At 61.1% G+C, this 57671-nt stretch carries 53 protein-coding genes (1 of these 53 running past the window's edge); 27 read left to right on the forward strand and 26 right to left on the reverse strand.

The genetic code is table 11. The features are described 5' to 3' along the window. The 8 genes from QKE52_RS10305 to QKE52_RS10340 all read right to left on the reverse strand — a co-directional run. The coding region (locus QKE52_RS10305) for an APC family permease (protein ID WP_347948739.1) at nucleotides 1-990 on the reverse strand (990 nt) is incomplete at its 3' end. 239 nt (nucleotides 991-1229) lie between these two features. Further along, nucleotides 1230-2717, reverse strand: coding sequence for an NAD-dependent succinate-semialdehyde dehydrogenase (locus tag QKE52_RS10310; protein ID WP_046648743.1), 1488 nt, complete (start codon nucleotides 2715-2717; stop codon nucleotides 1230-1232). A 9-nt stretch (nucleotides 2718-2726) separates the two neighbouring features. After that, nucleotides 2727-3512 (reverse strand): aldolase/citrate lyase family protein, encoded by a 786-nt coding sequence (locus QKE52_RS10315; RefSeq protein WP_158396825.1) that lies wholly within the window; start codon nucleotides 3510-3512, stop codon nucleotides 2727-2729. Further along, on the reverse strand, nucleotides 3497-4282 hold the full coding sequence (gene hpaH, locus QKE52_RS10320; RefSeq protein WP_293774704.1) for a 2-oxo-hept-4-ene-1,7-dioate hydratase: 786 nt from the start codon (nucleotides 4280-4282) through the stop codon (nucleotides 3497-3499). Before hpaH ends, QKE52_RS10315 begins: the two co-directional genes overlap by 16 nt. 156 nt (nucleotides 4283-4438) lie before the next feature. Beyond that, nucleotides 4439-5515: a 3,4-dihydroxyphenylacetate 2,3-dioxygenase gene (gene hpaD / locus QKE52_RS10325; protein WP_102234302.1), complete on the reverse strand. Its 1077-nt coding sequence runs from the start codon at nucleotides 5513-5515 to the stop codon at nucleotides 4439-4441. A gap of 53 nt (nucleotides 5516-5568) precedes the next feature. Then, nucleotides 5569-7086, reverse strand: coding sequence for a 5-carboxymethyl-2-hydroxymuconate semialdehyde dehydrogenase (gene hpaE, locus QKE52_RS10330; protein WP_347948740.1), 1518 nt, complete (start codon nucleotides 7084-7086; stop codon nucleotides 5569-5571). Nucleotides 7087-7102: 16 nt separating this feature from the next. Next, nucleotides 7103-7765 (reverse strand): GntR family transcriptional regulator, encoded by a 663-nt coding sequence (locus QKE52_RS10335; RefSeq protein ID WP_046648738.1) that lies wholly within the window; start codon nucleotides 7763-7765, stop codon nucleotides 7103-7105. Further along, nucleotides 7762-9237 carry a fumarylacetoacetate hydrolase family protein gene (locus tag QKE52_RS10340; RefSeq protein WP_046648737.1) on the reverse strand — a complete coding sequence of 492 codons (1476 nt, stop codon included), beginning with the start codon at nucleotides 9235-9237 and terminating at the stop codon, nucleotides 7762-7764. Before QKE52_RS10340 ends, QKE52_RS10335 begins: the two co-directional genes overlap by 4 nt. 122 nt (nucleotides 9238-9359) lie before the next feature. Between QKE52_RS10340 and QKE52_RS10345 the strand changes: the two genes are divergently transcribed. After that, nucleotides 9360-10724 (forward strand): MFS transporter, encoded by a 1365-nt coding sequence (locus QKE52_RS10345; RefSeq protein ID WP_070700982.1) that lies wholly within the window; start codon nucleotides 9360-9362, stop codon nucleotides 10722-10724. Nucleotides 10725-10929: 205 nt separating this feature from the next. Next, the gene (locus QKE52_RS10350) at nucleotides 10930-12780 is read left to right on the forward strand and encodes an FAD-binding monooxygenase (protein ID WP_347948741.1); all 1851 of its coding nucleotides are present in this window, start codon (nucleotides 10930-10932) and stop codon (nucleotides 12778-12780) included. A 169-nt stretch (nucleotides 12781-12949) separates the two neighbouring features. Here the strand turns inward: QKE52_RS10350 and QKE52_RS10355 are convergent, their stop codons facing one another. The 3 genes from QKE52_RS10355 to QKE52_RS10365 are packed head-to-tail and all read right to left on the reverse strand — an operon-like array spanning nucleotide 12950 to nucleotide 15579. Beyond that, the gene (locus QKE52_RS10355) at nucleotides 12950-13738 is read right to left on the reverse strand and encodes an ABC transporter ATP-binding protein (RefSeq protein ID WP_347948742.1); all 789 of its coding nucleotides are present in this window, start codon (nucleotides 13736-13738) and stop codon (nucleotides 12950-12952) included. Nucleotides 13739-13741: 3 nt separating this feature from the next. Continuing rightward, nucleotides 13742-14599: an ABC transporter permease gene (locus QKE52_RS10360; RefSeq protein WP_046648734.1), complete on the reverse strand. Its 858-nt coding sequence runs from the start codon at nucleotides 14597-14599 to the stop codon at nucleotides 13742-13744. Then, nucleotides 14596-15579: an ABC transporter substrate-binding protein gene (locus QKE52_RS10365; protein WP_347948743.1), complete on the reverse strand. Its 984-nt coding sequence runs from the start codon at nucleotides 15577-15579 to the stop codon at nucleotides 14596-14598. Before QKE52_RS10365 ends, QKE52_RS10360 begins: the two co-directional genes overlap by 4 nt. A 431-nt stretch (nucleotides 15580-16010) precedes the next feature. Here QKE52_RS10365 and QKE52_RS10370 point away from each other — a divergent pair, with 431 nt between their 5' ends. From QKE52_RS10370 to trpA, 6 genes are read left to right on the forward strand one after another with little or no spacing between them, the layout of a single operon-like run. Beyond that, complete coding sequence (locus QKE52_RS10370) at nucleotides 16011-17510, forward strand: anthranilate synthase component 1 (RefSeq protein WP_046648732.1); 1500 nt, start codon at nucleotides 16011-16013, stop codon at nucleotides 17508-17510. Continuing rightward, nucleotides 17507-18151, forward strand: a complete 645-nt coding sequence (locus QKE52_RS10375; RefSeq protein ID WP_046648731.1) for an anthranilate synthase component II — start codon at nucleotides 17507-17509, stop codon at nucleotides 18149-18151. The genes QKE52_RS10370 and QKE52_RS10375 overlap by 4 nt, the downstream gene beginning before the upstream one ends. Continuing rightward, complete coding sequence (gene trpD, locus QKE52_RS10380; protein WP_046648730.1) at nucleotides 18151-19188, forward strand: anthranilate phosphoribosyltransferase; 1038 nt, start codon at nucleotides 18151-18153, stop codon at nucleotides 19186-19188. The genes QKE52_RS10375 and trpD overlap by 1 nt, the downstream gene beginning before the upstream one ends. Continuing rightward, nucleotides 19166-20548, forward strand: a complete 1383-nt coding sequence (gene trpCF, locus QKE52_RS10385) for a bifunctional indole-3-glycerol-phosphate synthase TrpC/phosphoribosylanthranilate isomerase TrpF (protein ID WP_347948745.1) — start codon at nucleotides 19166-19168, stop codon at nucleotides 20546-20548. Before trpD ends, trpCF begins: the two co-directional genes overlap by 23 nt. Before the next feature lie 45 nt (nucleotides 20549-20593). Further along, nucleotides 20594-21808, forward strand: coding sequence for a tryptophan synthase subunit beta (gene trpB, locus QKE52_RS10390; RefSeq protein ID WP_293774672.1), 1215 nt, complete (start codon nucleotides 20594-20596; stop codon nucleotides 21806-21808). Then, nucleotides 21808-22629 (forward strand): tryptophan synthase subunit alpha, encoded by an 822-nt coding sequence (gene trpA / locus QKE52_RS10395; RefSeq protein ID WP_347948746.1) that lies wholly within the window; start codon nucleotides 21808-21810, stop codon nucleotides 22627-22629. The genes trpB and trpA overlap by 1 nt, the downstream gene beginning before the upstream one ends. Nucleotides 22630-22742: 113 nt before the next feature. On the opposite strand, the gene QKE52_RS10400 is transcribed toward trpA, so the two are convergent. Beyond that, entirely contained in the window at nucleotides 22743-23948 is a 1206-nt protein-coding gene (locus tag QKE52_RS10400; protein WP_347948747.1) for an HNH endonuclease, read from the reverse strand. Between the two features lie 360 nt (nucleotides 23949-24308). Then, the gene (locus tag QKE52_RS10405) at nucleotides 24309-25544 is read right to left on the reverse strand and encodes a dicarboxylate/amino acid:cation symporter (protein WP_070701409.1); all 1236 of its coding nucleotides are present in this window, start codon (nucleotides 25542-25544) and stop codon (nucleotides 24309-24311) included. 156 nt (nucleotides 25545-25700) lie between these two features. Here QKE52_RS10405 and QKE52_RS10410 point away from each other — a divergent pair, with 156 nt between their 5' ends. From QKE52_RS10410 to QKE52_RS10430, 5 genes are all read left to right on the forward strand, one after another. Beyond that, nucleotides 25701-26165, forward strand: a complete 465-nt coding sequence (locus QKE52_RS10410) for an SdpI family protein (protein WP_049155670.1) — start codon at nucleotides 25701-25703, stop codon at nucleotides 26163-26165. A gap of 229 nt (nucleotides 26166-26394) precedes the next feature. Then, entirely contained in the window at nucleotides 26395-26625 is a 231-nt protein-coding gene (locus tag QKE52_RS10415) for a hypothetical protein (RefSeq protein WP_141758258.1), read from the forward strand. Between the two features lie 51 nt (nucleotides 26626-26676). Further along, nucleotides 26677-27048, forward strand: a complete 372-nt coding sequence (locus tag QKE52_RS10420) for a Rieske 2Fe-2S domain-containing protein (RefSeq protein ID WP_347948748.1) — start codon at nucleotides 26677-26679, stop codon at nucleotides 27046-27048. 75 nt (nucleotides 27049-27123) lie between these two features. Further along, a complete protein-coding gene (locus tag QKE52_RS10425; protein ID WP_347948749.1) occupies nucleotides 27124-28083 on the forward strand; it encodes a bile acid:sodium symporter family protein in 960 nt (319 codons plus the stop codon). A 6-nt stretch (nucleotides 28084-28089) separates the two neighbouring features. Continuing rightward, nucleotides 28090-28398 (forward strand): hypothetical protein, encoded by a 309-nt coding sequence (locus QKE52_RS10430; protein WP_049155610.1) that lies wholly within the window; start codon nucleotides 28090-28092, stop codon nucleotides 28396-28398. Nucleotides 28399-28408: 10 nt separating this feature from the next. On the opposite strand, the gene QKE52_RS10435 is transcribed toward QKE52_RS10430, so the two are convergent. The 4 genes from QKE52_RS10435 to QKE52_RS10450 all read right to left on the reverse strand — a co-directional run bounded on the left by QKE52_RS10435 (nucleotide 28409) and on the right by QKE52_RS10450 (nucleotide 31513). Beyond that, a complete protein-coding gene (locus QKE52_RS10435) occupies nucleotides 28409-28741 on the reverse strand; it encodes an AzlD domain-containing protein (protein ID WP_070517644.1) in 333 nt (110 codons plus the stop codon). Then, nucleotides 28726-29406: an AzlC family ABC transporter permease gene (locus QKE52_RS10440; RefSeq protein WP_246822364.1), complete on the reverse strand. Its 681-nt coding sequence runs from the start codon at nucleotides 29404-29406 to the stop codon at nucleotides 28726-28728. Before QKE52_RS10440 ends, QKE52_RS10435 begins: the two co-directional genes overlap by 16 nt. 71 nt (nucleotides 29407-29477) lie before the next feature. Then, entirely contained in the window at nucleotides 29478-30077 is a 600-nt protein-coding gene (locus tag QKE52_RS10445; RefSeq protein WP_070512915.1) for a YqgE/AlgH family protein, read from the reverse strand. Nucleotides 30078-30079: 2 nt separating this feature from the next. Further along, entirely contained in the window at nucleotides 30080-31513 is a 1434-nt protein-coding gene (locus QKE52_RS10450; RefSeq protein ID WP_347948750.1) for a CCA tRNA nucleotidyltransferase, read from the reverse strand. A gap of 28 nt (nucleotides 31514-31541) precedes the next feature. On the opposite strand from QKE52_RS10450, the gene QKE52_RS10455 reads away from it, so the two are divergent. The 9 genes from QKE52_RS10455 (at nucleotide 31542) to QKE52_RS10495 (ending at nucleotide 44190) form a co-directional block, all read left to right on the forward strand. Then, entirely contained in the window at nucleotides 31542-32144 is a 603-nt protein-coding gene (locus tag QKE52_RS10455; RefSeq protein ID WP_070681703.1) for an NUDIX hydrolase, read from the forward strand. After that, nucleotides 32141-34282, forward strand: coding sequence for a hypothetical protein (locus QKE52_RS10460; RefSeq protein WP_347948751.1), 2142 nt, complete (start codon nucleotides 32141-32143; stop codon nucleotides 34280-34282). Before QKE52_RS10455 ends, QKE52_RS10460 begins: the two co-directional genes overlap by 4 nt. A 9-nt stretch (nucleotides 34283-34291) precedes the next feature. Further along, nucleotides 34292-37534 (forward strand): murein biosynthesis integral membrane protein MurJ, encoded by a 3243-nt coding sequence (murJ, locus tag QKE52_RS10465; protein ID WP_347948753.1) that lies wholly within the window; start codon nucleotides 34292-34294, stop codon nucleotides 37532-37534. Between the two features lie 210 nt (nucleotides 37535-37744). After that, on the forward strand, nucleotides 37745-38278 hold the full coding sequence (locus QKE52_RS10470) for a YceI family protein (RefSeq protein WP_070512907.1): 534 nt from the start codon (nucleotides 37745-37747) through the stop codon (nucleotides 38276-38278). A 158-nt stretch (nucleotides 38279-38436) separates the two neighbouring features. Then, complete coding sequence (pepN, locus tag QKE52_RS10475) at nucleotides 38437-40947, forward strand: aminopeptidase N (RefSeq protein WP_347948754.1); 2511 nt, start codon at nucleotides 38437-38439, stop codon at nucleotides 40945-40947. Between the two features lie 138 nt (nucleotides 40948-41085). Beyond that, nucleotides 41086-41628 (forward strand): sigma-70 family RNA polymerase sigma factor, encoded by a 543-nt coding sequence (locus QKE52_RS10480; RefSeq protein WP_049155637.1) that lies wholly within the window; start codon nucleotides 41086-41088, stop codon nucleotides 41626-41628. 54 nt (nucleotides 41629-41682) lie between these two features. After that, nucleotides 41683-42609, forward strand: a complete 927-nt coding sequence (trxB, locus tag QKE52_RS10485; RefSeq protein WP_049155640.1) for a thioredoxin-disulfide reductase — start codon at nucleotides 41683-41685, stop codon at nucleotides 42607-42609. Nucleotides 42610-42616: 7 nt separating this feature from the next. Next, nucleotides 42617-42940 (forward strand): thioredoxin, encoded by a 324-nt coding sequence (gene trxA / locus QKE52_RS10490; protein WP_070754286.1) that lies wholly within the window; start codon nucleotides 42617-42619, stop codon nucleotides 42938-42940. Between the two features lie 65 nt (nucleotides 42941-43005). Beyond that, a complete protein-coding gene (locus QKE52_RS10495) occupies nucleotides 43006-44190 on the forward strand; it encodes an N-acetylmuramoyl-L-alanine amidase (protein ID WP_347948755.1) in 1185 nt (394 codons plus the stop codon). A 158-nt stretch (nucleotides 44191-44348) separates the two neighbouring features. Here the strand turns inward: QKE52_RS10495 and QKE52_RS10500 are convergent, their stop codons facing one another. Genes QKE52_RS10500 through rpmH form a run of 8 tightly spaced genes read right to left on the reverse strand, consistent with a single transcriptional unit; the run spans nucleotide 44349 to nucleotide 49285 of the window. Next, nucleotides 44349-44924, reverse strand: a complete 576-nt coding sequence (locus QKE52_RS10500) for a hypothetical protein (protein ID WP_046648707.1) — start codon at nucleotides 44922-44924, stop codon at nucleotides 44349-44351. 6 nt (nucleotides 44925-44930) lie between these two features. Continuing rightward, a complete protein-coding gene (locus QKE52_RS10505; RefSeq protein ID WP_046648706.1) occupies nucleotides 44931-45986 on the reverse strand; it encodes a ParB/RepB/Spo0J family partition protein in 1056 nt (351 codons plus the stop codon). 6 nt (nucleotides 45987-45992) lie between these two features. Then, nucleotides 45993-46841, reverse strand: a complete 849-nt coding sequence (locus QKE52_RS10510; protein WP_046648705.1) for a ParA family protein — start codon at nucleotides 46839-46841, stop codon at nucleotides 45993-45995. Nucleotides 46842-46851: 10 nt separating this feature from the next. Next, nucleotides 46852-47481: a 16S rRNA (guanine(527)-N(7))-methyltransferase RsmG gene (gene rsmG, locus QKE52_RS10515; RefSeq protein ID WP_046648704.1), complete on the reverse strand. Its 630-nt coding sequence runs from the start codon at nucleotides 47479-47481 to the stop codon at nucleotides 46852-46854. A 23-nt stretch (nucleotides 47482-47504) separates the two neighbouring features. Further along, the gene (gene yidC, locus QKE52_RS10520; RefSeq protein ID WP_049155646.1) at nucleotides 47505-48494 is read right to left on the reverse strand and encodes a membrane protein insertase YidC; all 990 of its coding nucleotides are present in this window, start codon (nucleotides 48492-48494) and stop codon (nucleotides 47505-47507) included. 9 nt (nucleotides 48495-48503) lie between these two features. Next, nucleotides 48504-48782, reverse strand: a complete 279-nt coding sequence (yidD, locus tag QKE52_RS10525) for a membrane protein insertion efficiency factor YidD (RefSeq protein ID WP_175975006.1) — start codon at nucleotides 48780-48782, stop codon at nucleotides 48504-48506. Further along, nucleotides 48770-49138, reverse strand: coding sequence for a ribonuclease P protein component (gene rnpA, locus QKE52_RS10530; protein WP_046648702.1), 369 nt, complete (start codon nucleotides 49136-49138; stop codon nucleotides 48770-48772). The genes yidD and rnpA overlap by 13 nt, the downstream gene beginning before the upstream one ends. Nucleotides 49139-49141: 3 nt before the next feature. Next, nucleotides 49142-49285, reverse strand: coding sequence for a 50S ribosomal protein L34 (gene rpmH / locus QKE52_RS10535; RefSeq protein WP_003847033.1), 144 nt, complete (start codon nucleotides 49283-49285; stop codon nucleotides 49142-49144). 796 nt (nucleotides 49286-50081) lie between these two features. On the opposite strand from rpmH, the gene dnaA reads away from it, so the two are divergent. The 5 genes from dnaA (at nucleotide 50082) to gyrB (ending at nucleotide 57382) form a co-directional block, all read left to right on the forward strand. Beyond that, entirely contained in the window at nucleotides 50082-51731 is a 1650-nt protein-coding gene (gene dnaA / locus QKE52_RS10540; protein ID WP_046648701.1) for a chromosomal replication initiator protein DnaA, read from the forward strand. Nucleotides 51732-52303: 572 nt separating this feature from the next. Then, nucleotides 52304-53485, forward strand: coding sequence for a DNA polymerase III subunit beta (dnaN, locus tag QKE52_RS10545; protein WP_046648700.1), 1182 nt, complete (start codon nucleotides 52304-52306; stop codon nucleotides 53483-53485). Between the two features lie 5 nt (nucleotides 53486-53490). Beyond that, nucleotides 53491-54669: a DNA replication/repair protein RecF gene (gene recF, locus QKE52_RS10550; RefSeq protein WP_347948757.1), complete on the forward strand. Its 1179-nt coding sequence runs from the start codon at nucleotides 53491-53493 to the stop codon at nucleotides 54667-54669. Next, nucleotides 54662-55204, forward strand: a complete 543-nt coding sequence (locus QKE52_RS10555) for a DciA family protein (RefSeq protein ID WP_071409608.1) — start codon at nucleotides 54662-54664, stop codon at nucleotides 55202-55204. The genes recF and QKE52_RS10555 overlap by 8 nt, the downstream gene beginning before the upstream one ends. A gap of 129 nt (nucleotides 55205-55333) precedes the next feature. Continuing rightward, the gene (gyrB, locus tag QKE52_RS10560; RefSeq protein ID WP_070517653.1) at nucleotides 55334-57382 is read left to right on the forward strand and encodes a DNA topoisomerase (ATP-hydrolyzing) subunit B; all 2049 of its coding nucleotides are present in this window, start codon (nucleotides 55334-55336) and stop codon (nucleotides 57380-57382) included. Between the two features lie 117 nt (nucleotides 57383-57499). On the opposite strand, the gene QKE52_RS10565 is transcribed toward gyrB, so the two are convergent. Continuing rightward, nucleotides 57500-57671: the final stretch of a hypothetical protein gene (locus QKE52_RS10565; RefSeq protein WP_070517654.1), read on the reverse strand. 275 nt of this gene lie beyond the right edge of the window; the window shows 172 of its 447 coding nt (coding positions 276-447); its start codon lies off the right edge, out of view — the gene reads right to left on this strand; it ends in the stop codon at nucleotides 57500-57502.

Here is a 57671-nt window from a genome sequence, read left to right on the forward strand (position 1 = left end):
TCGCGCTGCGGCGTTATGGAACGCCACGAGAGCAGCAATAAGCGAGGTTACAAACAAGCAGTTCGCTATGTTGGAAGCAAACACTGAATAGTCGCCCAACCACACGAAGACTAGGTCGGGACCAAGCTCAGTTGCCTTGTCGATGACGACGGACGGCCCCACTCCCTGAGCAAATGCCCATGCCGAAAAGGCGTAGAAAAGGGCAATAGTTCCAACAGCGATATACGTGGCCTTTGGAACCGTCCGCTCCGGATTTCGCGCTTCTTCCGAGTAGATCGCACCAGACTCGAAGCCCATGAAGGCCGCGATTCCGAAAGCAAGAAGCACGCCAATGCCGTTAGTGAAGAACTGGCCTGGACGCATCGTCTCCGCGGTGATTCCCTCGGGAGCAACGCCTAGCGACAACATAGAAACACCGGCAACGACGAGAAATTCAAGCGCTACCAAAACTCCCAAGACCTTGGCCGAGAAGTCGACGTTGCTGACTCCCATGACTGCTACCAAAAGCCAGCCAACCAAAGCTGCCATCCACCACGAAATGCTCGTGCCGAACCAACCATTGATCAGATTGGCGAGGGAGAAACCGAAGATTCCGTACAGACCAACTTGCATCATGTTGTAGGAAACCAAGGCCAGAATTGCAGCTGCGATTCCTTGACGGTTGCCCAACCCCTCTGACACATAGGCGTAGAAGGCTCCTGAGTTCTGAATCTTCGAACTCATAATTCCGTACCCGACTGCAAAGAACACGAGGATGATCCCAAGTGCTAAGTAGCTCCAAGGGACCCCCAACAATCCAGATACCGCAAAGTTGGTCGGTACTCCTCCCGCGAGCACAGTAAGGGGGGCGGAAGCCGCAATAATCATAAAGACTAGCGACGTTGTCCCTAGGCGCCCGGCGCCCAGGCCGCCCTCTTGGTCGTTGGGAGCCCGGTGCCCGGGCTGTACGTTTCGAGCGGGTAGCACTGGTGACTGCGTCGATGTGTCCACGCCAACTCCTCCTTACTAACTATGTCGGCCCGAAATGCCTTGGAGCGAGCCCAACGCATCTCGGTGTGTAGTTAGTAATTGTGTCCCGTCGCACAGAGTTATTGTTGTTTGTGCGTGATCACGATTTGTCTATGAGTGCTGTCACACCACACCAGCGCGAATACTATGCGCAAAAGACAATGCTGGCACCTCCCACAAAGGAGATGCCAGCATCATTATCAGCGGATTTAATGCACTATTTATGCATTCGCGTACGGGTCACGCATAGCGATGTACTGCAGCGAGGTGTACTCGTCCAGGCCCTCAGCGCCGCCCTCGCGGCCCATGCCGGACTGCTTCACGCCACCGAATGGGGCAGCGGCGTTGGAGATGACGCCGGCGTTGAAGCCCATGAGGCCGAACTCGAGGCCGTCACCGATGCGCCACATGCGGTCCGAATCCTCGGTGAACACGTAGGAGGCCAATCCGTACTCGGTGTCGTTAGCAATCTCAATTGCTTCCTTCTCATCAGAGAAGGTCAGGATCGGAGCAATCGGGCCGAAGATCTCCTCCTGTGCCACGCGGGCATCACGAGGAACGTTCGTCAGGACGGTCGGGGCGTAGAAGTAACCCTTGCCCTCACCCGGCTTGCCACCGACGAGGGCCTTGGCGCCCTTGGCCACGGCATCGTCGACAAGCGCGGTGATGTTATCCAGCGCCTTCTGCTCCACGAGCGGACCACAGGTAACGCCCTCGTCGAGGCCGTTGCCCACCTTGAGCTCACCGATGCGCTTGGCGAACTTCTCCGCGAACTCATCAGCGATGGACTCGTGAACGATGAAGCGGTTGGCGGCGGTGCAGGCCTCACCGATGTTGCGCATCTTGGCGCCCATTGCGCCCTCGACGGCCTGGTCAATGTCGGCGTCCTCAAAGACGATGAACGGAGCGTTGCCGCCCAGCTCCATCGAGGTGCGCAGGACGTTGTCCGCAGCTGCCTTGAGCAGAGTCTTGCCCACCGGGGTGGAGCCGGTGAAGGAAACCTTGCGCAGACGAGAATCCGCCATGATCGGCTCGGAGATAGCAGACGCAGACTTACCGGAGACCACGTTGACCACGCCAGCCGGAACGCCAGCATCAATCATGGTCTGTGCGAAGTACTGGGTGGTCAGCGGCGTCAGCTTGGCCGGCTTCACCACCATGGTGCAACCAGCGGCGATGGCCGGTGCAATCTTACGGGTAGCCATGGCCAGCGGGAAGTTCCACGGAGTGATAAGCAAGCACGGGCCCACCGGCTTACGACGGGTCACCATGCGCAGGGTGCCCTCCGGCGCCGGCAGGGTACGGCCGTAGTCACGAACGGCCTCCTCGCTGAACCAACGCAGGTACTCAGCGCCGTAAGTAACCTCACCGTAGGACTCTGCCAGCGGCTTGCCCATCTCCAGGGTCATCAGCGCGGCGAACTCGTCCTTGCGCTCCTGCACCAGGTCAAAAGCACGGCGTAGCAGGTTAGAACGCTCGCGGGTGGACGTGCGTGCCCACTCGTCCTGCACGGCGCAGGCGGCGTCCAAAGCCTTCTTCGCATCCTCAGAAGTAGCGGAAGCAAGGGTGGCGATGACGTCACCGGTCGCCGGGTTTTCCACATCGAAAGTGGAGCCATCGGAGGCGTCTACCCACTCACCGTTAATCAGCAAGCCAGTCGGAACCTTGGCCAGCAGCTCGTCAATATTGACCTTGTTGTTTTCACTCATGGTTCTTTTTTACCCTCCCAAATGGAATTTGTCTGCCAGTTGGCGTGCCGCACCCGAAAGAAGTTGAACATCCGCCCCAACCAGGGCAAATGATGCACCGGAAGCTATGTATTTCTGGGCCTGTTCAAGGTTGAAAGCGTTGACGCCTACCTTCTTTCCGGAAGCGCGCACGGCTTCAAATGTGTGATTAACCGCCTCGATCACATCCGGATGGGTCTGCTGGCCCAACAGCCCCATGGAGGCCGCCAGGTCCGAGGGACCGACGAAGATATTGTCCACCCCGTCAAGAGCCACGATTTCTTCCACGTTCTCTACCGCGGTCGCAGACTCAATCTGCACCGTGAGGCTCACCGTATCTGAGGCATTGGCGAGGTAGTTCTCCACGCCGTTCCAGCGTGAGGAGCGGGCCAGCGCCGAGCCCACGCCGCGCACGCCGCGGGGAGGGTAGTGCATGGCTGCTACGGCCGCCTCGGCTTCCTCGGCGGTATCAATCATGGGCACCATCAAGTTTTGTACACCCAGGTCAAGGTACTGTTTGATGAGTGCCGTGTTGTTTACTGGCACGCGGACCACGCGCGTCAAGCCGTAGGCGTCGGTAGCCCGCAGCAGAGAGAGGATGGTTTCGAGGCCATAGGGCGAGTGTTCGCCGTCGATCAGCGTCCAGCTAAAGCCAGCCGAGGCGATGATCTCCGCTGCAGCCTCCGAGCCGGAACAGATCCAGGCGCCAACGAGCGGCTGCTCGGCCTTTTCTAGGACGTCCGCAAAGGTGGGCGGCAGCTTTACTGAAATCGGCATGTGATGGACCCCAACTTTCCATAGTCTGCATGGACGGTATCGCCCGGTTCAACCCACATGGGCTTGGTGAAGGAACCGGCCAGGATGATGTCGCCGGCGGCAAGGCTATCGCCGTGCGCGTGAAGCTTGTTGGCAAGCCAGGCCACGCCCATTGCCGGGTGGTTCAGCACGGCCGCCGCCACACCCGTATCTTCGATGGACTCGTTGCGGTAGAGCAATGCAGACACCCAGCGCAGGTCGACGTCCGCGGGATCCACCGGGTTGCCGCCGTAGATCATGGCGCCGAGGGCTGCGTTATCCGAAATGGTGTCGACAATGGTGCGTCCCTCCATCTCGATGCGGGAGGAGAGGACCTCCAGAGCAGGGACAACATACTCAGTAGCGCGCAGCACGTCGAAGATGCTGCAATTCGGTCCCTTGAGCTCCTCCTTGAGCACGAAGGCCAGCTCAACCTCGATGCGGACGTTGGAGAACTGCGCGTGCTCGATAGTGGAGCCGTTCTCATAAACCTGGTCTTCAAAGATTGCGCCGTAGTCCGGCTCGGTGATTCCCGTGGCCTCCTGCATAACCTTGGAGGTCAGGCCAATCTTACGACCGACGAGACGGCGCCCGTCTTCGATGCCGCGGCGCACCCACTCGCGCTGCACCGCGTAGGAGTCCTCAATGCTCATCTCCGGGAAACGGGCGGTCAGCAGCGGGACCATCGACCGGTCCTTTTCGGCTTGCGCCAATTCATCTGCGATAGCGATGTGCTGTTTCTCATCCAGCATGTATTTCGCTCCTTACTGTGTTATTGAACGTGACTGTGGTGTTGTAATGGTTGTTAAACGTTGCGGTTTCACGTGAAACGACAACGCGGCCCCGCGTTATGTGCGCATTATCGACGCCGCGGGACCACGTTAATCAACCTGAGTGCTTAGGCCGTTTTAGAGCTGGTTACCCAGCTTGTACTCGCCCTGCTTCCACTCCGGCATCTCCTCCGAGTCTTCCTTACGGGTGTAGGAGAAGCCGTCCGCACCAATGGTGGCCTCGAGCTCGGACTCATCCTCGCGAGCGACCAGCGGCACCGGGTTGCCATCCAGGTCGAGGACGGTGGAGCCATCGCGGTACCAGGACGGAACAACCGGGGTTCCCCACCAGTCACGGCGCTGGTTATCGTGGACATCCCAGGTCACGACCGGGTTATCCGGGTCGCCGGTGTAGTAGTCCTGGGTGTAGATCTCTACGCGGTGGCCATCCGGGTCACGCAGGTACAGGTAGTAGGCGTTGGAGACGCCGTGGCGGCCCGGGCCGCGCTCAATGCGGTCGGATTCGCGGAGCGCACCCAGCTTGTCACAAATCGCGATGATGTTGTGCTTCTCATGGGTAGCAAAGGCGATGTGGTGCATACGCGGGCCATCGCCACCGGTCATGGCGGTGTCGTGCACCGTCGGCTTACGACGCATCCATGCAGCGTAAACGGTTCCTTCCTCATCGCGAATGTCCTCGGTGGTGCGGAATCCGAGCTCCTCCATGTACTTCACGGCAGCAGGAACGTCCGGGGTGATCTGGTTGAAGTGATCGAGGCGAACGAGCGCACCAGGGATGTGGGCGTCGTATGCCCAGGCCAGACGCTCACGGTGCTCAACCTCGTAAAAGAACTCGTACGGGAATCCCAACGGATCCTGTACACGCACGGAGTCACCGATGCCCTTGACGAAGCCATCCTTGTTACGGCGAACCTCGCAACCACGCGCCTTGTAGAACTCCTCGGCGAGGTCCAGATCCTCCGGCGAACGAACGCGGAAGGAGAATGCAGCGACGGCAGCGACGGGGCCCTGACGCAGCACGAGGTTGTGGTGGATGAACTCCTCGTAGGTGCGCAGGTAGATTTCGTTCTCGTTTTCCTCGGTCACGACGAGACCGAGGGTGTCAACATAGAACTTACGGGATGCAGCGAGATCGGTAACGATGATCTCCATGTAGGCGCAACGCAGAATGTCGGGGGCCTGAATGTCAGCCATGATGGCTCCTTAGTGTGAATTAGTAATGGGGGAGTGGAGAGGGCATGCAGACGTTACTGGTCCTGCTTGCCAAAGACCGGGTTGTGCACCTTGTCCAGGTTGATGTGGACGGCCTGCTGGTCGGTGTAGAAGTCGATCGAGCGGTAGCCGCCCTCGTGGCCCAGGCCGGAAGCCTTAACGCCGCCGAAGGGGGTGCGCAGGTCGCGGACGTTATTGGAGTTGAGCCACACCATGCCGGCCTCAACGTTCTGGGCAAAGTTGTGGGCACGTTTCAGATCCGAGGTCCACACATAGGCGGCAAGACCATACTTCGTGTTGTTCGCCAGCTCGAGTGCCTCTTCGTCGGTATCGAACGGGGTGATAGCAACAACGGGACCGAAGATCTCTTCCTGGAAGATTCGTGCGTCCGGCTTGACGTCAACGAAGACGGTCGGCTGGACAAAGTTGCCTTCCTCGAAGCCTTCCGGGCGCTCGCCGCCGGCGGCCAGGGTGGCCTCCTGCTTGCCAATCTCGATGTAGGAGGTGACCTTCTCGTAGTGCTCCGGGTGGACCAGGGCGCCGACCTCGGTGGTCGGATCGGAGGGCAGACCCACCTTCACGCGCTTAGCCTGGGCGGCGTAGCGCTCCACGAACTCATCGTAGATATCGCGCTGAACCAGGATGCGGGAGCCAGCGGTGCAACGCTCACCGTTGAGGGAGAAGACACCGAAGATACAGGCGTCGATAGCGGTCTCCAGGTCGGCATCGCTGAAGACGATGGCCGGGGACTTGCCACCCAGCTCCATCGACAGGCCCTTGAGGTGCGGGGCTGCGTTGCCGAAAATGATCTGGCCGGTGCGAGATTCACCGGTGAAGGAGATCAGCGGGACGTCCGGGTGCTTAACCAGCGGGTCGCCGGCGTAGCCTTCCTCGCCGAAGCCGTTGACCAGGTTGAAGACGCCCTTCGGCAGGCCAGCCTCCTCGAAGATGCCCGCCCACAGCTGTGCGGACAGCGGAGTGAACTCAGCAGGCTTGAGGACGACGGAGTTACCGGTGGCGATGGCCGGGGCCAGCTTCCAGGACTCCAGCATGAACGGGGTGTTCCACGGGGTAATCAGGCCCGCCACGCCAATCGGCTTACGGTTGACGTAGTTGATCTGGCGGCCCGGTACCTTGTAGGCGTCGTCAGCCTGGGCGACAATCAGGTCAGCGAAGAAGCGGAAATTCTCCGCAGCGCGCTTGGCCTGACCGTTGGCCTGGGTGATCGGCAAGCCGGAGTCGAAGGATTCCCAAGCAGCGAGCTTGTCCGCGCGGCTTTCGACGATATCCGCAATCTTGTTGAGCACACGGGCGCGCTCACGCGGCAGGGCCTTGGACCACGGGCCGTTCTCGAAGGCCTCCTTAGCGGCAGCAACAGCCTTGTCAATGTCTTCCGGCTTGCCAGAAGCGGCCTTGATGTAGGCCTTATTGGTTACCGGGTCGAGGACCTCGAATTCATCTCCGTCAATCGAAGGGACAAACTCACCGTTGATGTAGTGAAGAATTTTCTCTGGAAGGTCGGTGGGCTTAGCAGCATCGTTGTTGATAGCCATGAGTACTGTGAACTCCTTAATCGTTTTTCTTGCGATAGGTGTTGAGGGTGGCCAGTCGGTGTTGCCTGGCCACTTTTTCTATGTAGGCGGGTTCCGCGCCAGCCTCGATGAGGCTGACCAATTGCTCGTGCTCGCGCGTTGACTCTTGGGCTCTCTCCGGCACGTAGCGGAAGGTCGAGACGCGGTGGTATTCCAATTGCTTCCATTGGTCCACCACCAAGTCCTTCAACCTCTCGTTCGGGCACTTGGAGAAGAGAACGCTATGAAATTCTTTGTTGAGCTGGGTAAATTCTTCTGGATCGTGGTGGATATCGAGCTCCCGCATGCGCTGGTTGATCTCCCGCGCCCGGGCAATATCCTCCGCGTTGAGATACGGGGCGGATTGGGCCGTGGCATTGGCTTCCACGGTGGCCACGATGTCCATGGATTCGTAGTAGGCCTCGCGATTGTAGGTGGTCACGCTGGCACCGACGTTGCGTTCGTAGGTGACCATCCCTTCCGCTTCGAGTTGCCGAATAGCCTCACGGACGGGAACTACGCTGATCCCCAGTTCATCCGCGATTGTTGCCAACACGAGGCGATACCCGGGCTCATAGTCGCGAGTCCGAATCCTTTCACTTATCCAGTTATAGGCTTGTTGGGATTTACTTTCCCCGGCTGGTGCTGCGGTTTGCGTCATTGACCACCTGCCTTTCCATCACGGAAAGCGATGTAGGCTTCCTTGTTCGCTCCGGTCGGCGGGAAGAGCCCATCCAAGCTGGCGCCTTCCTCCACCTGGGAAGCGACCCATTCGTCCTCGTGCTCCTTGGCGAGGGCACCTTCGGCGACTTCGGCTGCGATATCGCGGGGGATGACCACGACGCCGTCATCATCACCAACGATGATGTCACCTGGGAGGACGGTGGCGTTTCCGCAGGAAACAGCGATATCGCTATCCCACGGGACATGCTTACGGCCGAGAACGCACGGGTGTGCGCCCTGCGTGAAGACGGGCAGACCAATCTCCTTAACGGCCTCGTAGTCACGCACGCCGCCGTCGGTCACGACGCCTGCGGCACCGCGGACCTTCGCGCGGAGCGCCAGGATGTCGCCGAGCGTTCCGGAGCCGGATTCCTGGCGGGCCTCAATAACGATGACCTCGCCTTCCTTGACGGTGTCGAAGACCTTCTTCTGCTCGTTGAGACCACCGCCATGAGACTTAAACAGATCCTCACGGCCAGCCACGAAGCGCAGCGTGCGGGCAACACCCACCATCTTGGTTCCCTTGGCCTGCGGGTAGACGCCTTCGATCACGGATTGGTTGATTCCGCGCTGTCGCAGCTGGGCGGACAGGCCGGCGGTCGGTGCCTTCTCCAACGCTGCCTTGAGCTCTGGGTCGAGCCCGCCCTCATCCTTGGGGGGAAGGCCGGCGGATTCGCGGTCACCGTAGGCGTCCTCGCGCTGCTTATCGTCCACGTAGGGCAGGTTGCCCAGCTGTGGATCGAAGGAAGCGGGGACTTCCTTCACGGTGGTCTTCAACCTGCCGGAGCTCACGCCACCCGGCACGTCAACCTCGACCTCAACGACATCCCCCGGCTCGATAACGGAGGAACCCGCCGGGGTGCCGGTGAGGATGATGTCACCGGTCTCCAGCGTCATGTGCTGGGACAGGTCGGCCACAAACTGGGCGAGCGGGAAGATGAGATCCTCATCAGAAGAGGTTCCCTCCTGAACAACCTCGCCATTGACCCAGGTGCGCAGGCGCAGACCCTTCGGGTCGATCCCTTGGGCGTCGATAAGCTCAGGCCCAATGGGGGTGTACCCGTCACGGGACTTGGAGCGGGTGTTGGAGCCCTTGTCCTGCACCTTGTAGTCATACAGGCCAATGTCGTTCGAAGCCGTCACGTAGGCGACGTGCTTCCACGCATCCTCAAGCGATACGTTGCGGGCCGGGGTTCCGATGATGAGCGCGATTTCTCCCTCGAAAGCCAGCAGCTCCGTTCCCTCGGGGCGTTCAACAACCCCGCCCGATTCAGCCAGCGTGCTGGTCGCCTTGAGGAAGTAGCTCGGGGTCTTGGGCCAGCGACCGCGCTGAGCTGCGCGGGACTCGAAAGCCACATGGACAGCGATCATTTTGCCCGGTTTAACCGGCAAGAACTCAGGTACAGCCATGAAGAATCCTTAATTGTGAACAAATCCTTGCCCAGATCGTATATTATCCCTACCACCACCGCAAGTGGTTCAACTCACACGCATTTCCATATATGGCACACCGCATGCCGAAAGGAACCAGAATGTCGCACACATCTGTCACGCCGGCAATTTCGACGGCCGAACGCCGCCGCGTCGTCGCCGCGACTACCATCGGTACCGCCATCGAGTGGTACGACTACTTCCTCTATGCCGCAGTGGCCGGACTCGTGTTCAACCAGCTCATGTTCGGCCCGCTCGAGGGTGGCCTAGCCACCATCATTTCCTTCCTGACCGTGGGATTGTCCTTCCTGTTCCGCCCGGTCGGCGCGTTCTTAGCAGGGCACTTTGCTGACCGGCTTGGCCGCCGCGTGGTTCTCATGGTCACGCTCATCGCCATGGGAGGTGCGACCACCCTCATCGGCCTTCTGCCCACCTACGAGACCGCTGGAATCTGGGCGCCGATCCTCCTCATCACCTTGCGCATCATCCAGGGCATCTCCGCAGGTGGCGAGTGGGGATCCGCCGTGCTCATGGCTGTGGAACACGCGCCGAATGACAAGCGCGGCCTCTACGGCGCAGGCCCCCAGATCGGCGTTCCTGCCGGTCTGCTGCTTTCTTCCGGCGTGCTCTCCATCATGAACACCATCGCGCCTGGCGACGCCTTCATGAGCTGGGGCTGGCGCGTACCTTTCCTGCTCTCCTTCGTTCTCATCCTGGTGGGCTACCTCATCCGCATGGGCGTCGACGAGTCCCCAGTCTTCGAAGAGATTGCAGAGCGCGAGGAGGAAGAGGCCACCAACCCCATTGGCAAGCTCTTCAAGAATTTCACCCCGCTGGTCCTGGTCGCGGCCCTCGTTTTTGCAGGTAACGGCACCGTCGGCTACATGACTACGGGTGGCTACATTCAGCGCTACGCCACGGATCCCGACGGCCTCGTTGCCCTCGACCGCGGTGACGTCCTCAATGCGGTGACCGTCTCTGCAGTCACGTGGGCATTGATGACTTTGTTCGCGGGATACATCTCCGACTATATCGGCCGCCGAAACACCTACCTCATCGGATTCATCCTGCAGGGAATCGGCGCTGCCGCCCTTTTCCCGCTGGTCAACACCGGTAGCCTGGGGCTTCTCTACGGCGCACTCATTTTCCTGACCGTCGGCCTGGGCCTGACCTATGGGGCACAGTCCGCGATGTACGCCGAGCTCTTCCCAGCCTCCATTCGCGCTACCGGCGTGTCCATCACTTATGCGCTTGGCTCGGTGTTGGGCGGCGCCTTCGCCCCCATGATCGCCGCGTCGCTCGTGGAGGCTACCGGCACCACCTTCGCGGTGTCGGGCTACCTCGTCTCCGCCTCGATTGTCGGCTTCATCTGCGCTTTCATCCTGCGCGAGCGCAAGGGAATCGCACTCGGCGCAGAGCACGAGTCCGAGCAATCTCAGGGACACTTCATCTTCAGCCCGCGCTAGGCGACGTCCTGTGCGCAGATCATTGTGCAGAAGACGCGCATCATATATGATTCTAAAAATAAGACCCAGCTCACATACTCCAGACGCCTTGAACTGAGTCACCATCTCCACGAGCAAAGCTCACAGAGCGATGGGGGAGTAGCTACCACCCCCATCACTCGCTTTTGTTCTCGACCACGACAACCCGCTGACTAAGGAGTCCACAGTGCAGTTCCACCACAACGGCTACGTTTCGGAAGATCCCCGCGTGCACGAGCCCGCCGGGTATGGCATCGATCGCGCCTCTGAGCTTCCCGATGAAATGGACGTCCTCATTGTCGGCTCCGGTCCGGCCGGCATGATCGCGGCCGCGCAGCTAGCAATGTTCCCCGACGTCAACACGCGCATCATTGAACGCCGTCCTCACCGCCTCGAGTTGGGCCAGGCCGACGGCATCCAGTCCCGCTCCGTAGAAACCTTCCAGGCCTTCGGCTTTGCCAAGGAAATCACGGAAGAGGCCTATGAAATCACCGAGATGTCCTTCTGGAACCCCGATCCGCAGGACCGCTCCAAGATTGTTCGCGGTGCACGCCCGATTGACGACGAACACGGAATCTCCGAGTTCCCCCACCTCATTGTGAACCAGGCTCGCGTGTTGGACTACTTCGCCCGCTACGCACGCCGAGCACCCGGCCGAATCACCCCGGATTACGGCTGGAACTTCGTCTCCCTTGAGGTGGGGGAGGGCGAATACCCCGTGACGGTGCACCTCGAGGATGTCGATGGCAACCCGCGCGACGTGCGCGCTAAGTACGTCGTGGGCTGCGATGGCGCAAAGTCCCGTGTCCGTAAGTCCATTGGCTGCTCGCTCAAGGGTGACCAGGCCAATCACGCATGGGGCGTCATGGACGTTGTCGTCGATACCGACTTCCCGGACTGGCGCACCAAGTGTGCCATTCACTCCCAGGCCGGCTCAATCCTGCACATCCCGCGTGAGGGCGGCTACCTCTGCCGCATCTACGTCGACCTTGGCGTCGTGCCCGAGGATGACAACCACAAGGTTCGCTCCACCCCGATTGAGAAGATCATCGAGAAGGCAAACGAGATCTACTCGCCCTACTTCATCGACGTCAAGATGGTCGCTTGGCACTCCGTGTACGAGGTGGGGCACCGCCTCGTCGATGCCTTCGACAACAACGATGAGGACCCGCGCGTCTTCCTCACCGGCGACGCCTGCCACACCCACTCCGCCAAGGCCGGCCAGGGCATGAACGTCTCCATGCAGGATGGCTTCAATATCGGGTGGAAGCTCGGCCACGTCCTCGATGGCCGCGCGCCGAAGGAACTCCTGGCCACCTACCACGGCGAGCGCCAGCCAGCCGCGCAGAACCTCATCAACTTCGACCGCGAATGGTCGACCCTCATGGCCACCCCAACCGAGGAGCTGGATGATCCCGAGGCAGTCGAGAAGTACTACGTCTCCGCAGAGGAGTTCGCCGCCGGCATGATGACGCAGTACGAAGAGAACCTCATCGTCGGCAACACCGAGCACCAGAAGTTGGCCGTCGGCTTCCCGGTAGGCAAGCGTTTCAAGTCCTACGAGGTTCTGCGCCGCTGTGACGCGTACCCCCAGCACCTGGGCCACCAGCACACCGCTGACGGCCGCTACCGCATCTACGCCTTCGCTGATGCCCCCAAGGCCGGCGAGACCTCAAAGCTCAGCGAGTGGGCTGACAAGGTGGGCCCCATCCTGGCCAAGTTCACGCCCGAGGGTGCCGATGAGAACACCTATTTCGACGTGAAGGCTATTTACCAGCAGACGAACCATCACGAGTACGAGATCCTGGACGCTCCGCTCCTGTTCCGCCCCCGCAACGGCAAGTTCAATATCCCGAACTGGGAGAATGTTTTCAATGCTCTGCCGGGAGACAAGGACATCTTCCACACCCGCGGCATTTCTCGCGACGGTGCCGTCGTCATCGTTCGCCCGGACCAGTACGTGGGAGCGGTCCTTCCGCTCGATGACCCAGCTGCCATCGAGGACTACTTCTCTTCCGCGCTCATCAAGCTCACGTAGTTCGTTTCAAGCTCAAGGAGCTTGAAACTGAAAGGGGCCCAGCACAACGCTGGGCCCTCTTTTAATGCCGCCGCTAAGCCCCCACAGAAAGAAAGAAACCTAGCAAAAGAAACCTAGATGCTGCCGAACACAGCACCTAGGTTTCACGTGAAACAACCTCGCAGGAATGCTACTGCAGCAGCGTCCTATCGGAGGTCGCTCCCTTAATCTTTGCGAACTCCGCCATGAGATCCTCTACCGTGAGCTTCGCCTTCTGCTCGGCGTCAGCGGAATAGATGATCTCTCCCTCATGCATCATGATGAGGCGGTTTCCCACTTGCAGCGCTTGCGCCATATTGTGCGTCACCATCAGAGTCGTGAGCTGACCTTGCTCCACAATGCGCTTCGTCAATGTCGTTACCAGCTCGGCGCGCTGCGGGTCGAGGGCCGCCGTGTGCTCATCCAGAAGCATCACCTTCGGGTTAGTAAAGCCGGCCATGAGCAACGACAGCGCCTGGCGCTGACCGCCGGAGAGCAGCCCTACCTTGGTCCCCAGACGCTTCTCTAGGCCGAGCTCGAGGGATTCCAACTGTTCCACGAAGATGGCCCGGCGCGCGGAGTTGAGACCCAAACCGAGGCCACGCTTCTTGCCGCGCAGGTACGCCAAGGAGAGATTCTCCTCAATCGTGAGGTTTGGTGCCGTACCCGCCATGGGGTCCTGAAAGACGCGCCCGACCTTCCTTGCACGCTTGTGCTCCGGCTGGCTCGTCACGTCCTGGCCGTCGATCGAGATCCTTCCCGAATCCGGGATGAGTCGGCCCGCGACGGAGTTCAGCAGTGTCGACTTTCCCGCACCGTTAGAGCCGATGACAGTGACAAAATCGCCGGAGGCAAGTTCCAGGGAGACGTCGCGAAGCGCACGGCGTTCGTTGACCGTACCCGGGAAGAAGGTCTTCGAAATCTTATCTACTTTGAGCATGATCTAGGCCTTCCTCTTCCCGCGCACCTTCGTCATACGCGGCACCAGCAGAGCGACAATAACCAGAAGCGCCGTGATGAGCTTCATGTCATTCGGGTTGAGGCCTACCTGAAGCGCAGCGAAGATGATGAGACGGTAGATCACGGAGCCCAACGCCACCGCAACCACGGCCATCCACAAGCGCGACTGGGGGAGTACCGCCTGTCCCAGGATGACGGATGCCAGACCAACCAGGATGAGTCCGATACCCATCGAAATGTCGGCGAAGCCCTGGTACTGCGCGATGAGCGCACCGCACAGGCCCACCAGGCCATTGGACAGGGCCAGGGTCAGGATCTTGGTGAAATCGGTGGACACGCCAAAGGAGGTGATCATCTGCTGATTGTCACCTGTTGCGCGCAGAGAAAGTCCCAGGTCCGTGGACAGGAACCACACGATCAGCAGGCAGAGCAGCACCGCACCCAGGGCGAGCAAGCCCACCCCGGCCCACGACCCCATTACTGCATCCAGCGGGGTAAACACCGAATCTTGGGAGAGCAACGGAACGTTGGCGCTGCCCATGATGCGCAGGTTGATGGACCACAGACCAATCATCGTGAGGATACCCGCAAGCAAACCGTCGATGCGGCCTTTCGTGTGCAGAAGTCCCGTGATGCAGCCGGCGATAAAGCCGGTGACAAAGCCTGCGGCCGATGCCAGAAAGGGATTAACCCCATTCGTAATGAGCACGCCGGCCGTCGCAGCCCCGGTGGTAAAGGAGCCATCGACGGTCAGGTCCGGGAAGTCAAGGACGCGGAATGTCAGGTAGACGCCCACGGCCATGACCGCATAGATGAGCCCTAGCTCGAGTGCACCAATCACAGCTTCTCAGCCTTCTCCATGATCTCCTTCGGTACCTCAACGCCCTGTGCCTTCACGGCATCCTCGTTAATGACGTAGGTGTACTCAGAGGCGGTTTCTACCGGGGTCTCGGCCGGGTCTGCGCCGTCCTGGAGGATGCGCAGCGCCATCTCACCGGTCTGGCGGCCCAGCTCCTTGTAGTCGATACCGATGGTGGCGGCAGCACCACCTTCAACGGCACCCGAGTCCGCTGCGATGACCGGGATGGTCTTGTCATTCGCTACCTTGATGAGCGAAGAAATGCCGGAAACAACCATGTTGTCGGTCGGCACGTAGATGGCATCGACATCGCCCAGCGCCTCCACGGCCTGCGGGATCTCCGTCACGGAGGTCACCGTCTGCGACTTCACCTCAATGCCCTTCGGCTTAGCGGCCTCTGCCAACTGTTCCACCTGCACCTTGGAGTTGACCTCGGCGGAGGAGTAGACCACGCCGACGGTCTTGGCGTCTGGGACCAGCTGGGTAATCAGCTCAACCTGCTCCTCGATGGGCGCGGCGTCAGAGGTACCAGTGACATTCTTGCCCGGCTTATCCAGGGACTCCACCAGCTCCGCCTCCACGGGGTCCGTCACCGCGGTGAACAGAAGCGGCTTGTCCTTGATGGACTTGCTCATGGCCTGGCCGGCCGGGGTGGCGATTGCCAGGTAGAGGTCGTGATTAGCATTTGCCATCTGCTGGGAGATGGACACCGCGGTGCCCTGCTCGCCATTGGCATTCTGGATGTCCCAATCCACGTCCACGCCCGCCTCCTCGAAGGCTTCCTGGAAACCTTCCGCGGCGGCGTCGAGCGAGGGGTGCTGAACCAGCTGGTTGATACCGATGGAATAGGAGTCCCCACCACCGGAATCACCGCCGGCGCTGTCCGAGGATGAGGAGCACCCCACGAGGGCGGCGGCGCTCAGAGCGAGAGCGGAGAGAGCAGCAGCAGTTTTAGAGAACATAACGGTCCTTTTCTACTCTAGAGTGACTGTTGTGACCGTTATTTAAGCCTCTTTCCATGCGTTTAAGCAGCAGTTTTGTGAATATTTTTCCCGCACGGGGGTACTCTTAGCCCTCCAAAAGCTATACTTTGACAGTTTTAGAGTTCTATATCACATGCTTAAGCTGCATGTTTCCTACATCACCCACCTCGCTGTGGCCCTGCAGCACATAGACCCCACGGGGGTACCCGCCGGCATTTATCTGTACGGCAGAAGGTATCGGTGTTAGAGTCAGTGATGTGAAGAACATTTCGAACCTTTGGTGGTGGCGCGCGTAACCCGCGGGCCTCGTTGTTCTCCCATATTTAAGGCCCGCAGCTGCGGGCTTTTCGGCGTTTTGCTCTCTTTAAAAGCTCGCGGCAGCACACAACATCGTTAAAGAAAGACACCGTATGCCGTTTACAGCCAAACGCGAGGTCGGGTACACACCCGATGCCAGTGCGCTCTTTTATGCCCTCGCCACGCCGCAAGATTCCCTGCTCTTAGAATCCGCGGACATTGAATCCAAGAAGAACCTCACGTGCATTGCGATCACCAAGGCAGCGCTCAAAGTCGTCTGCCACGGCCAAGAGGTCACCGCTACCGCATTAACATCCGCTGGCCAGCTGCTCCTCGACGAGCTTCGCCAGGACTTCCGCTCCAGGATCAGCCAGGACAGCGAGGAGAGCACCACCTTTAGCTTCGAGCTTTCCACCGAACACGATGAGCGCGCCCGGCTCCGCGCTACCTCCACCGCGGATATCCTGCGCACCTTACAATTCAGCACACTGTATTCCAGCGAATCACTACCCTTCATCGGTGGCGGTTTCGCCTTCGACTACGTCGAGACCTTCGAGAAGCTACCCCCGGTTCCCGACGGACTCAACGGATACCCCGATTATGAGTTTCTCGTCGCCGAGCACGTTCTCACCGTGGACCACCTGACGGAGACCGCAAAGATAGAGGGGTGGGGCGTCGACAAGCAGGCACTTGAGGAGGAGCTCGACCGCGCCGCCCGCACCGATCCCATCACGCCCCAGCCCCCACAGCCACTACCTCACATATCCGCGCGCGCCTCCATCGACGACGCTGCTTTCCGGCGTCACGTGGAGCGCCTGCAAGGCAACGTCCACGCCGGCGATATTTATCAGGTGGTCCCTTCCCGTGCGTTTAGTCTCGACTGCCCCGATGCCTTCGCTGCCTACCGCACACTGCGTGAGACCAACCCCTCGCCGTACATGTTTTACCTGCGCGGCGCCGAGCACGAGCTGTTCGGGGCCTCTCCGGAATCCAACCTGAAGTACACGGCCACCGACCGGCAGGTGCAGCTCTATCCCGTGGCCGGCACCCGCCCGCGCGGTGCGACCCACGAGCTGGACATCCGAAACGAACTGGAGATGCGCACGGATTCCAAAGAGGTCTCCGAGCACATCATGCTCGTGGACCTGGCGCGCAATGACCTCGCCCGCGTCGCCGTCCCCGGCACCCGACAGGTCGCTGATCTGCTCCAGGTGGACCGCTATTCCCGCGTGATGCACCTGGTCTCCCGCGTCGTCGCCACGCTGCACGAGGATTTCGACGCCCTCGACGCCTACCGCGCCTGCATGAACATGGGAACGCTCACCGGCGCACCGAAGCTGCGCGCCATGGAGCTCATCCGCGAGACCGAAGGTACTCGCCGCGGCTCCTTCGGCGGCGCTATCGGATACCTGCGCGGCGATGGATCCATGGACAACTGCATCGTCATCCGCTCCGCCTACGTCAAGGATGGCACGGCCGTCGTCCAGGCGGGCGCCGGTGTCGTTCGTGATTCCATCCCCCAATCCGAAGCCGATGAAACGGTCCACAAGGCCTACGCGGTGCTCAGCGCTATCGCCCAGGCACACAACGCATCCCTGGAGGTCATCCGATGAACCCGCACGTTGTCCTCATTGATAACCACGATTCCTTCGTCTACAACCTCGTCGACGCCCTCGCCGGCTATAACACCACCGTTTTCCGTAATACCGTGCCGGTGGAGGAAATCCTCGCCGCCAAGCCCGATATCATCATTCTCTCGCCCGGCCCCGGTCATCCCCGCGACGCCGGATCGATGATGCAGCTTATCGACGCCTCCCTCGGCCGCATCCCCATCCTCGGTATCTGCCTGGGCTTCCAGGCGCTGCTCGATCACTTCGGCGGCACCGTCGAGCCCTGCGGCCCAGTCCACGGTTCCTCCGTACCCATGACGCTGACCGACGCTGGCGCAAAACACCCCCTCTTCCAAGGGCTCACTACTGATTCCGAGCCAGATAATCCGAACTACGTGGGCCGCCTCGTCCCCGTTGCGCGCTATCACTCCTTGGGCTGCGCGAGCATTCCCACCCAGATGCGCAGCCTCGCGGAGACGGAAACCGACATCGGCCCTGTCACGATGGCGGCAGAAACCCTCGACGGCATGGCCCTCGGCCTGCAGTTCCACCCGGAGTCGGTATTAACTCCGACCGGTCCCATCATGATCGAACGCTGCATTGAACAACTTTCTTCTCTACCCACCATGGAAGGAGCCAAGTAATGACCAATAACCACGCCCTCAAGACACTGCAGGAATTCCTCGACATCTCCGAACCGACCCTCGAGCAGGCCATCGAGGTCTTCACCCCGCTGACGGTGGGGGAGTATGACGACATCCATATCGCCGCCCTCCTTACTCACATCCGCACGCGCGGCGAGACCTTCGCCGATGTGGCCGGCGCCGCCCGCGCCTTCCTCAACGCCGGCCGCCCCTTCCCGGTTACCGGCAAGGGCCTCATGGATACCGCGGGAACCGGTGGCGATGGCGCCAACACCATCAACGTCACCACCGGCGCATCCCTCGTCGCCTCCGCCGGCGGGGTCAAGATGGTCAAGCACGGCAACCGCTCCGTATCCTCCAAGTCGGGCTCCGCGGACGTCCTTGAGGCCCTCGGCATTCCGCTTGATCTCGATCCAGACCGCGCGGTCCGCCAACTCGAGGCCTCGAATTTCACCTTCCTCTTCGCTCCCGCGTATAACCCGGCGGTTGCCCACGTGCAACCGGTGCGCAAGGGCCTTGGCGTCTCCACACTCTTCAACACCATGGGCCCACTGCTCAGCCCAGGCCACCCGGAGTTCCAGATCATGGGCATCGCCAACCCCGAACAGGGTCAGCTCATTGCTGAGGTGTTCAAGGATCTTGGCCGCACACGCGCGCTCGTCGTCCACGGCGCCGGCACCGATGAGATCGCTGTCCACGGCACCACCCAGGTCTGGGAGCTTCGCGACGGCACCATAACCCACTACGAACTCACCCCTGAGGACCTCGGCATTTCCCGCCACGAGCTAGCTGACCTCGCCGGCGGCAACGGCAAGGAAAACGCCGAAGCTCTGCGCGCCGTCTTCGCCGGCACCGGAAAGCCAGCCCACCACGATGCGATCGCCGCGACCGCCGGCGCGATGTTCTACCTCAATGGCACGACCGACTCCATCCACGAGGGCGTCGCGCATGCCGACCAGCTCATCAAGGATGGCACCGTAGCCGCATGGCTGAAGAAGCACGAGGAGGCGAACTATGGCTCTGCCGACCGTGCTTGAGGGGATCGTCGCCAAGCGCCGCACGCATCTGCCCGCAATCCGTGAGCGCCTGGCGTACGTTGATTTAGCTTCCCTCCCGCGCTCGGAGCGCTCCTTCTACGATGCGCTCCGCGGCACCAACCGCTTCATCATGGAGTGTAAGTCTGCCTCTCCGTCGCTGGGGCTGATTCGTGAGCACTACGAGCCCGGGGCCATCGCACGGGTGTACTCGCGCTACGCTTCGGCCATTTCGGTGCTGTGCGAACCGGATCGTTTTGGTGGCGACTACGACCACCTTCAGACCGTGGCTCTATCCACGCACCTGCCAGTGCTGTGCAAGGACTTCATCGTTGACCCCATTCAGGTCTACGCCGCTCGCTATTTTGGCGCCGACGCCATTCTGCTCATGATGTCGATCGTCGATGACGACACCTACGCGGAACTCAAGCAGCTGGCGGATTCCCTTGGGCTCGATGTCCTCACCGAGGCCATCACCGAGGAGGAGGTCGCCCGCGCCACTGCCTTTGGCATCGACGTGATCGGAATTAACAACCGCAACCTCCACGACCTCAGCATCGATCTCACTCGCTCCGAGCGCCTTTCGCACCACGTTCCCTCTGGCAAGGTCATCGTCTCCGAGTCGGGCATCCGCGACAACCAGACCGTTCGACGTCTGGGCTCTCATGCCAATGCCTTCCTCGTTGGCTCCCAGCTCACCGGCACGCCCGATATCGACCGGGCCGCCCGTGAGCTAGTCTATGGCCAGAACAAGGTCTGCGGCCTCACGACGTGGTCAGCGGCCCAGGCCGCCCGTGCCGCCGGTGCCGTCTACGGAGGATTCATCTTCGAGGAGGCCTCCCCGCGCAATGTTTCACGTGAAACCGCGCTCGACATCATCGCCCACGAACCCGACCTCAACTACGTCGCGGTCTCTCGCCGCACCACTAGTTGGGAGGAACTGGCCCTCGACGGTATTTCCGCCCTGCAAATCCACGCGCCATACCAGGGGAGCACCAAGGCTGAGCTCGAACTCATTGAGTCAGTGCGCGCCGTGGCGGGGGAGCGACAGGTCTGGCGCGCCATCGACATGACGGCGCCCCATGGCCCCGCCCTTGCCTCCGCGCTTGCCGACGCCGCCGACAAACTCATCCTCGACTCCGGCGCCGGCGGCACCGGCACATCCTTCGATTGGACTACGGTTCCGGACGGCGTAAAAAAGAAGGCACTACTCGCTGGCGGCCTCAGTCCCGACAACCTACCGGATGCTCTCCGCGTCGGTACCGTTGGCCTCGACATCAATTCAGGCGTAGAGGTTAACGGTAGGAAGGACACGGCGCTCATCGCCAAGGCCTTCGACACGATTCGTCACTTTACGTATTAACCCCCACCCCAAGCTTTGCTCCAAGCCCTAGCTTAAAGGAACACTATGACCAACCAACAGGACACCAGGGAGACCCTCCTACCCGCTTATTTCGGGGAGTTTGGCGGACAATTCGTTCCCGAATCCCTCATTCCGGCACTCGACCAATTAGAGAAGGCCTTCGTCGATGCCCAGAACGATCCCACCTTCCGCGAAGAACTGGCCGGCTACCTTCGCGACTACCTCGGCCGTCCAACCCCCTTGACCGAAGCAACAAAGCTCGGCGGCAAGGCACGAATCTTCCTCAAGAGGGAAGACCTCGTCCACGGCGGTGCCCACAAGACCAACCAGGTGATCGGCCAGGCGCTCCTGGCCAAGCGGATGGGGAAGACCCGCATCATCGCCGAGACCGGCGCCGGACAGCATGGCACGGCGACCGCCCTCGCCTGCGCTTTGCTTGATCTCGACTGCGTGATTTACATGGGCGCTAAGGACGTCGAGAGGCAGCAGCCCAACGTCTACCGCATGGAGCTGATGGGCGCGAAGGTGGTTCCCGTGGATTCTGGTTCCGGCACGCTCAAGGACGCCGTCAACGAAGCGCTCCGTGATTGGACCGCCACATTCCACGAATCCCACTACCTCCTCGGCACCGCGGCCGGACCCCACCCCTTCCCAACGATCGTCCGCGAATTCCACAAGGTGATCTCCGAAGAGGCGAAGGCCCAGATGCTCGAGCGGACCGGCGGCTTGCCGGATCTCGTCGTCGCGTGCGTCGGCGGCGGCTCCAACGCTATTGGCATGTTTGCTGATTTCATCGACGAGGAGTCTGTCGAACTCGTCGGTGCGGAGCCCGGGGGAGAGGGACTCGATTCCGGACACCACGGCGCGACCATCAACAACGGCACCATCGGCATCCTCCACGGCGCCCGCTCCTATCTCATGCGCAATGCCGACGGCCAGGTTGAGGAATCCTATTCCATCTCCGCTGGCCTCGACTACCCGGGCGTCGGTCCACAACACGCGCACCTCGCTCAGACGGGGCGCGCAACCTACGTCGGCATCACCGACGCCGAAGCTCTCGAAGCCTTCCAGCTCCTCAGCCGCTGCGAGGGCATCATCCCCGCCCTCGAGTCCTCACACGCATTGGCCTATGCCCTCAAGCGCAAGGATGAAGACATCACCATTCTCGTTTCCCTGTCTGGGCGTGGCGACAAGGACATCGACCACGTCCGCCGAACCCTTCACGAGCACCCCGAACTTAAGATCACGGAGGACAAGTAATGAGCCGTTACGAGAAACTCTTCTCCACCCTCGCCGCACGCGGTGAAGGCGCGTTCGTTCCTTTCATCATGCTCAGCGATCCCGATCCCGAGACCGCCCTCACCATCGTCCGCGCGGCTGTCGCCGGTGGCGCCGACGCCCTCGAGCTAGGTGTCCCGTTCTCGGATCCTGTCGCCGACGGTCCCACGATCCAGGCCTCCCACATTCGCGCTCTCGCCGGCGGTGCGACGGTAGATTCCGCTATCGACCAGATCCGTCAGATCCGCAGTGAATTCCCGGACCTGCCCATCGGCATGCTCATCTACGGCAACGTTCCCTTCACCCGCGGGCTCGAGACCTTCTATTCCGAATTTCACGAGGCCGGCGCCGATAGCATCCTGCTTCCCGACGTCCCTGTTCGCGAAGGCGCCCCCTTCGTCGCCGCAGCCGACAAAGCAGGAATCGATCCCATCTTCATCGCACCAGCACAAGCCTCCGAGAAAACCCTCGAGGGCGTCGCGAAGTATTCCAAGGGCTATATCTATGCGATCTCCCGCGACGGCGTTACCGGCACCGAGAAGGAGTCAGAGACACGCGGGCTCGCTGACGTAGTGGACAACGTGAAACGTTTCGGAGGTGCACCGATTCTCCTTGGCTTTGGAATCTCCACCCCGCAACACGTTGCCGACGCCATTGCTGCTGGCGCTGCGGGAACAATCACCGGTTCCGCTCTGGCCAAGGTCGTTGATGCCCACCTCGACGATGACAACCGCCCCAACGACACTCTCGCCGCTGCGGTCACCGACTTCGTATCCACCATGAAGGCAGCCACCAAACAGTAGCCACGAAACAGTAGCCGGCTTCGACAGGCACGCCTCGCAACGGTCTCTTTCCGTCAGAATCCGCGCCTACGCGCGGCAGAGCGGAAGGGGGCCGTTTCACGTGAAACACTTCCCTAGAAGGGAATCTCCTCTCCGCCATTCGTGTAGCGATCTGCCGGATCAGTCATGTCGAATACTTCGACCATGGTTCCGTTATCCATTTCCACCTTCAGAGCCTGCGCGGCTTCGTGCATCTTGCGACGGTGAGCAACGACGTCTTCCGCAATGGTCCGGGCCCACACCTTCGAGGCTGGTGCCAAAGGGCCGGTCGCTTCCGTGACCGCCCAGGTTCCGTCCTCGTACAGCCACACGACATCGCCGGTTGCGGGATCCAGGATGTAAAAGGCCCGCCCATCTGTCTTCATATTGTGATGGTGCTGGCAAAGGGCCACCATGTTATCCGGATGCGTCGGGCCGCCATCCGCGTAGTTAATCCGGTGATCCAACTGGCAGGCCCATGCAGGACGATTACAACCAGGCGCCCGGCATGTGCCGTCGCGGCCTTCGACATACTTTCTCAAGAATTCCGACGGCTGGTAGCCCTGACAAGCTTCCGGGGCAGTGGTGAAATCGCGCCTCACGGTCTTCGAAGCCGGAACGCCCTCGCCGTTCCACCCATGTCCTTGGACATAGACCGGCGCACCCTCGACGTCTTTTGCCTTGTATTCGTGGACGACGACCTTACCCGCCTCTGGCTCGATCTTGCCGGTAATGAGCAGTACCAGCGCATCGGCCATGGAGACGCCATGTTCCTTTGCTGCCAACTTGATGGTTTCGTGGATGACGACACCCACGTTGCTATCCACTTCTAGCTCGATTAACCCACGTTCCCCGCGGGTGAGAAGAGAGTAGCGATTCTTCTTGCGCTTGTCACGGAAGGATACGGAGTCATCGAGCACCTTGCAGATGTCTCGAACCTTGCGCCGTATCTTCTCTACTGAGGGAAAGACTTGATTCGGCTTGGTCGGCGTTAACCAGACGGATAGCTTCTCATCCACTTCCGCTATAACAGCCGCCGTCGGATTGCCAAGCTTTGCCATCACCTGATCGATAGCAACTAGCATCTGCATGTCCAGTAAACAGTCCGCCTTCTGCAGGGCACGCAGCTTCGGCATTTCATCAAGACGGATCAGCGCCATGACATTGCGCGCAACGTGAGCCGGAGATTTTCCGGTCTTTTGCCCGATGCGCATAAAGGCGGTATCGGAGTCCTCATCGAGTGGTGGTCGGACGCCTGACCAGAATTCGTACTCGATTCTGCGCATGAGCTGACCAGCCATGCATTCAGGATCACGCGGATTTGAGTGGGAAAAGTATGCAGTGGGAAGTGACGTAGATGATTGTGCTGTGGTTGCCATGGGTAGCTGCACCCCTAAATTTGCGGAACAATTCGTTCCCCCACACCCAGCTATAGAATACCTGTTCTAACAATAAAGCGCAAGCCCTCTCCCAAGAAAATGGGGCTTAGGCCCGAACCGCCACGGCCAGAACCGCAGTCTACGCATCGGGCCACTAGCCCCCTACACGGCTGCGCACACTCTCCGAAATTAGGGCAAGAAAAATCCCCCTTCGCCCAACTATCCATCGCGGGTATCATGTCGGAAAAGGGGGAGTAGAAGCTTCAGGGTTTCACGTGAAACTTAGGCCTTGCTGAGCTCTTCGTCAGCAGCCTCGGCATCTGCCTCGGCCTCTAGGCCCTCAATCTTATCGCGCGCGAAGCGGTCGACGATCATGGCGATGGCGCCGTCGCCAGTAACGTTTGCGGCGGTACCCACGGAGTCAATAGCGATGTAGGCGGCAATCATCAATGCGACCATCGAGTCATCAAAGTCCATATTCGCTTGCAGAAGTCCGACCGCGACCATCACTGCGCCACCCGGGACGCCAGGAGCAGCAACCATCATGATGCCCAACAGCAAGATGAAGCCAAGGGCCTTCCCAAGGTCAGCCTCCATGCCATCAGCCATGTACACGATCGCGAAAGCGTACAGGGTGAGCTTGATCATCGAACCAGAAAGGTGAATCGTAGCGCAAAGCGGAATCACAAAACCTGCCACCGGCTTAGAGATTCCATTCTTCAGTGCGGCGTCGAGAGTGACCGGAATAGTAGCCGCAGAGGAAGAAGTACCCAACGCAGTAAAGTACGCCGGGGCCATGTTCTTCAGTGCGGAGAATGGATTCTTGGCCGCAATCGCGCCAGCGATAATGTACTGCAGGACCAGGTAGACCAAGGTCATCACAACCGCGAGCAAAAGCACCTTAGTGAAGGCGATCAGCACGGTACCGATATTTCCATTCATACCCAAGGAGAGGAACATACCGAAGATGTAGATCGGCAGAAGGGGGATCACGAAACCCCAAATGACCTTGATGACGACGTTCTCAAATTCCTTCGTAATTGCGTAAAGATTGTCCGACTTCACAGTCGTCATGGCTACGCCGATACAGAAGGACAGCAGCAGCGCCGTCATCACTTCGAAAGGCGCTGGCATCTCAACCGTAAAGTACGGCTCGAGAGCTCCCGCATCGATGTCAGAAACCTCGGTATTGAGCGTTTGTCCGGCCAGCAAAGTGGGGTAGAGGACCTGGGTCAAGCCGTATGCGATAAGCCCTGCCACGATAGTCGAGCCGTAGGCAATTCCCGCAGTAATGCCCAACCACTTACCGGCACCACGCCCAAGGCCTGCGATTGCCGGGGCCACGAGAGCAAGGATAAGGACTGGAATGAAGAAGCCGAGGAAGTTTGAAAACAGGCCGTTATAGGTTGCGAAAGCCCTGCCAAACCATTCCGGGGCAAACTGGCTAACGATGATGCCCAAGACTATCGCGACGATAATCTTGAACAACAGAGAGTTGAGAACACTCTTAAATGTCATGATTGAATCTTTTCTATGGTTGCTACCACGCTGATCAGTTCGCTCGATAATAAAGTCTTTAATATCTACCAAGCGACACGAAATGTATATTACAGCAGCGTGCGAATAAATTGAACTGACTTTCTCCCTAACTATGGGGCGGGATAGACTATGGGCATGCTCGTAGTCGGAATCATCTTCCTCATCGTGGCCGCCATCTTTGTCGTCGTCGGCGGCCTAGCCTCGCTCCGGAAGCTCCCGGGTAATAGCGTCGTCGGTTTGCGCCTCGCGGAGATCCGCAAGACTAAGGAAGCTTGGGATAATGCCCACGCCGTTGCAGGACCGTTCTGGTTCCTCGCCGGCGTCGCTTTAGTGTTTGGCGGAATCATCGCGCTGAGGGCCGAGGGTTGGATGTGGTTGATCCCAGCACTCACGTTCGTTGTAGCTATTCTCGCACTCTCGGTCGGTTCCAATATGGGCGCCCGCGCGGCGTATCTCTGGGACCAAGCCCACAAAGAGGATGAGGGTTGCGGTGAATCCTGCAACTGTGGCGACGGTGGGTGCGGGGGAGAGGCACCGACTGTCGACGTCTCCGCGGCCCGTGCTGCCGCAAAGCGTGCCGATAACAGCAATCCTCGCTAGCAATCAATAACGTACAGTGACGTTATTATAGTGACATCTTGATTGCTCGCGTTTCGTCACTAACATTATTATTCCAAAGGCCATTCCAATGGTGGGCGATACTCACCATTGGAATGGCCCTTTGTATACCGAACCCAGTCTGAAAGATGACTGGGAACTCAACGCCAACTTAGTGGGAAGCCGGCATCGTCTCGTGACAACCTTTAACCTACGGCGCACTATGGATGGCATGAAGAAAAGCGTTAACACCCGAGCAATCCGAATCATCGCCGCAGCCGCACTCAGCATTAGTGTTCTGAGCGCTGGGGCAACCTATGCCTTCACGAATGATTTACGGAGCGGACGCCACGTGGCTTCGCCAGGGATCATCTATAGCGATGTCGGTACATCGTACGGATCCTACGATTTCGGCGGCAGTAGGGAAGAGGAGTTACCTGTGTGGGATGGCAAACTCAGTTAAGAACGCTATACCTCACACTATGGAACACGCCGATCAGATAGAGTAAGCACCATGACTACGTGTTCCCGCCGCCTCTTCCTCCTCGGTACTGCCACCACCTTCGCTGGTGCCTATCTCGCCGCCTGCGGCAAAGAACCTACCGCCGAAATAGCCGCGACGGATATTCCCGTTGGATCAGCCATCATCGTGGACAAGGTGATCTTTGCTCAACCCACGGAAGGGGAGTTCAAAGCTTACTCCCAAACCTGCCCGCACCAGGGATCCCTCATTACAAAAATCGAGGGCATGACCGCCACCTGCACCAGCCACTATTCCAGCTTTGACCTCAGCAGCGGCGAAGTGACCGGAGGTCCCAGCGCCAAACCGCTCACGGAGTACGGCGTCGAAAATGATGGGGGAACAATCAAGAACGTGTCAGCCTAAAGAGCATCCCCAGGAGCTCTGGGGGCTGAAAAGATGTTTCACGTGAAACCTTGAGGGGCGTCTACACTCTGTTATATGCTTGAGCGCCTCAAAAGACTCGATCCCCTCATTGTCCTCATCCTCTGCGCCGTTGCGGTCGCCATCGTTCTTCCCGCGCGAGGCAGCTTTGCAGATACCTTCGACGTCCTCACGAACATCGCGATTGCCCTCCTCTTCTTTCTCTACGGAGCTCGACTGTCAACGCGCGAGGCAATCAACGGCATCAAGCATTGGAAGCTCCATCTGACCATTTTGGTCTTTACCTTCGTGGTGTATCCGATCATCGGTCTCGCACTCCGTCCACTCACGGCTTTCATCCCAACCGATCTATACCTGGGCATTCTTTACCTCACCTTAGTTCCATCAACGGTTCAATCATCGGTAGCCTTTACCTCCATCGCCCGCGGAAACGTTCCCGGCGCAATTGTCTCCGCGTCCGCATCGAATCTGGCCGGCGTCTTTCTCACGCCCCTACTTGTCATGACCCTCATGGGGGCCGGCGACGGCATCCACATCGATAGCTCCGTCTTCCTCGAGATTTCCGTGCTTCTGCTTCTGCCTTTCGTGCTCGGGCAATTAACAAGAAAGTGGGTAGGAAAAGTCGCAGCCAGCAAAGCCACCAAAGTGGTGGACCGCGGCTCCATCGCGATGGTTGTTTACGCCGTCTTTTCGAAGGGAATGATGGACGGGATATGGGCGTCGATTAGCGTCTGGCAGATTCTGTTCCAGATTGTGTTCTCAACTGCATTCGTCTTCTTCATGCTCTGGCTGACCAAAGTGGTGAGCAGAAAACTGGGCTTCGACCGAGAAGACACCATCGCCATCCAGTTCTGCGGTTCGAAAAAGTCCTTGGCCACGGGCCTGCCCATGGCCTCGGTGATCTTCGCCTCGGGTGGCACGTCTTTGGGGCTTCTCATCCTCCCGCTCATGATCTACCACCAGGTGCAATTGATGATTTGCGCGTCTATGGCGGCTCGCTATTCGCGGGTAGAGTGAGACCACATGAAAAAGCTTTACGTTCGCACCACCATGACTGTCCCAGAGGTCGGCACCGCCATCCACATCGCGGAACTCGAGGAAATCAGCAACGAGGCGTGCTCCATGTTGCGCATGATTGCCCTCGCGCCGAATGACGCCATCGTCGGCGCCGCAACGCCGACCGCCTCGGTGGGTGACGCCAACATCCCACAGCAAGTGGTGCCGCACCCTGACACCTACGACACGTTCCCCGACATCGACGCCGAGCTTATCGACGCCTTCCAGTTCCACTCCCTGTGGACCGAGGCCATCGCGCTATTCGGCGACTTTTAGAGCACCCGCGCTACAGTACGAGATTCACCAGCACCATGTAGAAGGCCGTCCCGCCGAAGATGGAAAGACCGGAATTGCGGCGCCACAGGTGCAACGCGGCGGTCACAGCGGCGGCTACGAAGGGAGCAACAATGCTTCCCGTATCGCGGGCTTGACCGAATAAGGTATAGACCACCAGAACTGTCATCACGCCGACCGGCATGGTGAACCCGAGCATGCTGATGAACTGGCTACCCTTCAGGGCCTTCACGAAGGCGAAGGGAAGCCAACGCAGCACGACGGTCACAATCCCGACGGGGATCAGCACGGCGAATATGCTGGCTAGGGTTACTCCGGCTGGCATGACGCCTCCCTCCGCAGAATCAGTGCGTTATCGATACGCGGAGAGAGGTAGCGCACCACCAAGAGCAAGAAATAAGCACTCAGCGCCACCATGAGCAGCTGTCCGGGAAATACAAAGCCCGCGAGGATTCCCAGGGCCGCTGCGGACAGGGGAAGCGAGTAGTCCTTGTTGTTCTGGAAAGAATCGATAGCAAGGACGATGAACAGCGCGACGAGGGCAAACTCCAGTCCCTTCACAGAGGGCGGGATTGCCTGACCGGCCACCGCGCCGACGATGCCGGAACCGACCCACAGCACTTGGCAGTACAGCTGCACCGTGAAGACGAAGGCGCCACTTGGGCGAGAGTCTCGGGGAAAGGCGGAGAGGACGGCATAGGATTCGTCGGTAAGCGCGTACGTGGAATAGGCGCGACCGAGGCGCACCGAAATCTGATCGCGTGGGAAGGTCAATCCATAAAAGATGTGCCGGAAGTTGACCATGAAACCCGTGAGCGCGGCGACGGCGGGCGTCACGCCGCCGGTCACCATGGAAATAGCAAGAAACTCCATCGAGCCAGCGTAAATAACGATGGAAAAGATAGGGGTCCACCACCAGTCGAAGCCGGTCTGGACCATGAGCACGCCGAAGGCGAGACCCAGCGGCACCACCCCCACGGCGATGGGCATGCAAGTCCGTATAGCCTTGATGATCTCCGCGCGCATGGCAGAGATGTTAGCGCAGGGAGAAGCGAAGAGCTCTAATTATCTTCATCGATGTAGCGCGGGAAGGTCGCAAACAGCGGCAGGGGCATGGCTTGGCGGCGCATGACGTCCGACCACGTATCGGTCGAGCCAGAGGAGACCACGTCCTGGGGCAGGGCGGGGGCCACGTACCACTCGCCGCGGTCAATTTCCTCATCCAGCTCGCCCGGGCCCCACTCAAAGAAACCGGCGAAGAAACGCATGCCCTCCACCAGATCGGTGACGTCCTCCGGGCTCACGCGCAGATCGACGAGCGCCACGCGCGGGGCGAGGCGATTCAGCGAAGGCTCTTTCTCAATGTCCACACCCTGGCGGGTCAGCGCCACACCAATGGCCGCCTGCTGGTTGTGCGGGCCGCCGATATAGAGGGCCTGCGGCTTGGCCGCTACGGGTACCCATTCCGGCATGACGTTGAAGAGGGCGACCTCGGAGCGGTTGGTTAGATCCACGCCATACGTGCGCCCGGCGTGCTGCTCCGTGATCAGAATGACGGAACGGTTGTAGTGGGGCGTGAGAGTGTCGGGCGCCGCCACAAGGAGCTGGCCAGGGGCGGGATCATTGCGCTCGAGGGCGTTGAAAAGTCTGTCTGCGTACATCCCTATCTAGAATTCCACCACTCGCGCAGCTTCGCAATAGCCACCTCGCGCTCGAGGGGCCCCTCTTCGAGGCGGAGCTCCTTGAGGTAAGACCAGGCCTGGCCCACTTCGGGGCCGGGTTCAAGGCCGAGGATCTCCATGATCTCGTTGCCATCGAGATCCGGGCGCACGCGTGCAAGATCCTCCTTGGCGGCGATATCCGCGATGCGCTCCTCCAACTGATCGTAGGTGCGCTGCAGGCGGCGGGCCTTGCGTTCGTTGCGGGTGGTGCAGTCAGCGCGAACGAGCTTGTGCAGGCGCGGAAGGAGATCGCCGGCATCGGTGACGTAGCGGCGCACGGCGGAATCGGTCCACTGGCCATCTCCGAAACCGTGGAAGCGCATGTGCAGGTAGACCAGCTGGCCGATGTCCTCGGTCGTGGCCTTGGGGAACTTCAACTTGCGCAGGCGCTTACGGGTGAGCTTGGCGCCCACCACCTCGTGGTGGTGGAAGCTCACCTTGCCGTCGGTGGTGTCGCGGGTATCCGGCTTGCCAATGTCATGGAGCAGGGCGGCCCACCGAAGAATGAGATCGGGACCGTCTTCCTCCTGCTCCATGGCCTGGCGCAGTACGGTCAGCGAGTGCGCGTACACGTCCTTGTGCTGCGCGTGCTCGTCGGGAGCCATGCGCAACGCCGGGATCTCCGGAAAAACATAATCAGCAATCCCGGAGTCAACGAGCAGGTCAATGCCCTTCCACGGCGCGACACCGCAGATGAGCTTGTTGAGCTCCACCTGCACGCGCTCCACGGTGATGCGCTGGATTTCGCCCGCCATGTCGGTCATGGCATCGCGCACGCGCTGGGCGACGTCAAACTCCAACTGCGCTGCAAACCGCGCTGCACGGAGCATGCGGAGAGGATCATCGTGGAAGGAAATCTCCGGCGCATCCGGGGTATCGAGGATGCGGCTCGCTAGGTCTTCGAGGCCGCCCATCGGATCGTGGAATTCGCGGGTACCGTCGGGCCGCAGCTCGATGGCCATGGCATTGACCTTGAAATCGCGGCGCACGAGATCGCCCTCGAGGGTATCGCCGTACATGACCTCGGGGTTGCGGGACTGCCCGTCATAGCTATCTGAGCGGAACGTAGTGATCTCGATCTGCTGGCCCTTATAGGCCGCCGAGACCGTGCCGAAGTCAATGCCGGTATCCCATACGGTCTCCGCCCACTCTTCGAGAATGGAATAGACCACGTCGGGCCGGGCCGGGGTGGTGAAGTCGAGATCGTTGCCCAGACGGCCAAGTAAGGCATCGCGGACGGAGCCGCCGACGAGGTAGAGGGGGGCGTCGTGAAGCGCAAAACGTTCCACCAGGCCGCTTAAGAGGCCACTGAGCCGGGCGACGGTGGCGTCCGCGCGGGCGAGAACGCCGATTAGCTGAGTGTCCTGAAAATTCACGGATCGAAGTCTACTACGATTAGCAGGGATGACTAAGAACACGCCAGGGTCCAAGCGCCGCCGCCGGCGGGGCGCGGGCCACCGGAACCACCGCACGGGACGCCCCCAGCGCACGTCCACCAACCGCATGACCACGCGGGACGAGACGTCCGCGGGCGGACTCGTCGTGTCCGGATTGGCAGAGGCCGTCGACGACAACGGGAATGTAGATCTGTCCCAGATCTACGTGGCGCTCATCGGCAGGCTGGACCGCCGCGGGCGCCTGCTGTGGTCCATGCCGAAGGGGCACGTGGAAAACGGCGAGGCTAAGGAGCTCACCGCCGAGCGCGAGGTGTGGGAGGAAACCGGCATTCACGGCGAGGTCTTCGCGGACCTGGGCATGATTGATTATTGGTTCGTCTCCGACGGCGTGCGCATTCACAAGACCGTGCACCACCATTTGCTGCGTTTTGTCGATGGCATCATGAATGACGAAGACCCAGAGGTCACGGAGGTGTCCTGGATCCCGGTCTCCGAGCTCATCGAGCACTTAGCCTATGCCGACGAGCGCAAGCTGGCGCGCATCGCCCACGACCTTCTTCCGGATCTCGCGCGAAAGGAAGCTGCCGAAGGAAAGGCGACCCCGCGGTGAGCTGGCGCGCAGCGGCGGCCATCGCGGCCTTGGCGGTGAGCTGCACCGTCCCCATGGCCCAGGCACAAACCCCCGACACTGGGATCACCGAATCCCACTATTGGCTCGGCTCCCGTGGCCCTGATGAGCTGGAGCTAAGCCTGCTCAGCGCGAGCGAGGCGCGGGTAGGGGAGAGGCTCGAAGTCCAATTGCGCATCCACAACCCGACAGACGGCGCCGTTGATGATCTTCAGATCACCTCCCGCCGCAGCGATGCCGTGACCTCCACTACACAGGCCCGCCAGGAGCTGGCTGCGGGATCTTTTCCTTATTACGGGGCCTCGCTCGGCGCAGGGGCACTCCAACCGGGGGAGAGCCGCGACGTCACCGTGACGGTGCCGACCGCCCTGGGTGAGGACTCGACCCTGGCCATCACGGAACCTGGCGCCTACCCGCTCCTGTTCACGCTCACCGGCACCCGCGATGGCCAAGCCGCGAGCTTCGCGGAAGAGCGGACGATTCTGGACTTCTCAGGAGACCAGGAAGCTCCCGAAGAGGAGGGTGAGCATTCCTTTTCCCTGGTCTATCCCATCACCACCGAGGTAGACGTGGTGCCGGGGGATACCGGTGGCGAGGAGCTCATCTTAGAAAGCGAGCAGCTGGCCGAGCAGCTCTCGCCGGGCGGGCGCCTCGATCAGCTGCTCGATGCCTACCTGGAGCATGATCTCCACGGCTCCGGTTGCGTGGCGCTAGACCCTGCGCTTATCGACGCCGCCGACCGCATGTCCGCCGGCTACACCGTCAACGAGACCCGCCCCTCTACCGCCAAACGCCCCACCCGCCTGCGCAATTCCTGGTTCACCCAGTCCGATTCCGATCGCGGTGAACCGGGCACGGGTTCCCGGGATGCCGCCGCGTGGCTGGAAAAACTGAAAAAGGTGGACTGCCGCATGCTCATGCCGTGGGCTAACGCGGACACCGACGCCGTGGCCAAAGTGGGCAATGAGTGGCTCACCCACGAGGCCGTCGAGCAGGGCGCAGCCACCATCGAGCGCGTTCTCGGTGCACCGCTCAGCACCAAGCTGACCGCGCCGGCCTCTGGAACGAGCGAACATGCAGTGCCCGTCCCGTTGTTGGTGGCGGATAATTCCGAGTGGGCGGGCGAGGCCGCCACCTTTGATGCCTCCCTCGGCGCGCTGTTGGCCCAGACCGGTTCGAAGCCGCAGACCACCGGGTACTCCAACCCGGAGCTGCGCTATGACTTTTCCATGGATTCCGAGCAGGCGCGGGCGCTGACGGCGGGAGCGTCGATAAGCGTGGCGTCTGCGCAAGAGGAGACCGTGGCCAAGCTGCCGAATTACCAAGACCCTGCCGCCGCGCGCGCGGTGATGGAGACCGCGCAGAGGCTCCTCGATTCTGGGCGCCTGCAGCCGCGCCCCGTCACCGCGCTAGACGTGGGGGAGGGCAGCGGTACTCCCGGCAGCCCCTACCCGGATCCCGCGGCCTTTCACGACGCCGAGATCACGCAGGTGACACAGCAGGCGCGCTATACCGACGAGCTGATGTCCATTATGGTTAATGATCCGGGCATCGCCATGACGCGCTATAGCTTCACGGCGCCCCTGCGCCACGATCTGCTCACGGCGCTGAGCGCTACCGACCGCTCCAGCCTGCACGGTTTCACGCCCTCGGTGAAGCAGAGCCGCACGCGACTGGAGAAGAACGCGAATATGCTGCGCGAGCTCCGCGCCTCCGTCTCCCTCATCCCGCCGGGCAACGTCTACACTCGCGTTTCGGAGTCATCGCCGCTGCTCATCGTGGCGGAGAACGGCCTGCCGCTGCCTGTCGACGCCCACTTGGCCTACGACGCCCCCGACGGCGCCACCTTGAACACGCAGGACTTGATTCACATACCGGCCAAGGGATCCATTACCGTGTCCATGACCGCTGACCTGCCGAGCGACGTTGACCAGATGTCGCTGCGCCTGTGGCTAGCAACACCATCTGAGCACCTCATTTCGGATCCAATCGACATTACGGTGCAGACGCGTGCCGGTATCGTTAGCGTCTATGGAGTCGGCGCAATCGCCGCGCTCGCCCTCGTCCTTGCCGCACTGTTCCGGCTGGGTAAGCGGAAGAAAAAGAAGTCTCACGGATAGTTTTTCTCTATGACACATGAACCTATGTCTGGTGCCCGTCGACGCATTGTCACGCCCTCGCCGCCGGCACCGGTCCCGGAAAAGCGCGCGCCGAGTGGCGTCGTTGCTGTCGACGACGAACTCGAGGACCGTTCGGGACTGAAGGGCAAGTCTGCCTCGGCCCCGAGTGAGTCCCCCGGCGAAGAGAACTCCGACCGCGCCGTTGTGCGCGCCACCGGTTCGATGGCCATCGCGACGATGATCTCCCGCATCACGGGATTCATCCGCAACGTTCTCATCGGCTCGTCGCTCGGCCCCGCCATTTCTTCCGCTTTCACCACGGCGAACCAGCTGCCCAACCTCATCACGGAGATCGTGCTGGGCGCGGTGCTCACCTCGCTCGTCGTGCCCGTGCTCGTGCGCGCGGAGAAGGAAGACTCCGACCGCGGCGAGGCCTTCGTCCGCCGCCTCTTCACGCTGGCCTTCTCCCTGCTGGCGACGATCACGGTGCTCTCCTGCATCTTTGCCCCGCAGCTCACGCGCATGATGTTGCCGGAGGACGGCAAGGTCAACGCCGTGCAGGCCACCTCCTTTGCCTATTTGCTGCTGCCGCAGATCTTCTTCTACGGACTCTTCGCGCTCTTCCAAGCGGTGCTCAACACCAAGAACATCTTCGGGCCGGGTGCGTGGGCGCCGGTGGTCAATAACATCATCTCGATCTCGGTGCTCGTGGCCTATCAGCTGGTGCCGGGCAGCCTACATCCCAATGCGCCCTCGCCGATCACGGACGGGCACGTGCTGCTCTTGGCGCTTGGTACCACGGCGGGCGTCGTGGTGCAGTGCCTCATTCTCTTCCCCTACCTCAAGAAGGCGGGCATTAACCTCAAGCCGCTCTGGGGCTTGGATGACCGGCTCAAACAGTTCGGTGGGATGGCGTTGGCCATCGTGGCCTATGTGGCGATTTCCCAGCTGGGTTACGTCATCACCTCCCGCGTGGCGGCGCATGCCGATAAAGGCGCGCCCTTTACCTACCAACAGGCCTGGCTGCTTCTGCAGGTGCCCTACGGCGTCATTGGTGTCACCCTGCTGACCGCGATTATGCCGCGCCTGTCCCGCAACGCCGCGGACGGTGACGTCAAGGCCGTGGTTCGGGATCTCACGCTGGGCACGAAGCTGACGTTTATCGCCCTGATTCCGATCGTCATCTTCATGACGGGCTTCGGCATCCCGATTGCCCGCGGCCTTTTCCAGTACGGCGCCTTCGACGCGGATGCGGCCGAGTTGCTCGGCCTCACGCTGAGCTTCTCCGCTTTTACGCTGATTCCTTATGCCCTCGTGCTGCTACACCTGCGCGTGTTCTACGCGCGTGAGGAAGCGTGGACCCCCACCTTCATCATCGCCGGCATCACGCTGACCAAGGTGGTGCTTTCCTTGCTGGCCCCGCACGTGGCGGACTCCCCGGAGCGCGTGGTCATCCTGCTGGGTACGGCCAACGGCTTCGGCTTCGTGGCTGGCGCAGTCATCGGCGGCTTCCTGCTCAAGCGCAAGCTGGGCAGCCTGGGCGGCCGCGCGGTCATCGCCACCACCGTGTGGTCGGTGCTGGCCTCCATCGTGGGCCTGGTCGTTGCTTACGCCTTCAACTACGGCATCAACTTCGTGCTCCCGGCCGAGGTTCCGCCGTTTGTGTACCTACTCAAGCTGGCCGTCGTGGGCCTGGTCTTCGTGATCGTGACCGGCATCGTGCTCTCGCGTTCGGGCCTACCGGAAGTCATCAACCTTGGCCGCCAGCTGCAGCGCATCCCCGGCATGTCCCGCATCATCAAGATCGAGCATGCCGAGGCCATCGAGGTCGAGGAACCGGAGCAGCTGGAGTTCCAGCCCATCTTCAGCGTGGATGCCTTCAACTCCTCGCCGGTACCACCGCCGATGTCCGCCGGTATCGTCCGCGGTCCACGCCTGGTGCCGGGCGCCCCGGTCTCCGATGGCCGCTTCCGTCTCCTCAAGGACTACGGCTCTGCCGCGGGTACCCGCTTCTGGAAGGCCCGCGAGCAGGCCACCGGACGCCTGGTATCGCTGACCTTCGTGGATACCACGGGCGAGGCACCGATGGCACCAGCCACCCCGGCCGTGGCCGCCCGCCGCTCCGCCGAGGTCTCCCGCGCCACGCGCCGCCTGGCGGAAATGGAGCTGGATGCCGTGGCGGAGAACATCGATATCCTGTCCTACCGCCAGGGCTGCCTCGTCGTGGCGGACTGGGTCGAGGGCACCTCGTTGAAGACGGTGTCGGAAGACAAGGACCTCGATCCGCGCGCCGTGGCCCACGCCTTGGTACCGCTGGTGCGCACCACGGCCGCCGCCCACGCGGCGGACCTCGTGCTGGGTATTGAGAACCGCAACCGCATCCGCATTTCCACCGAGGGCGTTGCCACGCTGGCCTTCCCCGCGGTACTGCACAGCAACGATGAGGAGACGGACCGCTCGGCGCTGGCCTCCGCCATCTCGCTCCTCGTGGAGTCCACCAAGCCCACCCCGGAGGTGCTGCAGGAGATTGCTGCCGATGCCGAAAAGGGCGAGGACTCCGATCTCGAGGACATCGCTCACCGCCTGGCGGCCTTCGCCGGCGATGGCGAAGAGGGCGAGGAAACCCTCCAGGTTCCAGTGGAGGAAACCCCGCGCAAGGAGGACCCGAGCCCCGCACCGGGCTTCGGCGGCCGCGGCTACTCAGGCTCCGGCACCATCGTGCTGGGCGTTCTTGCCACCCTCTTCGTCGTGGCGATGGCCGCGCTGAGCGTGTGGATCCTCTCCCAGGTAGGTAACGAAAAGACCTCCCCGGTGGTGACCAAGAGCGAAGCCTCAACAGAGGCCACGTTCCCCAACGTCCCGCCGGTGCTGTTCAAGGACGTCAAGAGCACGTCCGTTCCGGAGGGCAAGGAGGTCACCGGCGAGTGGACCACGAAGGAAGCAGAATCCGGACTTCTGCTCAGCATTGACAAGCCCACGCAGCTGCACGTGCTACCGCTAAAGCAGGAGGATTCCATCGGTGCGAAGTACGTGGTCTACGGGGTGGATACCAAGGATTTCGATCCCACGGATCCGGAATCCGGCACGCTCACCGAACTCGCGCACGGCACCCTGACCAGCGCGCGCCAGGACATCGAGCTGAAGAAGAAGTCGGCGGCCTTCGACGGCGCCCTCATCCTCTTCACTGACATGCCCAAGTCCGGTTCCGTCACGCTAGAGGAGGCCACCCTGGTGGGCATCCCCACCAACTAACGCACCTCCTCACGCATTTCCCCAGACCTCGATCCCGCAACTCCCTGCTCGCTGACTCAGATGTGCAACGCGCTTGACGACGCCCACCTGCAGGTTTCGGGTTGCAGGTCTGGGGCTTTGTAGTTCTTGCGCTCTCTTCCCTTGACAGATAAGGGGAGGGGCGTATAATTGTTGTTGTCACGTCAACAAACTAGAGAACTGAGGAACCCCATGACTATCACTGCAGGAACGTACGCACTGGACCCGGCACACACCACCATCGGCTTTGTCGCCCGCCACGCCATGATCACCAAGGTGCGCGGCAATTTCAACGAGTTCGACGGCACCTTGACCGTAGGGGAGAACATTGCTGACTCCGCCGCCACCGCCACGGTGAAGACCGCATCCATCGACACCAAGAGCGCTGACCGCGATGCCCACGTGAAGGGCGAGGACTTCTTCGACGTTGAGAAGTTCCCAGAGATGACCTTCACCGCGACTAAGTTCGACGTTAACGAGGCAGGCGAGGGCACCGTCACCGGTGACCTCACCATCAAGGGCACCACCAAGTCTGTCGACTTCAAGGTAGACGAGGCCGGCGTCGCCGAGGATCCCTTCGGCAACACTCGCCTGGGCTTCGAGGCCAAGACCTCCATTAACCGCCTCGACTTCGGCATCGACTTCAACGCCCCGCTGAAGACCGGCGGCGTGCTGGTCTCCGAGGAGATCAAGATCGAGCTCGAGGTTTCTGCGATTAAGCAGTAAGCCATAAAGCGCGAAACCTCACCGTAGGAAGTAGTTCTAAGTTGTTGCCCGTAGTGCCCATTTCGGTACTGCGGGCAACAGTTTTTGCGGAGTTGTTTGAAACAACTTTGAGCAGCTTACCTGTGATACGCACCGCAGTGACGTTTAAGATGTAGCGCATGACTACCGCAAACCTCACCCATGCAGAAGCTTCCGCACGCAGCGCCGCGCTGCGCCTGAGCACCTACGAGTTGCACCTCGACGTCACGAGCGCACCAACCGACGCTGATTCCTACGAGGTCACCTCACGCATTACGTTCACCACCACCGAGCCCGAAACCTTCGTGGACTACCTGGGCAAGGCCGTGCACTCAGTGCGCGTCAACGGCGAGGAGGTGGAGAACACCTTCGACGGCGGACGAGTTTACTTGAGCAATCTTCCAGTGGGGGAGGAGCTCACCGTGGAGATCACCGGCTCCTCCTATTACTCCCGCACCGGCCAGGGCCTGCACCGCATGCACGACCAGGCCGACGACACCACGTACCTCTACTCGCATCTCGAGCCATCTGATGCCCGCCGCATCTTTCCCTGCTTTGACCAGCCGGATCTCAAGGCCAGCTTTGAGGTACACCTTACCGGCCCGGAAGGCTGGCAGCTGCTCAGCAACCAGCCGGAGGTTGGCCGGGAAAAAACCGAGGGTGGGGAAGTAGCGCACTTCGCGCCGACCCCGCTGCTGTCAACATATTTGACGGCGTTTGCGGCGGGGCCGTACGTCGAGAAGCACAGCACGTGGACCGCACCCGATGGCTCCCTGGAAGTGGAACTGCGCGCCTTCGCCCGCGCCTCCATGGCGGAATACCTGGATGATGAAATCCTGCAGGTCACCGCACAGGGCATGGACTTCTTCCACAGCAACTTTGGCTACCCGTACCCGTGGGGCAAGTACGATTCCATCTTCGTTCCGGAGTACAACCTGGGTGCGATGGAGAACCCCGGCCTCGTGACCTTTACGGAGCATTACCTCTTCCGGTCCGCCGCCACCCGCGCGCAGCATGCTGGGCGCACGAATACGATCCTCCACGAGATGTCTCACATGTGGTTCGGTGACCTGGTCACCCCGCAGTGGTGGGATGACCTGTGGCTCAAGGAGTCCTTCGCGGAATTCATGGGCGCGGATTCCTCAGTCCACGCCACCGAATACACCGAGGCGTGGGTGAACTTCGCCGGGCAACGAAAGAACTGGGCGTACCTGCAGGATCAGCTGCCCACCACGCACCCGATCAAGGCCGAGATCCCGGACGTCGATGCCGCGCGCCAGAACTTCGACGGCATTACTTATGCCAAGGGTGCAGCGGTGCTCAAGCAGCTGGTGCACTACGTGGGCCGGGAGAACTTCTACGCCGGCGCGCGCGACTACTTCCAGGAGCACGCCTTTGCTGCCGCCACCTTCGAGGACCTGCTCACGGCGCTGAAGAAGCACACCGACCGCGACCTGGACGCCTGGTCCACCGCCTGGCTGCGCACGTGGGGCCCGGACACGCTCACCCCGGAGCTGCACACGGACGGCGATAAGATCCACGAGCTCGCCATCGCGGTGGAAGCCGAGGACACCACGCGCCCGCACCGCCTCAACGTGGCACTCTTCGATGACTCCCTGAACAAATACGCCACCCTCGACGTCGACCTGGAGGCCGAGCGCACCATCCTCGATGAGGCATCGGGGCTTCAGGCACCTGCGTTGCTGCTGCTTAACGACGGCGACCACACCTACGCCAAGGTCCGCTTCGACGAGACCTCCCTGGAGACCATCCGCACGCGCCTGTCTGACGTTCCGGATGAGCTTTCCCGCGCGGTCATCTGGACTTCCCTGTGGAATCTCACCCGCGATGGCGAGTGGCCGGTGCGCTCCTACCTCGACACCGTGCTGAAGCACGCTCCGGCGGAGTCCAACCCGACGCTTCTGACCACGGCCTTTGCCAATGCAGGATATGCCATCGACCACTTCGTTGGCGAGGAAGAACGCGAAGAGATTCGCGCCGACTATGCCGAGCGCCTCTGGGAGGTGCTGCAGCAGGCACCGGCGGGCTCCGACGCACAGCTCACCGTCGCCCGCGCCGCCATCCAGGCACTTGCCGCCACCCCGACGGAGTCCGGCACGCAGCGCCTGCGCGCGCTTCTCGACGGCTCCCTCGACGGCCTCGCCCTCGACCCGGACATCCGCTGGGCCATCTTGCGCGCGCTGGCCGCCCGCGATGCCGTCAGCGCCGAGGAGCTCGAGGCGGAGAAGGAGCGCGATAACACGCTCACCGGTGCCGCCGCCTACCTGGGCGCCTCCCACGCCTTCCCGTCTGCCGAGCTCAAGCGCGAAGTCTTCGACCTCGTGCGCACGCCGGGTAAGTACTCCAACGCGGAGGTGGATTCCCTGCTCGCGGCGTTCAACGCGCCGCGCTCGGCCCACCTCACCGAGGCCTTTGCCCAGGAATACTTCGACTCGTTGTCTCAGCTGTGGGAGGAGCACCCCATCGAAATTGCCAACCGCCTCGTGCGCGGGCTCTACCCGGATCTCGCAATGGCCGACGCCGCCACCAGCGAGTTCCTGGCCACCGAGCGCCCACGTGCGCTGCGCCGCGTGCTGCTGGAATGCCAGGATGCGCTGCGTCGCGCGCAACGCGTCCGTGCCGCGCAATAAGCGCTTCGCGTAGCGGACAGAAGAATCTTCCCGTAAACTCGCAGACACATTAACGGGGGGACAATCACTAACCTTCGGCTTCGGCTAAGGACTGTGTTGACCCACTTGTCATTGCTCAAGTTTCCGGGGGGATTCTTAGTGTCAGCACAGCCGACCGATCGTGAACTCGTCGACGCCTTCATTGGCGGAGATACTAAGGCTTTTTCGGCAATCGTCGAGAAGCACCGCGCGCGCCTGACCGCCATGGCGCGGCGCTATACGCGCAACGATGATGATGCGCAGGACATTGTGCAGGAGGCGCTGCTCAAGGCCAGCTGCAATATGGCCTCCTACCGGCACGATGCCACCCTGAGTACGTGGCTGCACAGGCTGGTGATGAACTCCGGATATGACTTCCTCAACCATCGATCCAACCGTGAGAACGCGTCCCTGGACGCGGAGATCATTGAGGATGACCGCAACTATGCACTCGCGCACAATCCCAGCGAGAACCTGGCGGAGCGCATCACGGTAGCCCAAGCGATGGAGACCTTGCGCGAGGACCAGCGGGAGGCGCTGTACCTGACCGATGTTGCTGGCTATCCCATCGATACGGTGGCCAAGGTGCAGGGTGTTGCGCCGGGCACGGTGAAGTCGCGCCGAGCCCGGGCTCGGCAAGTGTTGCGTGCGGCGATAGACTGAGGGCGAGTAGAATCTGAGTCTTACTTAAAAATTATCGTTTCAAGGGAGTTTTTAGTGACTATCCACGATGTCGCCATCGTCGGCTCCGGCCCCGCCGGCTACACCGCAGCGCTCTACGCAGCACGTGCCGAGCTCAATCCCATCGTCTTCGAGGGCTTTGAATACGGTGGCGAACTCATGAACACCACCGAGGTAGAGAACTACCCGGGCTTCCAGAAGGGAATCATGGGCCCTGAGCTCATGGAAGAGATGCGCGCCCAGGCCATCCGCTTCGGTGCCGACCTGCGCATGGAAGTCGTAGATTCCGTCGAGCTCGAAGGCGAGGTGAAGAAACTGCACGTGGGCGACGAGGTTTATGAAGCCCGTGCTGTCATCCTCGCTACCGGTGCCGCTCCGCGCTACCTAGGGATTCCGGGCGAATCGGAGCTGACTGGCCGCGGCGTGTCCGCGTGTGCCACCTGCGATGGCTTCTTCTTCAAGGACCACAATATCGCCGTCGTCGGCGGCGGCGATTCCGCCATGGAGGAGGCTACCTTCCTCACCAAGTTCGCCGAGACCGTCACCATTATCCACCGCTCGGAGAACTTCCGCGCCTCCAAGATCATGCTGGAGCGCGCCAAGGACAATCCAAAGATTAAGTGGCTGACCAACACCACCGTCGAGCGCGTCCTGGAGAAGGACGGCAAGGTCGGTGCCCTCGAGGTCAAGAACGTGCTGACCGGTGAGACCAGCGAGCTGGATTTGACCGCCATGTTCGTGGCCATTGGCCACGACCCGCGCTCCGGTTTCCTCAACGGCCAGGTAGAGACCGATGAGGCTGGCTACGTGGTGGTGGAGCAGCCGTCCACCAAGACCTCGCTGCCAGGTGTCTTTGCCTGCGGTGACTTGGTGGATGACCACTACCAGCAGGCCATCACCGCCGCGGGCTCCGGCTGCCGCGCAGCGATTGATGCGGAACATTTCCTGGCCGAGAACCGTTAGTGATCACATGAGCAACATTAAGAACGTCACTACTGATTCCTTCCGCGCCGACGTCGTGGAGGCAGGCAAGCCCGTCGTCGTGGACTTCTGGGCCGAATGGTGTGGGCCGTGCAAGAAGCTGTCCCCGATCCTCGAGGAGGTCGCCGACGAGCTCGGTGATGACGTCTCCGTGGTCAAGGTCAACGTGGATGAAGAGCGCACCCTGGGTGCTATGTTCCAGATCATGTCCATCCCTTCCGTCCTGATTTTCAAGAACGGCGAGAAGGTCGATGAGTTCGTTGGCCTGCGTTCTAAGGCCGACATCGTGGCACAGGTAAAGAAGCAGCTCTAACTGGTAGTCTTTAACTCGTTGACGGCGCACTAAGGTGCGCCTCCTTGATCACGAAAGGGGTAGGTGTGAACCGCGTTTTACGTGTAGGTGACCAGAGCGTTCGGGTCGCCGAAGCACGCGCAACCCTTGCCCGCCTCGGCCTGATGACTGACTACCAGGGGACCTTGTCCGACTGGAAGAAGCAGAAGTATTCCGAAGCCGATAAGCACTTTGATAGCGAGCTGGCGCAAGTGCTCAAAGCCTTCCAGCAATCCCGCGGCATCGTGCCCAGCGGCGATATTGATGACCTTACTTTGCGTGAGCTGCGTCAGGCTTCCTACACCTTGGGCGCGCGCGTGCTGGCTTATGAACCGGGCAACCTCCAGGTGGGCGATGATGTATCCCAGCTGCAGCAACAGCTCCAGGAACTCGGCTTCTACCAAGAACGCATCGATGGCCATTTCGGCGCCCGCACCTACGCGGCGCTGGCGGAATACCAACTGAACTCCGGCCTGCGCAGCGATGGCATCTGCGGCCCGGCCACCATCAACGCGCTCAACCTGCTGGGTCGGCGCATCACCGGCGGCTCAGCGCACAATATCCAGGAACGCGAACGCGTGCGCAACGCGGGGCCCAAGCTGGCGGGCAAACGCGTGGTGATCGATCCCAGCCTCGGCGGCTTCAACAAGGGCCGCACGGTCAAGGGCCGCTATGGCGACATCACGGAAGAAGAGATCCTCTGGGATCTAGCCGAGCGCGTCGCCGGCCGCATGATTGCCGCCGGCATGGAGACCATCATCTCCCGCCCGCGTACCGATGATCCCTCCATCCACGATCGCGCCGACATCGCCAATGCCTTTGGCGCTGACTTGGTCATTTCACTCGCCTGCGATGAGTACCCCACGGAAAAAGCCAATGGCGTAGCCACCTTCTACTTCGGTTCTGAGTCCGGCAATTCCTCCCTCATTGGGGAGACGCTCTCCGGCTTCATCCAGCGCGAGATCGTTGCCCGCACCGAGCTGGGCAACTGCCGCAACCACGGCCGCACGTGGGCGCTGCTGCGCCTGACGCAGATGCCGGTGGTGCAGGTGGTTCTGGGCTACCTGACCAGCCCGAAGGACGTGGCCATCCTGACTAACCCGGAGTGCCGCGATGACATCGCCGAGGCCATCGTCGTCTCCGTCAAGCGCCTCTACCTCCTCGACGACGACACCGCCGTGACCGGCACGTACCGCTTCGACGAGCTCCTGCGCGCGGAGCGCTCTTCCTAATGGAGCCTAGGGGGTGCCGTCCCAGACGGTTCCCCTCAAATGGTTCCAGTCAAACGGTTTCCTTGCCCCCAAACAAACCTTCTAGGACTTTCCAAAAGGTTCCCTTGCCCCCAACAGAACCGTTTGAGTAGAACCTTCTTACTAGAACCATCCTGTATCTAGGCCAAGGCGCGGGCGAGGAGGTCTTCCACGGCGGCTGCGGTCAGCAGATCGAAGGCAGGCGGCAGCTCGAGGCGCAGGCGCGGCGTGATGGGGTGATCGCGCTCCACCCTGAAACCGGCGGATTCCAGCGTTTCTACCGGTAGTAGGCCGATACGGCCGGGCTTATCCCGCAAAAGATTCTCGGCGGCGCGGGCATCGCGGTAACCAAAGGCCTCAACGGCGCTGGCTTCGCGGGAGGTGAGGTGCATGATGGTGGCATCGAGAAGCACTGCCTCCAAGCCCTTCGCCGCACGGTGCGACTTCACGAACAGGGAGGACACCAGCACCGCGTCCTCCGAAACAGGGGAGGTGGGCAGCTTTGCGGCACCGGGGGCAAGATCGGGCGGGCAGAAGAACACGGTGGCTTCATCACCCACGGTAAACCCGCACTCGCCGCAGCGCAGCAGCGTGGAGCTGATCCATGCTTCCTTCTCGAAGGCCGGATCAGCGACCGTGGTCTTCAGCTCCCAGAAGATGGATCGGGCCGCCAAGGGGTTGATGGCAACGCCTTCGTTGACGGCTTGGACAAGCATGGTCAGCTAGCTGCTTTCCTTGCCCTCAATGAGGGCCAGAATGCGCTCGAAGTCTTCCTGGTCGCCGAATTCGACGACCATCTTGCCCTTGCGCTTGCCCATGGTGACGGTGACCTTGGTGTCAAAGCGATCGGCCAGACGTTCAGCGGAATCGGTAAAGAACTGCGGCTGCGGGGCGGCAGGCTTCTTGCTTGGCTCGGCCGGCTTGCCGTCGCGCTTGTATAGGGTGACGGCTTCCTCCGTGGCGCGCACGGACAGGCCCTCGGCCACGATGCGGTTCGCAATGAGCTCCATGGCCTCGGCATCCGGCAGACCCAGCAGCGCGCGGGCATGGCCACCGGACAAGGTGCCAGCGGCGACGCGCTTCTGCACGCTGACCGGCAGCTTGAGCAGGCGAATCATGTTGGTGACCTGCGGGCGGGAGCGGCCGATGCGATCAGCCAACTCGTTCTGGGTCACGCCGAATTCCTCCAGCAGCTGCTGGTAGGCGTGGGCCTCTTCCAGCGGGTTGAGCTGCACGCGGTGGATGTTCTCCAGAAGCGCATCCCGCAGCAGATCATCATCCTTGGTATCGCGCACAATGGCCGGGATGGTGGCCAGGCCCGCCTTGGAGGAGGCGCGCCAGCGGCGCTCACCCATGATGAGCTCGAAGCCGCCCTCCTCGGCGGGGCGCACAACGACCGGCTGCAGCAGGCCAAACTCCTTGATGGAGTGGACCAGCTCCGCCAACTCATCTTCGTCGAAGACAGAACGCGGCTGCTTCGGGTTGGGCATGATGTCCCCGACGGAGATCTCCCGGTACGTCGCACCAATCACCGAAGGTTTCGCCTGCCGCTTCTTCGAGCCAGTGGACTGCTGGATGGTCGGCGCACCCTGCACCTTCTTTGCCGCAGAGCCCTGAGCCCCGCCGGTCGAAGCGCCGAGGATAATGTCAGCCGCCGAATCCCCAAGACGCGGCTTGCGGGAGGGAGCACCCGGGCCAGACGGAATGAGAGCGGCCAGTCCCTTGCCTAGTCCGCCCTGGCGCTGCTCCGGCTTCTGGTCTGCCTTCTTATCTGCCATGGTGTCCTATCCTTCCAATTCCGCGAAAATCTCTGGGCTCACGCCGATGGCACCCGTGGTGGGGTGCGGCGTGTAGTCTCCGCGCTTGTCCAGCTCGCGTGCGGCGGCGGAGTAGGCGCGGGCGCCTGTCGACGACGGGTCATAAGCGATAACCGTCTTACCATAGCCCGGCGCCTCCGAAACGCGCACGGAACGCGGGATGACGTTGCCCAAAACGACGGCGCCGAATTGCTCACGCACCTCGTTGGCCACCTGCTCAGCCAGCTTGGTGCGGGCATCGAACATGGTGAGCAGCACGCCGGAGATGTGGAGGTCCTCGTTGAGGTGTTCACGGATCATGGAAATATTGCCCAACAGCTGGCCCACGCCCTCCAGCGCGTAGTACTCGCACTGGATGGGGATGATGACTTCCTCCGCACACGTCATCGCATTGATGGTCAGCAGGCCCAGGGAGGGCGGGCAGTCGATGAAGACGTAGTCGAAGCCGTGCTCCTCAAGAAAACCGTTGTGCAGGGCGTCATAAAGGCGGAACTCGCGGCGGACCAGAGAAACCATTTCGATCTCAGCGCCGGCCAGATCAATGGTGGCCGGGATGCAGTAGAGGTTCTCATCGTCGGGGCAGTGCTGCATTGCTTCGTCCGCGCTGCAGTCACCCAAAAGGACCTCATAGCTGGATTTGGTGCCGGAGGTATGCTCCGCGCCTACCGCGGTGGAGGCGTTGCCCTGCGGGTCCAAGTCGATCACCAAGACCTTCTTGCCGGCCTCAGCGAGCGCGGCGGCAAGGTTGACGGCGGAGGTGGTTTTACCCACGCCACCCTTCTGGTTCGCGATGGTGATAAGACGAGGATGAGTCATGCCGTCTACTTTAGTTCACGCGCGGGACACGGATAATCGTGGTGCCGTGGATGGTCATGACCTCGGCTTTTCCGCCACCCGCGCGCTTGATATCGGCAGCGTCGCGCTCCAGCTCCTCATGCACTGAGGAGCCCTTGAGAGCGATCATCTCGCCGCCTTTACGCACCAGCGGCAAGGACCACTTGGCCAGCTTGCCCAGCGGGGCCACCGCGCGGGAGGTCACGATGTCGGCGCCCTGCACCTGCTTTTTCACGGGGCCTTCCTCGGCGCGGCCGCGGATGACGGTGACGTTATCCAGACCCAGCAGGTCGACGACCTCGTTGAGGTAGGTCGAGCGCTTGAGCAACGGCTCGATGAGAGTGATCTTCAGGTCAGGGCGCGCGATGGCAAGCGGGATGCCGGGCAGGCCGGCGCCACTGCCGACGTCGATAAGCGTGGCGCCCTGCGGCATCACCTCCGCGACCACGGCACAGTTGATGAGGTGGCGTTCCCACAGGCGCGGGACCTCGCGGGGGCCAATAAAACCACGAGTGGACCCGTCCGTGGCGAGCGAATCGTGATACTTCTGCGCGAGCGGCAGACGCGATCCGAAGACGTCAGACGGGTCCAGTGGCACAGTGTCGGACACAGATTCAGTCACTGTGAAAACTCCTGGGTTAATTTCTAGTTATTGTTCTTGCGGCGCTGCTTCTTGGAGCGATTGTCCTTCTTGCGTGCACCCGGCTTCGGCGCGGAGGTGCGCTTGAGCTCAGCCTTGGCGGCTGCCTCTTCTTCTTCCTCGCGGTCCATCTTGGCGTAGACGATGCGAGTCTGGAAGAAGGTCCACACGGTGTTGGCCAGCATGTAGAAGAGCAGACCGATGGGCCAAATGAAGCCGGAGAAGACCAGCATGGCCGGCATGAACCACAGCATCATCTTGTTCATCATGGCCATCTGCTGCTGCATCATTTCCGCGTTCTGGCCCTGCGGGGTAGCGGTCTTGCCGGCGGCGCGGCGTGCCTCCTGGCGGTTGAGGGACATGCGGGCGTTGAAGTGCGTGAGCACCGCAATGATGGCGATGAGCGGCACGATAATAACGGCCGCCTGCATGGTGGTGGTTTCCTTAACGATCTCCAGACCGGAGTTCAGGCTCAGGTTGGCCACCAGCGGCACGCCGAAGATCTTCGCATCCACGAACTGCTTCACCAGCTCGGGCTTGAAGATGTAGTTGGCGATGGAGGCGTTCATTTCCTCTGACATCGCCTCACCGGCCGGGTGCCCGATACCACCGGCGACGGCCACAGTACGGTCGAAGGAACGCAGCACGTGGAAGAGACCAATGAACATGGGGATCTGCGCGAACATGGGCAGGCAGCCCGCCACGGGACGCACGCCGGCTTCCTTGTAGATGCGCTGCATCTCCTGCGCCGCCTTGGTCTGGTCATTGGCGTACTTGGTGCGCAGCTCTTGGATTTGCGGCTGGATCTCCTGCATCTTGCGTGAAGAGCGCAGCTGGGTGATGGTCGGCTTGACCATGATGGCCTTGAGCGTCCACGTCAGCAGGACGATGGCGATGATCCAGGTTCCGCCCCATGCGGAATCGAGGACGAAGCTCAAGAGCCAATGCCAGAACCACAAGACGGCTGAAATTGGCCAATAGATGAAATTAAGCACGAGAGTTGTTTACCTCAGTTGTTGTTTGGTCGGTACCGGATCAAACCCACCCGGGTGCCAGGGACCGCACTTGCATAACCTGGCGAGCGCCATGCCCGTTCCCTTGAAGGCTCCATGGATGGAGATGGCTTCGAGGGCATAGGCACTGCACGTCGGTTCAAAACGACAGGTGGAGACCATCTTAAGGCCTGACACATGCTTTTGGTAGAAGCGCACCCCGTAAACCAAGACCCTGCCGAACCCGCGGGCTTCGGGGATCTCTTGGCCTTGGGAGTTCAGATATCCCATGTGCTTAACGCTTTGCGGATATCACGCTCAAGACGCTGGCTGGTGGCCTCGCTGCTGGCGGGCAGCGCACGAATAACGATGTCGACATTGGCGGGTAAAGCTTTCCCGTTGACTCCATCGCGCATGAGCGACATGCACACATGACGAAGCCGCCGGGAGGTGCGGTGGCGAACCACGGCATTCCCGACGGCTTTCGACACAATGAGGCCGAACCGCGGCCCAGTGGCCGCGATGTCGTCTTCACCGTCATTAAAGCGCAAATGCACGACGGCAGTGCGCGTGCCCGCCCGGCGCCCGCCCTTGATGGTCCGCCGAAACTGCCTCGGGGACGTGAGCTTGTGCTGGGCTGGAAGCATGAATTAAGCGGTGAGCTTAGCGCGACCCTTCTTGCGACGAGCGGCGACGATAGCGCGGCCGGCGCGGGTGCTCATGCGGGTACGGAAGCCGTGCTTGCGAGCGCGACGACGGTTGTTCGGCTGGAAGGTACGCTTACCCTTTGCCACGATTAACTCCTTGAAGTTGTTGGTGGATGGCACAGCCCAGCGCCGCCGGCGCTCAGGCTTAAACATCCACTGATGAATGGTGTACGTGGGGATGAGGCTTCGCACTTGAAGCGCCATGAGGCGTGGCGAGGCATTCCCACATGCAACATGTGCACCATGCACTGTTGCGATAGACCATCACAGGTTACGTGACAGGTAGCGCGCTAAACAAATCGACACACTGGGTGTCCCCGAAATTACAAGGATGTTTTTATCCGCAGCTAGAGCGCCACTTTTCACCCACATGCTGCGCGGTCAACGCCTCCTCCCACCGACCGTGGCGCGGTCGAGCCGCGGTCGCGCCAGGCGTGCAAAGAAGTGCGTTAGACAGCATCCCCATAACGCGGTACAACTGAGGAATCTAATTCCACAGCCGCCCACAGGGTGTGGATAACTCTCAATCATGACTTGAGACTTTTGCTATTTGAGCAGGTCAACTGCATTAAGGAGCCGATGTAAAGTTATCCACAGCCATGAGATAGGCTGTGGATAAACCACCTATTCACACCTGTGGATAACTTTGTGGAATCCGAGGTTACACACTAAAACATCGTGTGGAATCCCCGGTGGAAATCACAAGAAATTGGAATTTCCGCATCCCCGTCTCTTCCTCATCCGTCCATCCGTCCCCGATCCAACCCACGTTCACGCAGTACATACTGCGGCCCTGAAGCCTCTCTTTCAGGCACGTAAGTAGCTGTGGCCGGCCCCACCCGCCGGCACCGCGTGGCCGTGAAGCACACAGAAGGTAGGCGTTTTGTCTGATCCGCAAGCAGCCCTAAGGGCCAGCTGGAAAGCTGTGGTCAGTGATTTGCTGGCACAGTCCGAACAACCGAACTCGGACGTTCCCAACTTCACCCACAGCCAACGCCTCAACCTCCAGCTCGTAGAGCCCATCATGATCGGGGATGGCTACGCGTTGATTGCCGCCCCGCACGAGAATGCCAAGAGTGTTATTGAGGCTGAGCTGGGGGAGTACATCACCCGCGCTCTGTCGCAGCACATGGGCCGGCCGTGTTCCTTGGCCGTGACCATTGCCGCGCCCCCGCAGCCTGCTCCGCAGGAAGAACCCGAAGCTCCCGCCCCCCAGCGCCCCATTCAGACCGAGGCACCGGAGTACGGCATGGGCCACCAGGCTCAGTCTTTCCAACAAGCCATGCCGCCCACGCCACCGACCCAGCCGGCCCAACCCGCTCCGCCCGCTCATCATCAGCCGCGCTCATGGGATGCCGCGCATTCCCCGGCCAGCCTGGATGAGTTGGCTCAGCACTACAGCGAACAGCAACACACCGCTCCCAGCGGCTACCCGGACTACTCGGAGGCAGCCGGCGCGCGCATTCCGCGCGAGGAACCTGCGCACAACCCAAACCACGAAAAATCTCTCAACCCGAAACACACTTTTGAGAACTTCGTCATCGGTTCCTCCAACCGTTTTGCCAACGGTGCCGCCGTGGCGGTGGCGGAAAACCCCGCCCGCGCCTATAACCCACTGTTCATTTGGGGCGGCTCCGGGCTGGGCAAGACGCACCTGTTGCACGCGGCCGGCAATTACGCCCAGGTCCTGCACCCGGGCCTGCGGGTGAAATATGTGTCCTCGGAGGAATTCACCAACGATTACATCAACTCACTGCGTGATGACCGCCAAGAATCCTTCAAGCGCCGCTACCGCAACCTGGACATCCTCATGGTCGATGACATCCAGTTCTTGGAAGGCAAGGAGTCCACGCAGGAAGAGTTCTTCCACACCTTCAATGCGCTGCACCAGGCCAATAAGCAGATCATTTTGTCCTCCGACCGCCCGCCGAAGCAGCTGACCACCCTGGAGGATCGCCTCCGCACCCGCTTTGAGGGTGGTCTGATTACGGATATTCAGCCGCCAGACCTGGAGACCCGCATCGCCATCCTCATGAAGAAAGCTTCTGCGGACGGCACAGACGTCGATCGCTCGGTCCTCGAGCTCATCGCCTCCCGCTTCGAATCCTCAATTCGCGAGCTGGAAGGTGCGCTCATCCGTGTGTCTGCTTACTCTTCCTTGGTCAATGAGCCGATCAGCCTAGAGATGGCGGAGATTGCCCTGCACGATTTGGCCCCGGATTCCGCGGATCGCCAGATCACCGCGGCGGCCATCATCGAGGTCACGGCGGACTACTTCAACATCGACGTGGACACCCTGCGCGGTTCCGGGAAGAAGCGCGCCGTTGCCCACGCCCGCCAGCTGGCGATGTACCTGTGCCGCGAGCTCACCGAGCTGTCCCTGCCGAAGATCGGTGATCAGTTCGGCGGCAAGGACCACACCACCGTCATCTATGCCGACCGCAAGATCCGCAAGGAAATGACAGAAAACCGCAACACCTACGACGAGATCCAGGCGCTGACCCAGCGCGTGAAGAACCACAACCAGCGTTAGCACCACGCAGCGCTTGGCGACGTCCCCTCCCACCCCGCACAACCTCCGCGCGGGCGTGGGCCGGGGCGTCTTTTTGATCGGTGAAGACTTATCCACATAGTTATTCACAGCTGTGTAATTTCACTGTTGTAATTTGTAGATCCTCGTCACGTTTTCTTCTTCCACAGCAGATCAGCAGCCTCTTCAGCCTTGTGAGCAACCCTGTGATCAGCGGCGATAGATCTGGGGATGGATTGTGGATAACTTCGGCCCCGACCGAGTTACTCACATTTCTTGTCATTTGATCACAGTGATCCCACACCCTCACTCACAGATCGGTTCGCGGCTGAGAGCTTGGCCTTTGCTGGGTTGTCCACAGATCCCACAGCGCTTATTACTACTCCTATTTTGTTTTCTCCCTAACTAAGAAGAAAAAGGATGTGTGTGATTCGCCGGCGCCCAGCCTGGCCGCACGGTCTCATCGAGGGCCGAAGAGGCGAATGACAAAACTCCTGTGGTTCGGTGCTGATCCTGTAAGTTGGAGTGAGCTTGCAAGAATCTTCCATCCGGAACTAGAGGAGCGTCTCACCATCATGGAGCAGTCCGTGTCATTTCGCGTTGCCAAAGATGATCTCGCTAACGCCGTAGCGTGGGTCGCGCGCAGCCTTCCTTCGAAGGTCACCCAACCAGTACTGCGCGCCATGCTGATCACCGCGGATGACAATGGTTTGGAATTCACGGGCTTCGACTACGAGGTGTCGACTCGCGTGCGCATCGCCGGCATGGTGGATGAGCCGGGACGTATCGCGGTGGCCGGTAAGTTGCTCTCTGACATCGTCGCTTCCTTGCCCAACAAGGAAATTGAGATGACGCAGGAGGACAACAAGGTTCTCTTGGTTTGTGGTTCCTCCCGCTTCGAGCTGCCGCTCATCCCGCTGGATGATTACCCGCAGTTGCCGGTCCTTCCGGAGGTCACCGGCACGATCAACCCGCAGCTTTTCGTGGAAGCCATCAGCCAAGTTGTCGCCGCTGCCGGCAAGGATGACACCCTGCCCATGCTCACCGGCGTGCACATCGATATCAATGGCTCCCACGTGCAGATGACGGCGACGGACCGCTTCCGCCTGGCCATGCGCACCTTCGAGTGGGATCCGGTATCCCCCGACGTGGAGGCCAAGCTCCTCGTCCCGGCAAAGACGCTGCAGGAGACCGGCCGCTCCCTCGACACACACCTCAACATCCCGGTGGAGATCGCCGTAGGCACGGGTGAGAACATCGCTGCGGAAGGTTTATTCGGCCTGCATGCCGATAACCGCGAGACCACCACGCGCATGCTCGATGCAGATTTCCCGAATGTGGCACCCCTGCTGCCGAAGACCCACACGGCCATGGCCAGCATTGAGGTCGCACCGCTGCAGGAAGCCATCCGCCGCGTATCCCTGCTGACGGACCGCAACGCTCAGATCCGCATGGAGTTCAGCGAAGGTGAAGTGACCTTGGCCGCCGGCGCCGATTCCGGCCGCGCAAGCGAGTCCCTGCCCTGTGCTTTCAACGGCCGCGACAACTTCGTCATTGCGTTTAACCCGTCCTACCTCAAGGATGGTTTGGCCGTGGTCCACACGGACCGCGTGGTCTTCGGCTTTACCGAGCCCTCGCGCCCGGCGATTATGATTCCGGAGCCGGAGGAGCTGCCGGAGGCCAACGAGGATGGCTCTTTCCCCACCCCGGAGACTGACTTCACCTACCTGCTGATGCCAGTGCGCTTGCCGGGCTAGGCCATATGTTTATTCGCGATCTCGATGTCAGGGACTTTCGCTCCTGGCCCGAGCTCACTCTCAGGCTGCAACCGGGGATTACCCTTTTTATCGGCCGCAATGGTTTTGGCAAGACCAATATCGTCGAAGCCATCGGCTATGTTGCCCACCTGTCCTCACATCGCGTCGCCCACGACGCCCCGCTCGTGCGCCACGGTGCAACCAACGCCCGGATTTCCGCCACGGCGGTCAACCAGGGGCGCGAGCTTACCGCGCACCTGCTCATCAAACCCCACGCGGCGAACCAAGCGCAGATCAACCGCACGCGCCTGAAATCCCCGCGGGAGCTGCTCGGCGTTGTGCAAACAGTGCTCTTTTCCCCGGAGGATCTATCCCTCGTGCGGGGCGAACCGGCAACGCGCCGCCAGTATTTGGATGACATCATTGCCTCCCGCACGCCGCGCCTGGCGGGTATCAAGGCCGACTATGACAAGGTGCTCAAGCAGCGCAACGCGCTGTTGAAGTCGGCGTCACCGAGCCTGCGCCGCGGCTACAATGACAGCGACGGCGCCTCAGCACTAGCCACCCTCGACGTGTGGGATACGCAGCTGTCTTCGCTCGGCGCGCAGGTGATCCAGGCACGCCTGGCGCTTGTCGACGAACTCCGCGAGCTCATCCCCGCCGCCTATGCCGGCCTAGCTCCGGAATCGCGCCCCGCGGCCATCGAGTACAAGTCCACGGTGGATACCTCCGACCGCGAGGTCATCGAGGCCATGATGCTCACTGAGCTAGCAAATAAACGCCAGCGCGAGATCGAACGAGGTATCTCGCTCGTCGGCCCGCACCGCGATGACCTCGTGCTCAACCTGGGGACGAGCCCCGCCAAGGGCTTTGCCAGCCACGGCGAAACCTGGTCTTATGCCATCTCCCTGCGCCTAGCGGAGTTCAACCTGCTGCGCCAGGATGGCACTGATCCGATCCTCATCCTCGACGATGTCTTTGCTGAACTCGATGCCAAGCGCCGCGAGAAGCTCGTCCATCTCGCCGCAGGTGCGGAACAGGTACTCATCACCGCGGCGGTGGATGAGGATTTGCCCGGCAACCTGCAGCCCATTGAGCGCTTCACCGTCAGCGTGCGCGATACCGACGAGGGCCGGGTATCAGAGATCGCACCGTACGATGCGGGCGGTGAAAGCGATGACTGAGCAGGAATTTGATCCGGTCAAAGCGCTCTTTGAGCGCACCCGAAACACGTCGAAAAATCCGCCGAAGCTCAATAAACCGGCCCCCAAGATGAACCTGGCGCCAACGTCACAAGAACAGCAGCCGAAGCCTTTTCGGCGCGGGCGGCCGAGTGGCCCCGACGGTCGCCGCCGGCGCCGCAGCCTCGAGATCCCTAGCCTCGGCGCGCAGATCCAACGCGAGATTGGCAAGCGCGGCTGGGAGCACGAATTAGCTCATGGCTGGGTCATGGGCAATTGGGAAAACCTCGTGGGCGAGCGCATCGCCGCGCATACTCAGCCGCTCACCATCAAGGAGCAGGTTGTTTACGTGGCGTGCGATTCCTCCAGCTGGGCCACTGAGCTGCGCTACCTGCAGCGGCCCATCTTGCAGAAGATCGCGGACCGCCTGGGCCCGGACGTGGTGGTTAAGCTCCACATTCAAGGACCCAAGCAGCACCGAAACTATGAGGGCCGCCAATGGGTCAAGCCGCAAGGCTCACAGGATACGTACGGCTGATCGGGGCGATCGCGAAATTCACGCAAATTTGGGGCTCTCACGGGCGTGCACTGTCCTCGCGTGGGGGGACACAGTGTAGAATGGCTAAAGTCTTAGATTTAGCTCTAGCCAAAAGGAGTACACGAATCCGTGGCTGAACAACACGCATATGATGCGGGGTCAATTACGATTCTGGAGGGCCTTGAGGCCGTCCGTAAGCGCCCCGGTATGTACATCGGTTCCACCGGTGCCCGCGGCCTGCACCACCTGATTTGGGAGATCGTCGACAACTCCGTCGATGAGGCAATGGCGGGCTATGCCGACAAGGTCATTGTCACCCTCCGTGAGGACGGGGGCATCGAGGTCATCGATAACGGCCGTGGTATCCCGGTCGAAATGCACGCCTCCGGTATCCCTACCGTCCAGGTGGTTATGACCCAGCTGCATGCCGGCGGTAAGTTCGACTCTGAATCTTATGCCGTGTCCGGTGGTCTGCACGGCGTGGGTATCTCCGTAGTCAACGCACTGTCCACCCGCGTCGAGGCGGACATCAAGCGCGATGGCAAGCACTGGTACCAGAACTTCAACAACGCCATCCCCGATGAGCTGGTAGAAGGCGATAATGCCCGCGGCACCGGCACCACGATCCGCTTCTGGCCGGACCCGGAAATTTTCGAAACCGTCGAGTTCAACTACGACACCATCGCCCGCCGCCTGCAGGAGATGGCCTTCCTGAACAAGGGTCTGACCATTGTTCTGCGTGACGAGCGCGCCATCTCCAAGGAGCAGGCCGAGCTCGAGGAGATCGCCGAGGCCGGCGATTCCGCCGTCAGCCTGAGCTCCCTGGATAACAAGGACGAAGCCGGCCAGGAGGGCGAGGACGGCGAGGGCAAGACTTCCAAGAAGAAGAAGGAAGTCACCTACCACTACCCGAACGGTCTGCAGGACTACGTTGCGCACCTCAACAAGAACAAGTCCGCCATCCACCCCACCATCGTTGCCTTCGACGTTAAGGGTGAGGACCATGAGGTGGAAATCGCGCTGCAGTGGAACCAGGGCTACAAGCAGTCCGTCCACACCTTCGCCAACACCATTAACACTCACGAAGGCGGCACGCACGAGGAAGGCTTCCGCGCGGCTCTGACCACCCTGATGAACCGCTACGCCAAGGAGCACAAGCTCCTCAAGGAAAAGGATGGCAACCTCTCCGGCGATGACTGCCGTGAAGGCCTTGCTGCCGTTATTTCCGTCAAGGTGGCGGACCCGCAGTTCGAGGGCCAGACCAAGACCAAGCTCGGTAACTCGGAGATCCGCGGCTTTGTCCAGCGCTCTGTCAACGAGCACCTCAACGATTGGTTCGACGCCAACCCGGCTGAGGCCAAGGTCATTATCAACAAGGCCGTGTCCTCCGCGCACGCCCGCGTAGCCGCGCGTAAGGCACGTGAGTTGGTGCGTCGTAAGTCCGCCGGCGACCTCGGTGGCCTGCCCGGCAAGCTGGCGGATTGCCGCTCCAAGGATTCGAAGCTTTCTGAGCTTTACATCGTGGAGGGTGACTCCGCAGGTGGTTCCGCGAAGGGCGGCCGCGATTCCATGTTCCAGGCCATCCTGCCGCTGCGCGGCAAGATCCTCAACGTGGAAAAGGCCCGCATGGACAAGGTTCTCAAGAACGCTGAGGTCCAGGCCATCATCACCGCCTTGGGCACCGGTATCCACGAAGAGTTCGATATTTCGAAGCTGCGCTACGACAAGATCGTGCTCATGGCCGATGCCGACGTGGACGGCCAGCACATCGCCACGCTGCTTCTGACCCTGCTCTTCCGCTTCATGCCGCAGCTGGTCGAGGATGGCCACGTGTACCTGGCGAATCCGCCGCTGTACAAGCTGAAGTGGGGCAAGGGCCAGCCGGGCTATGCCTTCTCCGATGCTGAGCGTGACAAGCTGCTTGCCGAAGGCTTGGAGCAGGGACGCAAGATCAACAAGGACGACGGCATCCAGCGCTACAAGGGTCTGGGTGAGATGAACGCTTCCGAGCTCTGGGAGACCACCCTGGATCCGACGACCCGCGTCCTGCGCCGCGTGGACCTGGAAGATGCGCAGCGCGCCGATGAGCTCTTCTCCATCCTCATGGGTGATGACGTGGCCGCCCGCCGCTCCTTCATTACCCGCCGCGCGAAGGACGTCCGCTTCCTCGACGTCTAAGACGTCTCAAAGCACGAGCCCACAGGGGAACAAGAGAAAGCAAGAAAAAGACCAGCCCTCAGAAAGAGGTGCTGGTCTTTTGTTCTTCGGTGCCTACGACACGGAGAGTTAATCCACTTATACGGTATCCATGTGGCGCTGCAGAACACGGCCGATGGTTGCCACGTTGGGCTCCAGGATGGAAGAGGCCTTGCCACGCAGCGACTTGTAGGTGCGCGCGATGCCGGGGGCCTTAATGTCCTTGGCGGCCCTATCAGCCGCAGCCATGATGGCTTCGGTAACTTCGCCG

This window comes from Corynebacterium sp. c25Ua_47 (assembly GCF_039907205.1).
GTDB classification, from domain to species: Bacteria; Actinomycetota; Actinomycetes; order Mycobacteriales; family Mycobacteriaceae; genus Corynebacterium; species Corynebacterium hiratae.

Bases quoted from the DNA above. Each gene is read 5' to 3' on its own strand.
- QKE52_RS10310 (WP_046648743.1), bottom strand. From the start codon at position 2,717: ATGAGTGAAAACAACAAGGTCAATATTGACGAGCTGCTGGCCAAGGTT.
- QKE52_RS10315 (WP_158396825.1), bottom strand. From the start codon at position 3,512: ATGCCGATTTCAGTAAAGCTGCCGCCCACCTTTGCGGACGTCCTAGAA.
- hpaH (WP_293774704.1), bottom strand. From the start codon at position 4,282: ATGCTGGATGAGAAACAGCACATCGCTATCGCAGATGAATTGGCGCAA.
- hpaD (WP_102234302.1), bottom strand. From the start codon at position 5,515: ATGGCTGACATTCAGGCCCCCGACATTCTGCGTTGCGCCTACATGGAG.
- hpaE (WP_347948740.1), bottom strand. From the start codon at position 7,086: ATGGCTATCAACAACGATGCTGCTAAGCCCACCGACCTTCCAGAGAAA.
- QKE52_RS10335 (WP_046648738.1), bottom strand. From the start codon at position 7,765: ATGACGCAAACCGCAGCACCAGCCGGGGAAAGTAAATCCCAACAAGCC.
- QKE52_RS10340 (WP_046648737.1), bottom strand. From the start codon at position 9,237: ATGGCTGTACCTGAGTTCTTGCCGGTTAAACCGGGCAAAATGATCGCT.
- QKE52_RS10345 (WP_070700982.1), top strand. From the start codon at position 9,360: ATGTCGCACACATCTGTCACGCCGGCAATTTCGACGGCCGAACGCCGC.
- QKE52_RS10355 (WP_347948742.1), bottom strand. From the start codon at position 13,738: ATGCTCAAAGTAGATAAGATTTCGAAGACCTTCTTCCCGGGTACGGTC.
- QKE52_RS10365 (WP_347948743.1), bottom strand. From the start codon at position 15,579: ATGTTCTCTAAAACTGCTGCTGCTCTCTCCGCTCTCGCTCTGAGCGCC.
- QKE52_RS10370 (WP_046648732.1), top strand. From the start codon at position 16,011: ATGCCGTTTACAGCCAAACGCGAGGTCGGGTACACACCCGATGCCAGT.
- QKE52_RS10375 (WP_046648731.1), top strand. From the start codon at position 17,507: ATGAACCCGCACGTTGTCCTCATTGATAACCACGATTCCTTCGTCTAC.
- trpD (WP_046648730.1), top strand. From the start codon at position 18,151: ATGACCAATAACCACGCCCTCAAGACACTGCAGGAATTCCTCGACATC.
- trpCF (WP_347948745.1), top strand. From the start codon at position 19,166: ATGGCTCTGCCGACCGTGCTTGAGGGGATCGTCGCCAAGCGCCGCACG.
- trpB (WP_293774672.1), top strand. From the start codon at position 20,594: ATGACCAACCAACAGGACACCAGGGAGACCCTCCTACCCGCTTATTTC.
- trpA (WP_347948746.1), top strand. From the start codon at position 21,808: ATGAGCCGTTACGAGAAACTCTTCTCCACCCTCGCCGCACGCGGTGAA.
- QKE52_RS10400 (WP_347948747.1), bottom strand. From the start codon at position 23,948: ATGGCTGGTCAGCTCATGCGCAGAATCGAGTACGAATTCTGGTCAGGC.
- QKE52_RS10405 (WP_070701409.1), bottom strand. From the start codon at position 25,544: ATGACATTTAAGAGTGTTCTCAACTCTCTGTTGTTCAAGATTATCGTC.
- QKE52_RS10410 (WP_049155670.1), top strand. From the start codon at position 25,701: ATGCTCGTAGTCGGAATCATCTTCCTCATCGTGGCCGCCATCTTTGTC.
- QKE52_RS10415 (WP_141758258.1), top strand. From the start codon at position 26,395: ATGAAGAAAAGCGTTAACACCCGAGCAATCCGAATCATCGCCGCAGCC.
- QKE52_RS10420 (WP_347948748.1), top strand. From the start codon at position 26,677: ATGACTACGTGTTCCCGCCGCCTCTTCCTCCTCGGTACTGCCACCACC.
- QKE52_RS10425 (WP_347948749.1), top strand. From the start codon at position 27,124: ATGCTTGAGCGCCTCAAAAGACTCGATCCCCTCATTGTCCTCATCCTC.
- QKE52_RS10430 (WP_049155610.1), top strand. From the start codon at position 28,090: ATGAAAAAGCTTTACGTTCGCACCACCATGACTGTCCCAGAGGTCGGC.
- QKE52_RS10435 (WP_070517644.1), bottom strand. From the start codon at position 28,741: ATGCCAGCCGGAGTAACCCTAGCCAGCATATTCGCCGTGCTGATCCCC.
- QKE52_RS10440 (WP_246822364.1), bottom strand. From the start codon at position 29,406: ATGCCCATCGCCGTGGGGGTGGTGCCGCTGGGTCTCGCCTTCGGCGTG.
- QKE52_RS10445 (WP_070512915.1), bottom strand. From the start codon at position 30,077: ATGTACGCAGACAGACTTTTCAACGCCCTCGAGCGCAATGATCCCGCC.
- QKE52_RS10455 (WP_070681703.1), top strand. From the start codon at position 31,542: ATGACTAAGAACACGCCAGGGTCCAAGCGCCGCCGCCGGCGGGGCGCG.
- murJ (WP_347948753.1), top strand. From the start codon at position 34,292: ATGACACATGAACCTATGTCTGGTGCCCGTCGACGCATTGTCACGCCC.
- QKE52_RS10470 (WP_070512907.1), top strand. From the start codon at position 37,745: ATGACTATCACTGCAGGAACGTACGCACTGGACCCGGCACACACCACC.
- pepN (WP_347948754.1), top strand. From the start codon at position 38,437: ATGACTACCGCAAACCTCACCCATGCAGAAGCTTCCGCACGCAGCGCC.
- trxA (WP_070754286.1), top strand. From the start codon at position 42,617: ATGAGCAACATTAAGAACGTCACTACTGATTCCTTCCGCGCCGACGTC.
- QKE52_RS10500 (WP_046648707.1), bottom strand. From the start codon at position 44,924: ATGCTTGTCCAAGCCGTCAACGAAGGCGTTGCCATCAACCCCTTGGCG.
- QKE52_RS10505 (WP_046648706.1), bottom strand. From the start codon at position 45,986: ATGGCAGATAAGAAGGCAGACCAGAAGCCGGAGCAGCGCCAGGGCGGA.
- QKE52_RS10510 (WP_046648705.1), bottom strand. From the start codon at position 46,841: ATGACTCATCCTCGTCTTATCACCATCGCGAACCAGAAGGGTGGCGTG.
- yidD (WP_175975006.1), bottom strand. From the start codon at position 48,782: ATGGGATATCTGAACTCCCAAGGCCAAGAGATCCCCGAAGCCCGCGGG.
- rnpA (WP_046648702.1), bottom strand. From the start codon at position 49,138: ATGCTTCCAGCCCAGCACAAGCTCACGTCCCCGAGGCAGTTTCGGCGG.
- dnaN (WP_046648700.1), top strand. From the start codon at position 52,304: ATGGAGCAGTCCGTGTCATTTCGCGTTGCCAAAGATGATCTCGCTAAC.
- recF (WP_347948757.1), top strand. From the start codon at position 53,491: ATGTTTATTCGCGATCTCGATGTCAGGGACTTTCGCTCCTGGCCCGAG.
- QKE52_RS10555 (WP_071409608.1), top strand. From the start codon at position 54,662: ATGACTGAGCAGGAATTTGATCCGGTCAAAGCGCTCTTTGAGCGCACC.